This window comes from Lacihabitans sp. CCS-44, assembly GCF_024343735.1.
In the GTDB taxonomy this organism is placed as follows: domain Bacteria; phylum Bacteroidota; class Bacteroidia; order Cytophagales; family Spirosomataceae; genus Leadbetterella.
Window position 1 is genome coordinate 57,672 of the sequence record NZ_RJUE01000001.1, and the last position, 57,671, is coordinate 115,342.

The 57,671-nt window shown below is 36.4% G+C and carries 52 protein-coding genes (2 of these 52 cut by a window edge); 24 read left to right on the forward strand and 28 right to left on the reverse strand.

What is annotated here, in order from left to right; all coding sequences use genetic code 11:
- The 4 genes in view from EGI26_RS00260 to EGI26_RS00275 are tightly spaced (at most 12 nt apart) and all read right to left on the reverse strand, a layout consistent with a single transcriptional unit that may run on beyond the window.
- A protein-coding gene (locus EGI26_RS00260) for a hypothetical protein (protein WP_255075560.1) crosses the window boundary here: on the reverse strand, positions 1–1,523 show its 5' portion. Its footprint begins 13 nt before the window's first position; 1,523 of the gene's 1,536 nt are visible here — the first part of the coding sequence; it begins with the start codon at positions 1,521–1,523; the stop codon falls past the left edge of the window.
- Positions 1,520–3,037 carry a hypothetical protein gene (locus EGI26_RS00265; protein ID WP_255075561.1) on the reverse strand — a complete coding sequence of 506 codons (1,518 nt, stop codon included), beginning with the start codon at positions 3,035–3,037 and terminating at the stop codon, positions 1,520–1,522. Before EGI26_RS00265 ends, EGI26_RS00260 begins: the two co-directional genes overlap by 4 nt.
- Entirely contained in the window at positions 3,027–3,437 is a 411-nt protein-coding gene (locus tag EGI26_RS00270; RefSeq protein WP_255075563.1) for an EVE domain-containing protein, read from the reverse strand. Before EGI26_RS00270 ends, EGI26_RS00265 begins: the two co-directional genes overlap by 11 nt.
- A 12-nt stretch (positions 3,438–3,449) precedes the next feature.
- On the reverse strand, positions 3,450–3,902 hold the full coding sequence (locus EGI26_RS00275; RefSeq protein WP_255075844.1) for a DUF2452 domain-containing protein: 453 nt from the start codon (positions 3,900–3,902) through the stop codon (positions 3,450–3,452).
- A 174-nt stretch (positions 3,903–4,076) separates the two neighbouring features.
- On the opposite strand from EGI26_RS00275, the gene EGI26_RS00280 reads away from it, so the two are divergent.
- Genes EGI26_RS00280 through EGI26_RS00290 form a run of 3 tightly spaced genes read left to right on the forward strand, consistent with a single transcriptional unit; the run spans position 4,077 to position 6,282 of the window.
- Positions 4,077–4,535, forward strand: coding sequence for a ubiquinol-cytochrome c reductase iron-sulfur subunit (locus tag EGI26_RS00280; protein WP_255075566.1), 459 nt, complete (start codon positions 4,077–4,079; stop codon positions 4,533–4,535).
- A gap of 3 nt (positions 4,536–4,538) precedes the next feature.
- A complete protein-coding gene (locus tag EGI26_RS00285; protein WP_255075568.1) occupies positions 4,539–5,594 on the forward strand; it encodes an AMP-binding protein in 1,056 nt (351 codons plus the stop codon).
- Positions 5,575–6,282, forward strand: coding sequence for a hypothetical protein (locus EGI26_RS00290; protein WP_255075570.1), 708 nt, complete (start codon positions 5,575–5,577; stop codon positions 6,280–6,282). Before EGI26_RS00285 ends, EGI26_RS00290 begins: the two co-directional genes overlap by 20 nt.
- Here EGI26_RS00290 and EGI26_RS00295 read toward each other — a convergent pair.
- The 6 genes from EGI26_RS00295 to EGI26_RS00320 all read right to left on the reverse strand — a co-directional run bounded on the left by EGI26_RS00295 (position 6,260) and on the right by EGI26_RS00320 (position 14,313).
- Complete coding sequence (locus EGI26_RS00295; protein WP_255075571.1) at positions 6,260–7,129, reverse strand: helix-turn-helix domain-containing protein; 870 nt, start codon at positions 7,127–7,129, stop codon at positions 6,260–6,262. The two genes, EGI26_RS00290 and EGI26_RS00295, sit on opposite strands and share 23 nt — an antisense overlap.
- Positions 7,130–7,191: 62 nt before the next feature.
- The gene (hslV, locus tag EGI26_RS00300; protein ID WP_255075846.1) at positions 7,192–7,728 is read right to left on the reverse strand and encodes an ATP-dependent protease subunit HslV; all 537 of its coding nucleotides are present in this window, start codon (positions 7,726–7,728) and stop codon (positions 7,192–7,194) included.
- Between the two features lie 64 nt (positions 7,729–7,792).
- Positions 7,793–9,427, reverse strand: coding sequence for a 2-oxo acid dehydrogenase subunit E2 (locus EGI26_RS00305; RefSeq protein WP_255075573.1), 1,635 nt, complete (start codon positions 9,425–9,427; stop codon positions 7,793–7,795).
- Positions 9,428–9,629: 202 nt separating this feature from the next.
- The gene (gene lepA / locus EGI26_RS00310) at positions 9,630–11,417 is read right to left on the reverse strand and encodes a translation elongation factor 4 (RefSeq protein ID WP_255075575.1); all 1,788 of its coding nucleotides are present in this window, start codon (positions 11,415–11,417) and stop codon (positions 9,630–9,632) included.
- A gap of 101 nt (positions 11,418–11,518) precedes the next feature.
- Entirely contained in the window at positions 11,519–13,006 is a 1,488-nt protein-coding gene (locus EGI26_RS00315) for a capsule assembly Wzi family protein (RefSeq protein WP_255075577.1), read from the reverse strand.
- A 59-nt stretch (positions 13,007–13,065) separates the two neighbouring features.
- Entirely contained in the window at positions 13,066–14,313 is a 1,248-nt protein-coding gene (locus tag EGI26_RS00320; protein ID WP_255075580.1) for a DUF819 domain-containing protein, read from the reverse strand.
- 572 nt (positions 14,314–14,885) lie between these two features.
- Between EGI26_RS00320 and EGI26_RS00325 the strand changes: the two genes are divergently transcribed.
- Complete coding sequence (locus tag EGI26_RS00325) at positions 14,886–15,347, forward strand: Lrp/AsnC ligand binding domain-containing protein (protein WP_255075582.1); 462 nt, start codon at positions 14,886–14,888, stop codon at positions 15,345–15,347.
- A gap of 2 nt (positions 15,348–15,349) precedes the next feature.
- A complete protein-coding gene (locus EGI26_RS00330) occupies positions 15,350–16,159 on the forward strand; it encodes an N-acetylmuramoyl-L-alanine amidase-like domain-containing protein (protein ID WP_255075583.1) in 810 nt (269 codons plus the stop codon).
- On the opposite strand, the gene EGI26_RS00335 is transcribed toward EGI26_RS00330, so the two are convergent.
- Positions 16,156–17,694 carry a S8 family serine peptidase gene (locus EGI26_RS00335; protein ID WP_255075585.1) on the reverse strand — a complete coding sequence of 513 codons (1,539 nt, stop codon included), beginning with the start codon at positions 17,692–17,694 and terminating at the stop codon, positions 16,156–16,158. The genes EGI26_RS00330 and EGI26_RS00335 overlap by 4 nt on opposite strands.
- A gap of 44 nt (positions 17,695–17,738) precedes the next feature.
- Between EGI26_RS00335 and EGI26_RS00340 the strand changes: the two genes are divergently transcribed.
- Genes EGI26_RS00340 through xerD form a run of 3 tightly spaced genes read left to right on the forward strand, consistent with a single transcriptional unit; the run spans position 17,739 to position 20,377 of the window.
- Positions 17,739–19,013 carry an aminopeptidase P family protein gene (locus EGI26_RS00340; RefSeq protein ID WP_255075586.1) on the forward strand — a complete coding sequence of 425 codons (1,275 nt, stop codon included), beginning with the start codon at positions 17,739–17,741 and terminating at the stop codon, positions 19,011–19,013.
- A gap of 54 nt (positions 19,014–19,067) precedes the next feature.
- Positions 19,068–19,484, forward strand: a complete 417-nt coding sequence (locus EGI26_RS00345; protein WP_255075587.1) for an OsmC family protein — start codon at positions 19,068–19,070, stop codon at positions 19,482–19,484.
- Between the two features lie 2 nt (positions 19,485–19,486).
- Complete coding sequence (gene xerD / locus EGI26_RS00350) at positions 19,487–20,377, forward strand: site-specific tyrosine recombinase XerD (protein WP_255075588.1); 891 nt, start codon at positions 19,487–19,489, stop codon at positions 20,375–20,377.
- Positions 20,378–20,384: 7 nt separating this feature from the next.
- On the opposite strand, the gene feoB is transcribed toward xerD, so the two are convergent.
- Positions 20,385–22,487, reverse strand: a complete 2,103-nt coding sequence (gene feoB, locus EGI26_RS00355) for a ferrous iron transport protein B (RefSeq protein WP_255075590.1) — start codon at positions 22,485–22,487, stop codon at positions 20,385–20,387.
- A gap of 4 nt (positions 22,488–22,491) precedes the next feature.
- Positions 22,492–22,713: a FeoA family protein gene (locus EGI26_RS00360; RefSeq protein WP_303626702.1), complete on the reverse strand. Its 222-nt coding sequence runs from the start codon at positions 22,711–22,713 to the stop codon at positions 22,492–22,494.
- Between the two features lie 201 nt (positions 22,714–22,914).
- On the opposite strand from EGI26_RS00360, the gene EGI26_RS00365 reads away from it, so the two are divergent.
- The 6 genes from EGI26_RS00365 (at position 22,915) to EGI26_RS00390 (ending at position 28,743) form a co-directional block, all read left to right on the forward strand.
- Positions 22,915–23,706 carry a TatD family hydrolase gene (locus tag EGI26_RS00365; RefSeq protein ID WP_303626703.1) on the forward strand — a complete coding sequence of 264 codons (792 nt, stop codon included), beginning with the start codon at positions 22,915–22,917 and terminating at the stop codon, positions 23,704–23,706.
- Positions 23,703–24,575 (forward strand): DMT family transporter, encoded by an 873-nt coding sequence (locus EGI26_RS00370; protein ID WP_255075591.1) that lies wholly within the window; start codon positions 23,703–23,705, stop codon positions 24,573–24,575. Before EGI26_RS00365 ends, EGI26_RS00370 begins: the two co-directional genes overlap by 4 nt.
- A gap of 255 nt (positions 24,576–24,830) precedes the next feature.
- Positions 24,831–25,958: a Re/Si-specific NAD(P)(+) transhydrogenase subunit alpha gene (locus EGI26_RS00375; protein ID WP_255075592.1), complete on the forward strand. Its 1,128-nt coding sequence runs from the start codon at positions 24,831–24,833 to the stop codon at positions 25,956–25,958.
- Positions 25,959–25,966: 8 nt separating this feature from the next.
- Complete coding sequence (locus EGI26_RS00380) at positions 25,967–26,284, forward strand: NAD(P) transhydrogenase subunit alpha (RefSeq protein ID WP_262926204.1); 318 nt, start codon at positions 25,967–25,969, stop codon at positions 26,282–26,284.
- A gap of 20 nt (positions 26,285–26,304) precedes the next feature.
- A complete protein-coding gene (locus EGI26_RS00385) occupies positions 26,305–27,699 on the forward strand; it encodes an NAD(P)(+) transhydrogenase (Re/Si-specific) subunit beta (RefSeq protein WP_255075594.1) in 1,395 nt (464 codons plus the stop codon).
- 342 nt (positions 27,700–28,041) lie between these two features.
- Complete coding sequence (locus EGI26_RS00390) at positions 28,042–28,743, forward strand: zinc metallopeptidase (protein WP_255075595.1); 702 nt, start codon at positions 28,042–28,044, stop codon at positions 28,741–28,743.
- Between the two features lie 541 nt (positions 28,744–29,284).
- On the opposite strand, the gene EGI26_RS00395 is transcribed toward EGI26_RS00390, so the two are convergent.
- The 3 genes from EGI26_RS00395 to EGI26_RS00405 all read right to left on the reverse strand — a co-directional run bounded on the left by EGI26_RS00395 (position 29,285) and on the right by EGI26_RS00405 (position 30,692).
- On the reverse strand, positions 29,285–29,503 hold the full coding sequence (locus EGI26_RS00395; RefSeq protein WP_255075597.1) for a hypothetical protein: 219 nt from the start codon (positions 29,501–29,503) through the stop codon (positions 29,285–29,287).
- A 190-nt stretch (positions 29,504–29,693) separates the two neighbouring features.
- Positions 29,694–30,239, reverse strand: coding sequence for a CvpA family protein (locus tag EGI26_RS00400; protein WP_255075599.1), 546 nt, complete (start codon positions 30,237–30,239; stop codon positions 29,694–29,696).
- A 3-nt stretch (positions 30,240–30,242) separates the two neighbouring features.
- A complete protein-coding gene (locus tag EGI26_RS00405) occupies positions 30,243–30,692 on the reverse strand; it encodes a GatB/YqeY domain-containing protein (protein WP_255075600.1) in 450 nt (149 codons plus the stop codon).
- Between the two features lie 82 nt (positions 30,693–30,774).
- On the opposite strand from EGI26_RS00405, the gene EGI26_RS00410 reads away from it, so the two are divergent.
- Positions 30,775–31,494: a pyridoxine 5'-phosphate synthase gene (locus EGI26_RS00410; protein ID WP_255075602.1), complete on the forward strand. Its 720-nt coding sequence runs from the start codon at positions 30,775–30,777 to the stop codon at positions 31,492–31,494.
- Between the two features lie 112 nt (positions 31,495–31,606).
- Here EGI26_RS00410 and EGI26_RS00415 read toward each other — a convergent pair whose 3' ends face one another.
- Positions 31,607–33,892, reverse strand: a complete 2,286-nt coding sequence (locus tag EGI26_RS00415; protein ID WP_255075603.1) for a UvrD-helicase domain-containing protein — start codon at positions 33,890–33,892, stop codon at positions 31,607–31,609.
- A gap of 343 nt (positions 33,893–34,235) precedes the next feature.
- Here EGI26_RS00415 and EGI26_RS00420 point away from each other — a divergent pair, with 343 nt between their 5' ends.
- From EGI26_RS00420 to EGI26_RS00435, 4 genes are all read left to right on the forward strand, one after another.
- Positions 34,236–35,312: an acyl-CoA desaturase gene (locus EGI26_RS00420; protein WP_255075604.1), complete on the forward strand. Its 1,077-nt coding sequence runs from the start codon at positions 34,236–34,238 to the stop codon at positions 35,310–35,312.
- A gap of 19 nt (positions 35,313–35,331) precedes the next feature.
- Positions 35,332–35,931 carry a glutathione peroxidase gene (locus EGI26_RS00425; protein ID WP_255075607.1) on the forward strand — a complete coding sequence of 200 codons (600 nt, stop codon included), beginning with the start codon at positions 35,332–35,334 and terminating at the stop codon, positions 35,929–35,931.
- Positions 35,932–35,933: 2 nt separating this feature from the next.
- A complete protein-coding gene (menA, locus tag EGI26_RS00430) occupies positions 35,934–36,818 on the forward strand; it encodes a 1,4-dihydroxy-2-naphthoate octaprenyltransferase (RefSeq protein ID WP_255075609.1) in 885 nt (294 codons plus the stop codon).
- 86 nt (positions 36,819–36,904) lie between these two features.
- A complete protein-coding gene (locus EGI26_RS00435; protein ID WP_255075611.1) occupies positions 36,905–38,245 on the forward strand; it encodes a tetratricopeptide repeat protein in 1,341 nt (446 codons plus the stop codon).
- A gap of 50 nt (positions 38,246–38,295) precedes the next feature.
- Here the strand turns inward: EGI26_RS00435 and EGI26_RS00440 are convergent, their stop codons facing one another.
- Positions 38,296–39,072 (reverse strand): AMP nucleosidase, encoded by a 777-nt coding sequence (locus EGI26_RS00440; RefSeq protein ID WP_255075612.1) that lies wholly within the window; start codon positions 39,070–39,072, stop codon positions 38,296–38,298.
- A 68-nt stretch (positions 39,073–39,140) separates the two neighbouring features.
- Here EGI26_RS00440 and EGI26_RS00445 point away from each other — a divergent pair, with 68 nt between their 5' ends.
- Positions 39,141–39,575 carry a type I restriction enzyme HsdR N-terminal domain-containing protein gene (locus EGI26_RS00445; protein WP_255075615.1) on the forward strand — a complete coding sequence of 145 codons (435 nt, stop codon included), beginning with the start codon at positions 39,141–39,143 and terminating at the stop codon, positions 39,573–39,575.
- Between the two features lie 4 nt (positions 39,576–39,579).
- Here the strand turns inward: EGI26_RS00445 and EGI26_RS00450 are convergent, their stop codons facing one another.
- The 7 genes from EGI26_RS00450 to EGI26_RS00480 all read right to left on the reverse strand — a co-directional run bounded on the left by EGI26_RS00450 (position 39,580) and on the right by EGI26_RS00480 (position 50,499).
- The gene (locus EGI26_RS00450) at positions 39,580–40,332 is read right to left on the reverse strand and encodes a LytTR family DNA-binding domain-containing protein (protein WP_255075617.1); all 753 of its coding nucleotides are present in this window, start codon (positions 40,330–40,332) and stop codon (positions 39,580–39,582) included.
- A gap of 5 nt (positions 40,333–40,337) precedes the next feature.
- Positions 40,338–44,825 (reverse strand): PAS domain S-box protein, encoded by a 4,488-nt coding sequence (locus tag EGI26_RS00455; protein ID WP_255075619.1) that lies wholly within the window; start codon positions 44,823–44,825, stop codon positions 40,338–40,340.
- A gap of 128 nt (positions 44,826–44,953) precedes the next feature.
- Positions 44,954–46,138, reverse strand: a complete 1,185-nt coding sequence (locus EGI26_RS00460; RefSeq protein WP_255075621.1) for a sensor histidine kinase — start codon at positions 46,136–46,138, stop codon at positions 44,954–44,956.
- Positions 46,135–47,898, reverse strand: coding sequence for a phospho-sugar mutase (locus EGI26_RS00465; RefSeq protein WP_255075623.1), 1,764 nt, complete (start codon positions 47,896–47,898; stop codon positions 46,135–46,137). The genes EGI26_RS00460 and EGI26_RS00465 overlap by 4 nt, the downstream gene beginning before the upstream one ends.
- Positions 47,899–47,947: 49 nt before the next feature.
- The gene (locus tag EGI26_RS00470; RefSeq protein ID WP_255075624.1) at positions 47,948–48,802 is read right to left on the reverse strand and encodes a bestrophin family protein; all 855 of its coding nucleotides are present in this window, start codon (positions 48,800–48,802) and stop codon (positions 47,948–47,950) included.
- 5 nt (positions 48,803–48,807) lie between these two features.
- Complete coding sequence (locus EGI26_RS00475; protein WP_255075625.1) at positions 48,808–50,160, reverse strand: M20/M25/M40 family metallo-hydrolase; 1,353 nt, start codon at positions 50,158–50,160, stop codon at positions 48,808–48,810.
- Between the two features lie 168 nt (positions 50,161–50,328).
- Complete coding sequence (locus tag EGI26_RS00480; RefSeq protein WP_255075626.1) at positions 50,329–50,499, reverse strand: hypothetical protein; 171 nt, start codon at positions 50,497–50,499, stop codon at positions 50,329–50,331.
- A gap of 114 nt (positions 50,500–50,613) precedes the next feature.
- On the opposite strand from EGI26_RS00480, the gene EGI26_RS00485 reads away from it, so the two are divergent.
- The 3 genes from EGI26_RS00485 (at position 50,614) to serA (ending at position 54,009) form a co-directional block, all read left to right on the forward strand.
- Entirely contained in the window at positions 50,614–51,462 is an 849-nt protein-coding gene (locus tag EGI26_RS00485; protein ID WP_255075627.1) for a hypothetical protein, read from the forward strand.
- An 89-nt stretch (positions 51,463–51,551) separates the two neighbouring features.
- Positions 51,552–51,890 carry a DUF2853 family protein gene (locus EGI26_RS00490; RefSeq protein ID WP_255075628.1) on the forward strand — a complete coding sequence of 113 codons (339 nt, stop codon included), beginning with the start codon at positions 51,552–51,554 and terminating at the stop codon, positions 51,888–51,890.
- 214 nt (positions 51,891–52,104) lie between these two features.
- The gene (serA, locus tag EGI26_RS00495) at positions 52,105–54,009 is read left to right on the forward strand and encodes a phosphoglycerate dehydrogenase (RefSeq protein ID WP_255075850.1); all 1,905 of its coding nucleotides are present in this window, start codon (positions 52,105–52,107) and stop codon (positions 54,007–54,009) included.
- Positions 54,010–54,040: 31 nt separating this feature from the next.
- On the opposite strand, the gene EGI26_RS00500 is transcribed toward serA, so the two are convergent.
- Genes EGI26_RS00500 through EGI26_RS00510 form a run of 3 tightly spaced genes read right to left on the reverse strand, consistent with a single transcriptional unit; the run spans position 54,041 to position 56,967 of the window.
- A complete protein-coding gene (locus EGI26_RS00500) occupies positions 54,041–56,065 on the reverse strand; it encodes a metallophosphoesterase family protein (protein ID WP_255075629.1) in 2,025 nt (674 codons plus the stop codon).
- A gap of 15 nt (positions 56,066–56,080) precedes the next feature.
- Positions 56,081–56,446, reverse strand: coding sequence for a DMT family protein (locus EGI26_RS00505; RefSeq protein WP_255075630.1), 366 nt, complete (start codon positions 56,444–56,446; stop codon positions 56,081–56,083).
- Positions 56,446–56,967 (reverse strand): DinB family protein, encoded by a 522-nt coding sequence (locus EGI26_RS00510; RefSeq protein WP_255075631.1) that lies wholly within the window; start codon positions 56,965–56,967, stop codon positions 56,446–56,448. Before EGI26_RS00510 ends, EGI26_RS00505 begins: the two co-directional genes overlap by 1 nt.
- Before the next feature lie 175 nt (positions 56,968–57,142).
- Between EGI26_RS00510 and EGI26_RS00515 the strand changes: the two genes are divergently transcribed.
- A protein-coding gene (locus EGI26_RS00515) for a sigma-70 family RNA polymerase sigma factor (RefSeq protein WP_255075851.1) crosses the window boundary here: on the forward strand, positions 57,143–57,671 show its 5' portion. Its footprint extends 83 nt past the window's final position; the window shows 529 of its 612 coding nt (coding positions 1–529); its start codon is at positions 57,143–57,145; the stop codon falls past the right edge of the window.

The window sequence follows — 57,671 nt, forward strand, 5'->3', positions numbered from 1 at the left end:
ACGGAACCCGAAGCTATTTTGGTAAGATAAATGGTTTTTCTAACTTGAGTAAACGTTGCACTTTGGTTCTTTTTTCGTTTTTTACCACCACTTTCTGCTTTTGCAGCCACCTTTAAGACCTCTAACTTGTTTTTTGAACCATTTGCTATGAAATAATTATCATGCCAAAATTTAACCTCTTGAAACGCAGGTAAAAATGACTGATTGGAGGCAGTTAGCTCTTCTTCTGACAATTTATATAAAATGGGTTTTGTACCTATATTAAAATTTTTTGTTGCCAAATTCCCTCTCACACAATAAGCTACCGAACCGGCATTGTTAAAACTCAATGGCTGCCTGATTTGGGGACTCATTTGTTTGATATCTATACGATTAGAAACTACAGAACCGTCGTGGAACTGCACATTGGCGATAAAACCTATCGAATAGTTATAACCTGAAAAAACTGTTTGGCTTCTCGTATTTGACCTTCCAAAACCTGAGTTTCTATTTGACGAAAAATTATCATAAGGATTATATACTTGTTGTGAAACCGTTTTATACTCTGGCTTATAAAAAGCTCCGCCCATAGTCAAACTTTGATTGCTAAAAATAGGTTCATGCATTAGAAACGTGTATTCCTTTAGTATTTTTTGCAGTTCAACTTCAGGTATTTCGGACTGAACTTGGAGTAAATCACTAAAAGGCTTGAAGGCAATATTGGACGCATTTTTCTTGTAATCAGGCAAGTAGAACACGCCTCTTTGGCTGTCCTTGGATTGGTAAGTACCGACAATAACCCTTGAATCATCAGGCATCAGAACACTTTTGGCAGTCATCGGAAAATTTCCAAATTTCTGGGATATCTTATTGGTTTCCAAAACATTGGCTGCAGTATCAAATACAGAAACATTCAAAAAAGCATCCTTTATATATTCTCCTCTCTTCTTTTTGGCATTGGTATAGGCTATTTCCTTTACAGACCAAATACTATGAATTTTCTTTGATTTTTCATCATAATTCATCTCTTGCAAAACCACCTTGCCTTTGATATTGAGTAGAGTCATTTTACCCACTTCTGTCTCAAAGTCATATGTGTAGAAAGCCGCACTTTCTTTGGTAGCCCCTGCAAGAATGACCTTATTTTTCAAAAAAACGTAGCTTTGATCTTCAAAAAAATCTCTTAGTTCGAAACCCCTGTTTTTAAAAATGCCTGTTGCCAAATCAAAAATTAAAACCTGGTAGTACATTCCGCTGGTTTCTCTGAAAAGAAAAGTGATTTGTTCTTGGTTAAAAGTGTAGGCCGTAGGAGCTCGCTCCACATCCAAAAAAATATCTGATTCCCATTTTTTTTGCAAATCTCCATCATACATCACTGCCTTGGCTTTAGCTTGATCAGTTTTGACAAAAAGTAAAAGCCCATTTTTGCCAATTGTAATAATATTCTGCCACGAAGGCCTTCCAACTACCTCCAGTTCAACGTTTTGAATAATCTGAGCAGTTAGATTCGTTGAAAATAAAAGAAGTAGCAATACAAATCTCACTGAGCTATTTTTTGGATAAAACAAGTTTGCTTAAAATTCGAGTCATTGTTTTTGATAATTCCCCAATTGAAGAAATAGTTATCATACCAATGTTCGAAGTTTTCAAATTCTGACTTTCTACTTTTTTGAAAAATCTCCGGACTATTTTTTTCAAAAGACTCGTTTTGAAGCATTTCGCCACTATTTGTAAACTCCTTAATGTTGAGTTTTTCGGCATTTGTGTAAGATAGAAACGTATTTGTCCCTGCCTGACTTACTTTTATGTGTGGTCGGAGGTTATAATATTTAAGGTTTTTGTACTGAACAGAGTTGTCCCATTTCAGGTCTCCATTGCTGTCTATGGCTATCACCACACCTTCAATATATTTAAAACCATCAAAAATAGAAGAATTTCGGTTGCGGTATCCCCACATAGAGGGGCTGTTCATCCAATAATAATTGTTGATATATTGACGACCCCAAACAGAAGTTGGGTAAAAAAACGGGCTACTGTACAAAGGAGAGTTCAAAGAATTATTCCTGAATTCTGGCACAAAAACCTCCGAAGAAATTAACAAATCTTCACCCGATGGAATGAGTTCGTTGATGTGCAAACGGTAGTTAAAATTATACTCGGAGCCTTTGTCCTTTTTTCTTTTTACTTGTTTTTCGAGCTTCTCTTTTTGGCGTTCGTTCAGAAAACCAAAGAAGTTATTGAACTTATCGAAACTATAATATTTTATATCTTTTAATTGCTCTAAATCAGCCACATAAATACCTTGCGAACTTTGTGAACCATCGCTATTGGCTTTTCCTATTCCGTAGTTTCCGACCAATAATCTTTTGTTTTTTGAATCAAAAAATTTAGCAGAGAGAAAAGTATAAGGCTCGGCGGCCATAATCGGCGTTGATTTTTTTATTTTTCCGGAGAAAAAATATTCTCTGAAAAATATCTGAGTGCTTTTTTTCTGTTTGTTCAGGAATGCTATCATCAAACCATCGTTACTTAAATCTACAGACTGAATCAAAGTCTCACCTTTCAAATTGCTAGAATAATACTTTGGAGCATTGGTGTCGTTCTCTATAAAAATCAGAAATGGCTCATTTTTCACAGAACCGCCCAAACAAACTCCATCATCCGAAGCCACAAAGTGACTCATAGCAAAACCATTGACTGTCTTTATAGTTGACTTTTGCACCGCAGCAAAGGAAGTAGAAATTTTGAGAAGCTGATAATTCATAGCGTTTTTCTGTTCTAAAAGAAGATAGAGGAATTTGCCATCATAAAACTCGTCTAAAAAATTTACTCTATTAGATATGTCTGTTTCTACCTCCCAAGCCACATTGAGGTCTTTGTCAATTTTCTTTATTTTCAAAAGCCCAGCATTGGATTTGTCAAGTAAAATGAGACCGTTTTGTTTCAAATTTACTATCCTGACTTGGTTATTGGCTCCCTGAATGCCAATCTGAACCATATTTTGGGCACGAACTCCCAGAAAACTTAATACGAAGAATACAAAAAGTTTAAATTTCATTTGCTAGTTCAATGATTCTGTCGAATTCTTCAACCTTTACTGGCACTACAGAAAGCCTTGAGAGCTTTACCATTGCCATATTTTGAAGAATCGGGTCTGTTTTTATGGTCTTTAAAGAGACTGGTTTTGGTAGTTTTTCAACTGGTTCCAAATCTACCACCACCCACCTTGGGTCGTCGGCAGTTGGGTCAGGATAATGTTCTTTGGCAACTTTGGCTATTCCTACCACCTCCAAACCTTCGTTTGAATGATAAAAAAGTACCAAGTCGCCCTCTTTCATCGCCACAAGATTTAGCCTTGCCGCATAATTCCTGACTCCGTCCCACATATCTCCGCCTTTACTAACGAAAAAGTCCCAAGAAAATTTAAACGGCTCCGATTTTACTAACCAATAATTCATAAATACCCACTATTATAATTCTACATCAATTTCGTCTTCATTCATAAACTCTACCTTCCAGGTGTGGTCGGCCAGCAAATACACTTTGGCTAAAAACCTCGTAAAAGGAAATTTCCTACCCCACTCATTCTGCCCAACCATAGAGAGCACATCACCACCATCTGGCCGCTCATACAGATAATAGGTATGGTTAATGATGGGTTCAAAACTCATTTGGGCGTCATAAATTCGCTCAGAAATCTCAATTCTATTATTGATTTCTTGGGCTTGCTTGCCCAAAAGCTCTATTTGGCGGTAAATTTTATGCAAAGAATCTTGTGTCTGTTGACGCATTGCCATTTGGGCTTTTCCCTTAACTTTGCCCATGTCTTCTGGCCTGATAACTGCAGAACCAGCAGTATGTGCATACCCAATTAAACCAGGATTCCTCGAAACATTTTTTTTATCTAAAGCGTCGCTCACAATTATTTTTTTATTGGATAAACCGTATTGAAATAGAAATGTTTTCTCATCGTAAAAATAAGGAATCTTTGTTGAACGTTAAAACCAAAGATACCAAAAGAATATTTCAACCATAAAAGGTCGATTTACGTATCCTATATTTTATCTTTACAAAATCTAAAAATTATCAAAAAAACAATGACTAACAACTCAACTATCGACAGAAAAGACTTTCTAAAGCAAGTGGGAATGGGATTTGGTGCTATTATGCTCATGAACTGCCTCCAGAGTTGCTCAGAAACCGAAATACCTGATCCAGACCCAATTGTAAACACTGATAAACTAGATTTTTCAATTGATATTACAGCAGCTGGTAATACGGCTTTACAAACCAAGGGTGGTTTTTTAGTGGTTGGAACTAAAAAAGTAATCATTGCTAGAACCTTGTCGGATACTTGGATAGCTGTTTCATCGGCCTGTACACACGAAGGGACAACAATTAACTACAGAGCCAGCTCGAACGACTTTTTATGTCCAAACCATCTATCGACTTTTAGTGAAACGGGTGCTGTTACAAAGTCTCCAGCTACATCTGCTCTAAAAAAATACAATGCAACTTTTTCTGTCAACACCAACACCGTGCGTGTGTTTGAATAAAATATGCTATATTTTTCTAAAGAAGGCGAACTGATAAATACCGAAAGTGGCAATTTGTATTACAAAAAAGCCATGCAGATATTGGACCATTGGAATTTTGGTAAAACTGAATTTGAAATAAAAACAAGCGGTTCTACCGGAATTCCAAAAACCATACAACTAAAAAAAAAATCAATACAGGCCTCTATAGAAATGACAAAAACGGCATTCGACCTTTACGACGGTCATTTGTTTTTTTGCTGCCTAAATATTGAAAACATAGCGGGTTTAATGATGCTCCTACGTTCACAGCAACTCAAAGGAGAGTTAATGCTGGTAGAACCTAGCTCTAATCCTTTTGAAAAACTCGGAAACTTGGACTACCTATTTTCTGACAATAGAGGGCGAAATATCTTTGCATTTGTACCTTTACAACTGCAAAAACTATTAGAAAATGAAAAGTATGTACAAATTCTAAAAACCGCAAAAACGATCTTAGTGGGTGGAGCAGCTATAAATACCAAACTAAGAGCCAAGATAGCAGAACTTTACTTGCCAGTTTATGAAACCTACGGCATGACCGAAACAATTAGCCACATAGCCATTAAAAACATTCGCTTGGAAGAAGATTCCTTCAAAACCTTGGAAGGTGTAGAAATAAAGGTGAATGATGGGGGTTGTTTGATGATAAAATCGCCCACGACGGACTTTGAATGGATAACCACCAACGACATTGTAGAAATCATTGATGATAAGACATTTAAACTATTTGGCAGATTCGATAATATCATCAACAGCGGCGGTGTAAAAATTCAACTTGAAGAAATTGAAAGGAGAATCGAGGAAAATTTCAAGATAGAAAGTAGATATTTTTGTTTTGGAATACCTGACGAAAAACTGGGCCAAAAGTTGGTTTTAATTGTAGAATCCAAAGAAAAGCCAATTTCTAAAGAGCAATTGTCGACTATATTGAGTAAATTTGAGGTTCCTAAAGAAATTTATTTTGTAGAGAAATTCTCTGAAACCTCCTCTTCAAAAGTTGACAAACGCAAAACCATTGATGAAATCCTTAATTCTTAGATTCCAAACCTCGGCTCTGATTCCTGCACCTTATGCTCATGCAATAGAAGTCATTTTTTCATTTGGTCAAAATTCCTTGGACTATAAATTTGAACTCGATTATCTGGGCAGAGACCAACTGAGCGAAGAAGAAATATTAGATGAAGGATTTTCGATGGAGGACAATCTTTTGCTATCGGGCAAATTGCCTTATGTTTGGAATGAGCAATTGGAAGGTTTGGTAAATAAAACTGAAAAAACGTATCCAAAAGAGTTGGAAGATGACCAAGAATTTTGGGATATAGAAATCGGTGCAGAAAATTTTTATCCTAAAAATACCAAACACTGGAAAGAATTCATAGAAGAACTACAACAAGCTGTGGTTGAGCAAAATAAGCTAGAAAATCCGCTTCAAATCACCATAATTAGAGCCGATAATGACGCTCAAAAAGAATACAAAATCAAGGGAAATTTTGAAAATAAATCGCTTACAATAGACAGTCCTGAAAAGCAGACTCAGTTGCCTTGGACCAAACTAAAGCCTTTGCTTAAAGATTTTTATTCTGCGGATTTTGATTATGAAAAGGCCACTGAAAAACTTCCAAAAAAGACAGGTTTGTTTATAAACTTTGGAGATGAGTATTGGTTTGAATTGGGAAAATCTTACTTGACCAAACCTTCAAAAATTACTTCTTGGCTCGAAAACTAAGAATAAAATCGAGCTCAGTTTTGAGGCTATCTACTTTATCCTGAATATTTTCCAATGAAATATCTGGCAGCGGCATAGCCTTACTGATATAACTTATTGGCTTCCAAATTTCCTTTATTTCAGAAGCTTTTATTTCTTGACTTTGTGTATTGGCTTTGTCCGAACTGGTCAGTAAAATGCCTTTGATGTGAATCTGGTTGTACAATCTTCTGTATTTAAATCCACCTAATTTACTTATAATCAAATGATTTTCCCCTTCAATTATCTGATTAAAATCTGAGACTTTCTCCGCGATAAGAATACAGTTTTCTAAAGGAAAATCTGTGGGAGCATCAAAAGCTCTGAGGTTTTCTTGGGTAAAAAATGGTAAATGGATGGAAGGAAGATTTTCAGAATATTGCTCAAAACTTTCCTCACTCAGGTATTTCTCAAAAAGATTGGCGTTTATATATTTTATTTCTTTCGATTTTGAAGAAACCGAATGAGAAGGAACCGATTTAACTGGCTCAAAAAGTGAAGGTTGAACGTCTGGAATCTCTCTATTGGTATGTTGAAAAACTGTTCGTTTCTCTATCGGAAATGGCAAGTCATCTTTCAGAATGGTGTTCGAAGAACTTGTTTCAGGCCTTTTATTAAACTCTCTTTCGTAAGAATAGTTAATCAGCTGGTCGAGGGTAATTCCGAAAACCTTAGAGATTTTATTGAGATTTTCAGCAGGTGGCACTGCCCTATTTTCCTCATAAGCACCTATCAGCGAACGCTTTATACCCAAAACCTCCGCAAACTTCTCCTGAGTCATTCCCATGCGTTTGCGTAATACTTTGATATTTTCGTTAACTAAAGGCATCTGTAAAGAATAATAAAATCAAATATATTGTATAAAAAGCAAATGAAAGTATTTTCCTAAATTTATATCGTCTCTATGACCAAATTATGGTTGGTATAAATACAAATATCTGCAGCTATAGTCAGGCCTTCTTTCACCATTTCTTCGGCTGTTAAATGTGCAGCGTGTTTTTTCAATGCCAATGCTGCCGACTGTGCATACATACTTCCCGAACCAATGGCCGCCACGTTGTTGTCTGGTTCTAAAACATCGCCAGTGCCAGATATAATCAACATCTCCTCCGCATTGGCTACGATCATCATGGCTTCTAATCGTCTCAAATAACGATCTGTTCTCCAATCCTTGGCCAATTCTATGGCAGCACGCTTCATGTTGCCCCCGTAGCTATTTATTTTCTCCTCGAATTTCTCAATCAGTGTAAAAGCATCAGCAGTAGAACCAGCAAAGCCAGCCAATATTTTTCCGCCAGCAAGTCTTCTAATTTTCTTTACATTAGACTTAGCCACAGTATTACCCATGGTAGCTTGTCCATCTGCACCCAAAGCAATTTTGCCATTGTGCAGAATACCCAAGACGGTTGTCGATTTAATTTTATCCATCATTTATAAAAAAATAAATCCCTCCGAAATACATGCGAAGGGATTCAATTTATTTCGTTAAATATTAAACTAAAAGTTTGTAAGGTTGCTCCAACAACTCTTTTAGAGTTACTAAAAATGCAGCTCCTGTAGCTCCATCCACCACTCTGTGGTCACATGTCAAAGTTACTTTCATCACATTTGTAGCATAAAATTGTCCATTTTTCACCGCAACGGTTTCTTTTATACCACCAACAGAAAGAATACATGATTCATTTTTGGGATTGTTAATGATAGAGGTAAATTGTTCAATTCCAAACATACCTAAGTTACTCACTGTAAAAGTGTTACCTTCCCAATCAGCCGGCTGAAGTTTGCCTCCTTTGGCTTTTCCACCTAAATCTTTGGTAGTAGCTGCCAAAACCGACAAAGGCAAAGTATCTGCAAAACGAATCACTGGAACTATCAAACCTTCTGGAATAGCCACGGCCATACCGATATGTACATGGTTGTTTTTACGAATGCTATCCCCTCTCCAAGATGAGTTCACGTTTGGATGTTTTTTCAAGGCCACGCCACAAGCTTTCAACACCATGTCGTTGAATGAGATCTTCACCGGCGATGCCTCGTTCATGATTCCACGAGCTTCCATAGACTTGTCCATGTTGATTTCCATCGTAAGTGAAAAATCAACCGCTGTCGTTTGTGAATCCGCCAAACTTCTGGCAATGGCTTTACGCATTTGTGTAAGTCCAGTTTCTTCAAAACTTTCTACACCTGAAACAGAAGATGCTGAAGTACCAGTCGACGCAGCAACTTGAGGCTTAGCTGAAGGAACATATCCATCCACATCAGCTTTTACAATTCTACCACCTTCGCCTGAGCCTTTTACATCACCAATATTGATACCTTTTTCTTTGGCCAAACTTTTAGCCAAAGGTGAGGCAAGAATTCTTCCATCAGAATTTTGAGCCTCCACCACAGGTGCTGAAACTGGAGCAGCAACTGGTGCTGGCGTAGTGGCAACCGGAGCAGCAGCTACTTTAGGAGCTTCTGGTGCAGTTGCAGCAGCTTTTGGAGTACTTTGTGCTTTTAACAACGTTTCAAAATCAGCTCCTTCTTCGCCAATAACTGCTATGATTGAGTTCACCGGAGCTGCTTCACCTTCTTTTACACCTATAAATAATAACTTCCCATCTTCATAAGCTTCTATTTCCATGGTAGCTTTGTCCGTTTCTATCTCGGCCAACATATCGCCCGCTTTTACAGAATCTCCAACTTTTTTCAACCATTTGTGTATTACACCTTCAGTCATGGTGTCGCTCAGAAGTGGCATTTGAACTATGGCCGCTTTTATGTTTGAAGTATCGATGGCTGCAACCGCTACCGATGCTGCAACTTCGGCCACTGGAGCTGCTTCTACAACCGCTGGTGCGGTAGCTGGTGCAGGGCCTCCACTTAATAGTGCCTGATATTCTTCACCCGGAGCACCTATAACCGCAATAATAGCATCAATAGGCACCGCTTTACCTTTTTCTACACCAATATATAATATCGTACCATCATAGTAAGATTCCATATCCATAGTGGCTTTGTCGGTTTCTACTTCCGCCAAAATATCACCTGATTTTACGACATCACCCACTTTGACATTCCATGCGGCTATAACACCTTCTTCCATGGTATCACTCATTTTGGGCATTCTGATAACTTCTGCCATATCTTTTATTTTTTGCTTAGAATTAAATGTTTTAGGCTAAAATTGATTTCCGTCCCAAAGTTCCCTAAAAACTTTTTTATATTTTAATATTCTATCCTATTTTATTCTGAAATAATGCTCAAAAAACTATTCAACTAAATTTCTGAAATTTAAGAAGTACAATATTGAGGCATTTTCAAAATCAATTTAGATTGAACTACTTTTAATTAATTTTTAAAACAGCCATGAATGCTTCTTGTGGCACTTCTACATTACCAATTTGACGCATTCTTTTCTTACCTTTTTTCTGTTTTTCTAACAACTTACGCTTTCTACTAATATCACCGCCGTAACATTTTGCCGTAACATCTTTTCTCATCGCTTTCACTGTTTCTCTAGCGATAATTTTTGCTCCAATGGCCGCCTGAATGGCAATCTCGAACTGTTGACGTGGCAAAAGTTCTTTTAGTTTTTCACACAATTTTTTACCCCAATCGTAAGCTTTGTCTCTGTGAACAATGGCCGAAAGTGCATCCACAGGGTCTCCGTTTAAAAGAACATCAAGTTTTACCAAAGCTGATTCTCTGTAACCAATTAGCGAATAATCAAGAGAAGCGTATCCACGAGAAATTGTTTTCAATCTATCAAAAAAGTCAAATACAACTTCCGAAAGTGGCATGTCAAAAGTCAATTCTACCCTTGTTGAAGTAAGATAAACTTGATTTTTCACCTCACCTCTTTTGTCCATACAGAGCTTCATGATTGGCCCAACGTAATCAGAAGCCGTAATAATCTGTGCTTTGATGTATGGCTCTTCTATAGAAACCACCAAGTTAGGATCTGGCATTTCAGAAGGAGCAGAAACTTGAAGAACTTCGCCTTTTCTGGTTTTCACGGTGAATCTTACCGAGGGTACGGTAGTGATTACCGTCATGTCAAATTCTCTCTCCAAACGCTCTTGCACGATTTCCATGTGCAACATACCTAAGAAACCACATCTGAAACCAAAACCAAGTGCGGCCGAGGTCTCTGGCTCCCAAATAAGTGAGGCGTCGTTGAGCTGAAGTTTCTCCATAGACTCCCTAAGTTCCTCAAAATCAGTCGTATCTACTGGATAAATACCTGCAAATACCATTGGCTTAACCTCTTCAAAACCTTGAATTTCTTCTGTTGATGGTCTATCAACATGCGTAATGGTATCTCCTACTTTTACTTCTTTGGCAACTTTTATACCAGAAATCAGGTATCCTACATCCCCACATTCAACCACATCCTTGGGTTGTTTTTTGAGTTTTAAGCTACCAATTTCGTCAGCAATATATTCTTTCCCAGTGGCTACAAATTTCACTTTATCTCCCTTGCGAATTGTACCATTTTTTACCCTAAAAATAACCTCAATACCTCTGTATGAATTAAAAACCGAGTCGAAGATTAAGCCTTGAAGTTCGGCTTTTGGGTCGCCAACTGGTGCTGGAACTCTATCTATAATGGCTGTAAGTATATCGTCTATTCCAATACCCTCTTTGGCACTCGCCAATACGATACCGTCAGGATCAATGCCAATAAGGTCAACAATTTGATCTTTTACTTCCTCTATCATAGCTCCTGGCAAATCTATCTTATTGATTACAGGAATGATTTCCAAATTATGTTCTAATGCCAAGAAAAGATTTGAAATTGTCTGAGCTTCAATACCTTGTGCGGCATCTACTATCAAAAGGGCTCCTTCGCAAGCAGCTATAGAACGAGAAACTTCGTAGCTAAAGTCAACGTGACCTGGAGTATCTATAAGGTTAAGTATGTATTTTTCTCCCCTGAAAACATAATCCATCTGAATAGCGTGACTCTTGATGGTGATACCTCTCTCTCTCTCCAAATCCATATCGTCCAACAATTGAGCTTGCATTTCTCGGGCTGTCACTGTACCTGTAAACTCTAATAATCGGTCAGCAAGTGTGCTTTTTCCGTGATCAATATGGGCTATTATACAAAAATTACGAATATTTTTCACAAAAAATTATTTAATCCAAACAATGAAATTGAGGTGCAAAAATAGCACAAAAAAGGAGAAAATCGGTGGAAAGAATCAATATATTTTAGTTAAAATCCTAACTATTGCCAGATTTTTTTGAAGGAGACAAATGCTCCATAGTTGTCGTAGATTAGGTCGCCTTGCTCTATCCCAACTCCCACATTGACAATTCCTTTGAGTTTTGGAGCGGGAATGACAGCCTTTGTGGCAATAGAAAACTGATCTGCCTTGAGGGGATTGTTTCCGGTGCCGTAATTTCTACTAAAAGACATCCTTGACTCTAATCGAATGGTATTCAGCTTATTAGTCATTCCAAGATATCCAGCTTTAATGTTATTATTGTTTGCATAAAGTTGGATGAGCCCATTATCCTTGTTCTCATAACGAATATCAGGGTTGGGAATCAAAAATGGAGAACCAATAGTGAGGCCGTTATAAGACCAACCCTCGAAATACTGACCATGATTAAAGTAGAAGTTCTGATTTCTACCATAATGTTTACCTTGAAAACCAATTAAGCGAAGCAAACCTGACCTGTAAAGACCTTGATTGGTGGTATGAAGAAACTCGAAAACCACCTTATTAATTCTACTTTCGGAATTAAGAGAAGATACAGAAATACCATACAATCCGTCATCAATATTGGTGAGACTACTAAAAGTCTGGCCAGTTTCAAAGATTATCTGCTTGTAGAAGAGCATTCTAAGCCTCTTCAGATTGAGTTCTCCGCCCATATCTATTTGCCCCAAATGATTACCATAACGGTTTTCATAATCATAAGGACTTGTGTTGGGATTGACCAAGGAATCGTTGGAGGGATTGGAAAATGGCAACAAAATATTTCTGTACACATACCAACCAGTTGGAAATTTACCATTTACATAGCGTGTATCCCAGTCCGGAATCCCATACTTGGGCGTACCTCCCCATTGGGCGTGATGTAATATACCACCGTAAAGTTTAACTTTAGAATTTGGTCGACCTATTCTTCCATAAAGACTTTTTTGATGCAAATAATAGCCCTTCACACTGGTCTGATTGCCGAACCACGCATGAGAAAAATGACCTTTAAAACTTAAAAAAGGAAACAAAACTTTGGTATATTCGGGTACAGAAAGTTGTATTTCTGGCAGAGGAAGTGAATTCCCAGACCATGTTATGGAACCACTACTAAGGGTGGAATCTACCAAACCATGAACTTGTTTCTTTCTACCTGCGGTTAAAGCAAGTTTCTTATAATCAACCCTGTAGTATGCTTCTGGAATAACGATTTTCGCCTGAGAACCCACAAAAAGTACCATGTCAAAGCAATAGGAGGTCTTGAAATTGGCTCTACTCGTGTCTTTTCTGGATTCTAAATTTTGCCTAAACAATACCGTATTGTCAGTATTTGGAAATGCTCCGAATTGATTACTTCTCAACCAAAAAGGAATGGTATTGTTGATGGAGTAAAATCCGCCTAGCTCGACCGAATATTTGGCTTTTTTGTTTTTTTGAGCAAAAAGAGGTTCACTACACCAAACAGTGCAAAGCATTAGAAGTATGATTCTTAGCAATTTCTTATTCATTTGATACCGAAAAAACTTAATTGACGGCAACGAAAAACTGCACAAAAACCAAGCCAAATTTATGACAAAACCCAGTGCATCAACAGTGCGGTTAAATATCCACCATAAGTACCTATAGCATAGCCTAAAACTGCAAAAATCACCCCGACAGGAACCAATGAAGGATGAAAAGCACCAGCTACAACCGATGCCGATGCCGCTCCCCCGATGTTAGCCTGAGATCCAACCGCTAACATAAAGTAGGGTGCTTTGAGTAATTTACTGGCAACAACAATAAAAACCACATGGATAAAAATCCAAATAATCCCGACCAGAAAAAGCCACTTATTATCGGCAACAGCAGAAAGGTCCATTTGCATGCCTATAGAAGCCACCAAAATATACAAAAACAAAGTACCGATTTTTGAAGCACCCACATATTCCAACTCTCTCAATTCAGTTCGAGAGGCTAATATTCCGAAAATAGTAATAAAAAATACCACCCAGAAAAAGTTTGAAGTCAAACTGAATTTTTCGAAATGCGGATAGTTTTCTTTAATAAAAGGGGTAATTATATCTGCCAAAAAATATGAGATTCCAGTAAAAACAAACGCCACTGCGGTAAGTTTAAGGTAGTCGTCAAAAGTAGGAATCCGCTCCTTTTGTCCTTTTAATGCTGAAATCTTATCTCTCATTTCGTCCACAACAGCACTATCGGCTCCAAGCCATTTGTTGATTTTATTGTTATTTACCACCCCAATCAACAAAACCGCCAACCAAGTTTCGGCCACCAAAACATCCACCGCCACGCATTGAGAAAAAACATGGGCACTTGGCTGAAGAATTTCCTTCAAAGCAGTTTGGTTTGCTCCTCCCCCAATCCAACTTCCTGCAATGGTCCCCAATCCTCGCCAAACTTCATTTTCGGTACCCATATAAAAAATCTCGGGCTTGAAGCTACTCACAATTTTAACGGCCAATGGTCCGCCAATTATTACCCCCAAAGTTCCTGCTAAAAACACCAAAAGGGCTTTTAAGCCAAGCTTTTTGAGCATTTCTACATCAAGACTGAGTGTAAATAACAATAAACATGCTGGTAACAAATATTTGGAAACAAAGGGGTAAACACCTGAACTCTCTCCTGAAATTAAGCCAAAAGTATTAAGCACTCCAGGCAAAAAATAGCACAATAATATAGGAGGAAAAATTTTGAAAAAACCTTGAATGAGTTTGTTAGGCGACTTGGCCAATTGAAAAATAAGCAGCAAAAGAAAGAAAAGAATAGCCGCCACCACGGCATCGTTGGTTATAATAGCTTCAGGTTTCATTCGGTAAAATTTTGTCAAATATACACAATCTCAACCGCCCTAAAAACAAAACACACAATCTACAAAACGAGACTGTGTGTCGCAATTACACTTCATCAACAAACTAAAAACCAAATAATATTTTTGTTAAAATATTTTTCTGAAACAAATATGCAAAAAAAAGGGCATGAAAAAAATAAATCAAACATTTTTCTTTCTCACGCCCTTTGCATGGCTGTAGGAGGGGGAGTCGAACCGCCCACGATGCAGTTAGCCAAAGAGCAAAATTTGGTGGTCAACCCCAGTCGGAACTGAAAAAACCCGTTCGGCTTTACTCTTCGTTTATCCTGTAACCATCACCCCCGAGACAGGAGGGCACGGCTGCCAATTTCGTCATCCTACAGTATTATTAAGAACTCAATTGTTTTCGTCTCTCTCTGAAAACATTACAAAGGTAATACCATTTTCTGATTCGATAAAAATTATTTATCATTTTATTCAAAAAATATGATTCTGTTTATTAATTTCGATATAAAACTAAATAAAATTTAGAAAAATACCTATATCTTACATTTCTACTAAACATTTTTTAGATGATAAAAGAAAATATTGACGAAATAGACCTAAAGATTCTTAGAATATTGATAGAAGACGCCAAGGTTTCCTACGGAGATATTGGTGAAAAAGTGTTTTTGTCACCAGGAGCGGTGCATACAAGAGTAAAAAAAATGGAGTATACAGGTATCATTACGGGTAGCAGCATCAGTGTAGACACCAAAAAACTGGGCTGGGATATAGCTGCTTTTTTGGGCATTTATCTCGAAAAAAGCGAACAATATGATGATGTGGCCGCCCAACTAAAAATGATTCCAGAGATAGTGAGTATCAATTACACCACCGGAAATTATAGTATATTTGTGAAATTGATGTGCAGAGACACCGCCCATTTGAGAAGTGTATTGCACGATAAAATTCAAAAAGTACAAGGAATTCAACGAACAGAGACTTTTATTTCGTTAGAAGAAAGTCTCTCTAGAACAGCACCGATTATTTAAAAATGAAAGCTCTTTTTCTATTTCTATTTATCTGCCTATTAAGCACAAATCTGGCGGCTCAGTTTAATCAAAAACTCGTTGAGGAAAAACTAAAATTACCTCAAAAAGCGAGCGTCGATGAGACTATTCTACAGATTGGCCAGACTTTTCTAGGTTTGCCTTATGAAGGAGGAACACTCGAAGGCCCAGAAGAAAAGCTAATTTGTAAACTCGATGCTTTTGATTGCTACACATTTGTGGAGAACGTGATGGCTATAAGCTTGGCCAAACATTCAGAGCAGCCAACTTTTGAAAACTATATGAAAATTTTACAAGATTTGAGATACCGAAATAGCAAAATTGACGGCTATGGCTCGAGGATTCATTATTTCACAGATTGGGCCAAAACAGCTGAGAAGAATAATTATTTGAAAGATTTAAGTCCGATTTTAGGTGTAAAAATGGATAAGCCAATAAACTTTATGAGTCAGCACCGAAACCTCTACCCTTCATTTGCGAAAGACGATAAAGTGTTGGAGGACATTATTTTGATGGAAAAAAAATTAGCCAAAAAGGCCATTTATCATATCAAAAAAGAGGACTATTCTACTTATGAGCCAGCCATAAAAACTGGAGATATCATTGCGTTTACGAGCACGGTGGCTGGATTAGACGTAAACCACGAAGGTTTTGCAGTAAGAAAAAATGGAAAACTTTATTTGATGCATGCTTCCATCGAGAAAAAAAAGGTGATAATCTCTGAAGAAACGCTGCAACAATATCTAATGAGAATTAAAAAGCACGCTGGAGTTATGGTGTTGAGAGTGAGTTAATTCCTCCACAGAATTTCTATTATTTGGTCTTTCAAAATCACAGTTGACTGCCTTACACTTTCATTCTTTTTGATTTCAAGCCTTCCGTTTATAGGTTGAACAAACTCCTGAGAAATCACATTTCTAGCATCTCTTTTATGAAAAATCACAATTCCTTCATTCTGAGTGGTTTTAATGATGATATTTTTTTTAGCTTTTCTAGTTTCTGTTTTCTTTGAAATAACCCCCTTCCTTTCAAAATGCTCAATAATCTTTTTGCTATCTGGGAATCCATAGCCTACAAAATTATTTGGCGATGATGAAAGGCTACCAGAAAGTTTCAGAATTCCCTTGACTTCTGAAGATTTGAGATTTGGATTCTTTTCGAGCATTAACGCGACAATTCCTGTTACTATTGGAGCCGCTAAAGATGTCCCAAACTCAGAATAAACTGTCAGGTCGGGCTTTATAAAATTCACATTTTCAACACCTTTACTACTGTAGGCCATTTTCAACCCATTGTCGTCATTGGCACCAACACTTATCACTTCCTCTACATCTCCTGGAGTAGAAACTATGCCTCCCCATGCTTTATTTTCGCCTTCATTACCAGCCGAAACCACCAAAATCATTCCCTTTTCATTCACCGCCATTCTTGCTCCTTGTCCTATCAAACTCGTTTTGCCGTCCATTTGCTCGGGCTTATAACTTTCAGCAGGATTTGTAAAACCAGTAGCATAACCGAGCGAAGAATTGGCCAATCTTACACCTAAACTATCTAGCCATTCAATGGCCGCAATCCAATTATCTTCTTCGACTCTCGCTTCTTTTTGGGAAGATTCGGTTCGGGCAAAGTAAAAATTGGATTTGAGACCAAGTCCAAAAAGTTGCTTTTTAAGAGGATTAAAACCTGCAATTGCGGTGGTAACCATGGTGCCGTGAATCTCGCCTTCAGATTTTTTTTCTCCATAAAAGTCGATTTTGGGAGGACTGAAGAAATCTTTTGTTTCTTTAATTTGCTTATTTTCAAACAAGTGTTGTAGATTTTTGTCCTCATTTGCACCAAAAAAACCACCATCAATCACGCCAATGTCCACACCTTCACCCAGCCAACCTTTTTCAATAAAAGCCCCAGCATTAATTTGATGCAATGGATAGGAAAGATAAAGACCGTCTTCATTTCGAGGAATTTTATTTGAAGCCAAATTTTGATAATTATTAATCTTTCTAATTTCTTTTACGAAAGGAAAAGATTGAACTTTAATCTTCTCATTATCAGTCAAATAAACTGAAACCGCATTAAACCAGCGACTTACATTTTGAATCCTAAAACCTGCATCAGAAAGTTCTTGGACTTGCTTTTGACTTGGTCCAAAATCTGATTTCTGAAAAATTTCTAGATTAATATTTCTCCTATTTTGATAGGTTTTAAGCGAAACTGGTTGTGATTTGAAAAAATCTCTTTCCTTAAAAAACACCCAGTATTTTTCCTGTGCATGAGAAACAGAAATTGTAAAAAGCAAAAAAAACAAAATTCTACCCTTCAAACTATTCAATTGAGCCTATTTTTTATATTATTGCAAATATAATCTGAAATAAAATGAGGTACGAAAAAATCGCAAATAGCTTTTACATAGAAAACCGAAAGAAGTTTGCAGAAAAAATCTTACCCAATTCTGTAGCCATTTTTTCAACCAATGATCCGCTACCCACCAATGCCGATGGAACTTTTGGATTTGTTCAGAATAGTACTTTTTTTTATTTGACAGGCATCGACCAAGAAGATGGCTATTTAATCATCGACAAAAGAAAAACACCTCATAAAGAAACGCTTTTTGTAAGAGAAACCAACGAAAAAATAAGAGTTTGGGAAGGAGAAATGCTTTCTAAAGAAGAAGCAAGGGAGATTTCTGGAATTGAAAATGTGGAATGGAGTTCTGAATTTTGGAAAATTGCAGCAGATAATTTAAACGATTGTATAAATATTTACACACACATAGATTTGAGTCAAGGAAAAGGGACTGCTTTCAGGTCGAGAGAGAAATATCTAACCACACTTTTGAAAAGAAAATTTCAGAATAAAAACTTTTTGAATTCAGCAGAAATAACTGATGAACTGAGACTTATAAAACATCCTTTGGAAATAATTCAAATAAAAAAAGCCATAGAAATTACCAAAGCAGGGTTTGAAAGAGGAGCGAAATTTCTCAAAAATGGCATTTATGAATTTGAGTTAGAAGCAGAAGTAAGCCACGAATTTTATAAACGAAGATCCAGAAATCATGCCTTTCAACCCATTATGGCTTCAGGCAAAAATGCTTGTGTGTTGCATTATATCACCAACAATGAAATTTGTAAAAATGGAGACTTGATTTTGATGGATTTCGGAGCGGAATATGGCAATTACAAAACTGATATGACCAGAACTTTGCCCATAAATGGCAAATTTTCAGACAGACAAGTTGAAGTTTATCAATCTGTTTTGGATGTTATGCAAGCCATTAAAAAACAAATGGTAGTTGGAAACACAATAGACAATCTCAAAAAAGAAACACAAAATCTGATAGGTAAAGAATTGGTAACACTTGGAATTTGCAGTACTAATGAACTAAAAAACGACCCAAAGACGATTCTAAAATACTTTCCGCATGGCGTTTCGCATCATCTCGGTTTAGATGTGCATGATGTTGGGGATAGAAAAAGACCTTTGGAAGCTGGAATGTTATTAACTTTGGAGCCAGGAATATACATCAACGAGGAAAATCTCGGAATCAGGCTTGAAAACGACATTTTGATCACTCAAGACGGGAATGAAGATTTAATGAAAGACATTCCTCTGGAAATAATAGAAATAGAAAATTTAATGAAAAAATAAAGTTTAGCAGGGCAAAAGAATAAACTTGGCGACTTTGCGAGAAAAACAAAATATATGAAAACCTCGAAAATCACTTACAATGGTGGCTTGAACACCGAAATGACACACCTGAAATCAGGAAAAACAGTTATCACAGACGCACCAACCGACAACAACGGCAAGGGCGAAGCCTTCTCTCCTACAGATTTGGCGGCGACTTCACTGGGTGCTTGTGCGATAACTGTAATTGGCATAGCAGCCCAAAATGCAGGACATGAGTTTAAAAATTCTGAAGTACAAATTACCAAAATAATGACTTCGGAAGCTCCAAGAAAAATTGCCAAAATAATCGCTGAGTTTGACTTTACTTGTGAGCCTCCTTTATCGGATAACGATAAAAAAAGATATGAAAGAGTAGCACTTACTTGCCCGGTTTCACTGAGCTTACATCCTGATATTGAGCAAGAAATGATTTTTAATTGGCTTAATTGAGCATGACATGGCTCGACCATATCAAGAACTTCAAAAATTACCTGAAACTCGAACGAGGGCTTTCGGGTAATTCTGTCGAATCTTACGTCAGAGATGCCGAAAAACTCTTTCAGTTTTGTGGAGAAGCTAAATCGCTTGCAAAATTAAAAGACGAAGATATTCACAACTTCTTGGTCTTTTTGAATGATTTGGGACTTTCAGCCACTAGTCAAGCCAGAATTTTGAGCGGAATAAAGGCTTTTTTTGAATATTTATTTATTGAGAAAATAGTAATTTATGACCCCACCGAACTCATTTCTTCTCCAAGAATTACCAGAAAATTACCAGAAACGCTTCATTTGCACGAGATAGAGGCTATGATAGCCAACATTGACCTAAGTACTCCCGAAGGTCCTCGAAACAAAGCAATTATAGAAATAATGTACAGCTGTGGCTTACGAGTTTCAGAGCTAATCAGTCTCAAAATATCCGATTGTTTGTTTCAAGAAGGTTTTATAAGGGTAGTTGGAAAAGGCAACAAAATGCGGTTGGTACCCATTGGAAATGAAGCCATTAAGTTTTCTAAAATCTATCTTCATGGAGTACGTATTCAGCTTAACATTGAACAAGGTCAGGAAGATTTTCTTTTCTTGAATCGTCGAGGAAAAGCCCTTAGTCGGGTGATGGTTTTCATAATCATAAAAGACCTGGCCGAGAAAGCGGGAATTCATAAAAGTATCTCTCCACATACGCTGAGACACAGTTTTGCAACGCATTTGGTTGAGGGTGGAGCTGATCTTCGAGCCGTTCAGGAAATGCTTGGGCATGAATCCATTATTACTACCGAAATTTATACGCATCTCGACAGAGCCTATTTGCAACAAACTTTGAAGGAATTTCATCCGAGGGGATGAGTTGATTCTACTTCAACCACCAATAAACGGCAAACGCAGAAACATAAGCCAAGGCACTCATATAAACCAACTGGATAATTGGCCATTTCCATGACTTGGTCTCTCTATAAACTACCGCAATGGTGCTCATACACATCATGGCAAACACGTAGAATATTAGTAGAGAATATGATGTGGCAACGGAGAACACAGCCTCACCAGTTTCTGGATTTACTTCGTTTTTCAATCGAGATTTTATGGTCGAATCGTCGGCATCGTCAGCACCAATGCTATAAATAGTGGAAATAGTCCCCACAAAAACCTCTCTTGCCGCAAACGAAGTAATTAGAGCAATGCCTATTTTCCAGTCATAACCTAAGGGTTTGATAGCAGGTTCAATGAATTTACCAAACAAACCCGCATAAGAATTTTGAAGTTTTTCCGCAGCTATTTTGGGCTCTAATTCATCTGAACTTAGGCCAATATTTTGGGCTGCAACCCTTTCCTCCGCTTTTGAAAAACCCTCTCCCGGCCCATAAGAGGCCAATACCCAAAGCACAATCGAAATAGCCACGATGACTTTACCAGCCTCAAAAACAAAAGTTTTTACTTTTTCTAATATCGTAAATCCTACCTGCTTCCACCTTGGTTTTTTGTATGTCGGAAGTTCCATTACAAAGAATGTCCGCTCGTTGGTTTTAAGTATTTTTTTCAAAAACCATCCACCCACCAAAGCCGAGAAAAACCCTAAAAGATATAGTCCCATCAAGGCCAAGCCTTGGAATCCAAACAAGCCAAATAACTTATCATCAGGCACCACCAAAGCAATAAGTATGGTATAAATAGGTAAACGAGCAGAACAACTCATTAAAGGCGTGACCATGATGGTGATTAGTCTGTCTTTCCAATTCCCAATAGTTCTGGCTGACATAATAGCAGGGACCGCACAGGCCATACTCGAAATCAACGGCACCACACTTTTGCCGCTCATGCCAAATCTACGTATGAGTTTGTCCATCAAAACCACCACGCGAGCCATATAACCAGACTCTTCAAGAATAGAAATAAATGCAAATAAAAAGGCAATTTGAGGAATAAAAATAACCACTCCACCAATTCCAGCTATCAGACCATCTGTCAATAAATCAGTAATTTTGGATTCGGGAAGTATAGATTTCAAGAAATCATTCAATGAAGCTATTCCTCCATCAATCAAATCCATCGGATAGTTTGCCAGCGTAAATACGGACTGAAAAATCAAAAAAAGTATTCCAAGAAATATTACATAACCCCAAAATCTATGAATGAGTACATTATCAATTTTCTGAGTGAGAGTAAGTGAATTGTGCTTTTCAGACTCTATTTCAACAACTTGACTCAATGTTTGGCCGATATCTTTGTATCGCTCCATGACCTCTTTTGCTTGAAAAGCATCGGCGTCTAGTTGTAACTCAGAGGCAATATTCTCAAGGAACTTTTTTTCGGTCACATTCAAAAAAGCCAATTTGTCGGTCTGCAACAAATAATGTAGGGCTGCGTATTCTGATTTTAATTTAAATTTCTCCCTGACTTTAGAAACTGTTGGTTTAATTTCTTCCGAAATCACCTCGATGTTTTGATGAATTTGCTTTTTTTCTAAAGCTCTGAAGATGGTCAATTTCAAACCTTCGAGACCAATACCTTCTCTGGCATTTACTTCAACCACAGGTATTCCGAGTATTTTCTCAAGCTTTGGGGTGTTTACAGTAATTCCGATTTCGTTAGCCACGTCGAGCATATTCAATGCCAAAACCGTTGGAATTCCAAGATCATTTACCTCCTCAAAAAGCAAAAGATTCCGTTTAAGATTGGAAGAGTCTACAACTATTACCGCTAAATCAGGATAATCCGCGTGATTTTGGTTGGTAAGAACCTCAAGAACAACTTGCTCGTCGAGCGAATTGGGATATAAACTGTAGGTTCCTGGCAAATCGATAACCTGAATGTCAGAGCCGTCGCTTATTTTACAAAAACCAACTTTTTTGTCAACAGTCACACCCGGAAAATTACCGATTTTTTGTCTAAGACCCGTGAGGTGATTGAAAAGTGAAGATTTACCACAATTGGGATTTCCTATTAGTGCAACAATCATGGGCTCAGTCGATAAGAATGGTTACTGCTTCGGATTTCCTTAGAGAAAGTTGGTAGTCTTCTGAGACCGAAATACAATATGGACAGCCCAAAGGTGCTTTGTGGTCAAGCGTTACCTCTGTTCCGGGCAAACAACCCATTTCAAGCAACTTCAAGGCAAGTTTATTATCTAAAAATGCGGAAATCACTCCTTTTTCTCCCTCTTTTAAATCAGCTACGCTCTTCAATCTAATTAGACTTATTATAAATAGTAACGCAAAACTAAGATATTTTGTTCTTGAATAAATTTTATTTCAGGAAAAAAGCACAAAAGATGATAAAAATCAGAAAATATTAAGTTTATCTAATCAACAACTGAAATAACCACTCTATTGGTTATTACTTTGAAATCTTCGTAGTAATTTTAGCTTCAAGATTACCCTTAGAATATGCCCAGTATTATCGAAACTCACGCCCATATCTACGATGAGCAATTCGACCAAGACCGTGACAAAATGTTAACTAGAGCATTCGAGGCGGGTGTGGAACAAATATGGATGCCTAATTGTAACCACGAGACTATTGAAGGTATGCTATCTCTTGAAGCTCAGTATCCGGGGAAATGTTTATCGATGATGGGACTTCATCCTTGCTATGTGGGCGAAGATTTTGAAAAAGAATTAGAAATAATTGAGAAATGGCTGAGTGAAAGACCATTTTTTATGATCGGTGAAATCGGTCTAGATTTTTATTGGGATTTGACATTTGTACCTCAACAAGAAAAGGTCTTTTTGCACCAACTTTCGCTTGCGAAAAAATACAATTTACCGATTTGTATTCATTCCAGAAACTCAAAAGACAATTCGCTGAACGCCATTCAAAGGTGTTGCGACTTGATTGAAGAATTTGGTTGGAAAAAACTCCGAGGTATCTTCCATTGTTTTTCAGGAAACGAAGTAGATGCAAAAAGAGTGACCTCACTCAACTTCCTTTTGGGAATCGGCGGAGTTGTTACTTTCAAAAATGGCGGCTTGGATAAATTCTTGGCAGATATACCTCTAGAAATGATAGTTTTGGAGACGGATTCGCCATACCTAGCTCCCGTACCACATAGAGGCAAAAGAAATGAAGTCAGTTATTTGGATTTGGTCGTCACTAAAATTGGCGATATTTATGAAATTTCTGAAGATAAGGTAAAGTCACAAACTACGGAAAATGCAAAAAAACTGATTCAGAAATGAAAAAAACAAATACGGGTCTCCAATTTATTCTTTTAGGAATTGTCTTTGCCATATTTTGGTCGTCAGCATCGGTGGCGGCCAAAATAGGTGTACAAAGTATGGAGCCTTTGGTTTTGTTTCAGTTTAGGTTCTTTTTAGCGGGTATTTTACTCTTGGCCTATCACGCCATTTTCGAAAAATGGCAATGGCCTAACCGCCAAGAAGTCATCGCACTCAGCATCTTTGGTTTTCTGAACGTTACCCTGTACCTAACACTTTTCGTACTTGCAATCAACGAAGTAGCCGCCGGCATTGGCAGCTTATCGGTGTCTTTGGGACCAGTTCTCATGGCCATTATTGGCGGACTAATTCTTGGCAAAAAGATAGAAGCCAAACAAATATTTGGTCTCATCTTTGGCATCGGCGGTGTTTTTATAGCAGTTTGGCCACTTTTGCAAAATAGTTTCGCCACATTTAGAGGCCTGTTTTACTTGTTTCTTGGTATGCTCAGTTATAGTCTAGCTGCCATTTATTTTTCAGAAAAAAAGTGGACACTTAGTAGGTATGCCATCAACGGCTGGCAGGTGCTTTTCGGTGGAATATTCATGCTCCCTTTAACAATATTCTTAAAGAAAGAACCTGTCCTTTTCACGCAAGAAAACATACTCTCCATTCTTTGGCTAGCTATACCTGTTTCCTTATTGGCGGTAAATCTTTGGCTGAAACTCATTAAAATCGACGCCATCAAAGCCGCTTTTTTTCTTTTCCTATGCCCTATTTTCGGGTTTATTTTCTCTTCGTTTATTTTGGATGAGCCATTCACTTGGCATACCATGGTTGGCTTAGTTTTGGTTCTATTGGGTTTATTTCTTGGACAAGAGAAGAAATAATTATCTTTAGTTTTAAGACCAAAAATATGCCCAAAATCATTTTATTATTATTTCAAGATTTTTTTTGAAAAAAAATATATGAATTGATAGTTAGTAATTAATTTCAGAGGTAAATTAGCAAAATTTCTTTAATGTATATTTTTCCAAATATCTATTTAATTGAAGTAATTAAGTGATATGCGTACCATTCAATTTCATCATCAACAATTGAATAACAGCGAATTGGAAGACTAAAAAACCATATAAACAATAAGTATGAAAATTGGAGTTTTAAAAGAAACCAAACCCTTTGAAACTCGGGTAGCTCTGACTCCTGACTTGGTCAAACAAATCACAAAAAAAGGCTTTGAGGTAATTATTGAAAACGAAGCAGGCATTTCTTCTTCATTTTCGGATGATAATTATGTTAATGTGGGGGCCAGTATTGGCTCTCGAAAAGATGTTTGCCAAAGTGATGTTGTACTAAAAGTCAATGCCTTGACAGTAGAGGAAATCGGACTTTGCAAAGATGGAATTGTCTGTATTTCATTTCTATATGCCTACACCGTTCCGGAGGTTGTCGACGCCCTAAAGGCCAAGAAGATTTCGTCGTTTTCAATGGATGCGGTTCCCCGAATTTCTATTGCCCAAAAAATGGATGCATTGAGCTCTCAAGCCAATTTAGCTGGTTATAAAACCGTCATTTTGGGGGCAAATGCTTTAGGACGAATCTTCCCGTTACTTATGACTGCAGCAGGAACAATCACTCCTGTGAAAGTTCTTATTTTCGGAGCTGGCGTGGCTGGCCTTCAAGCTGTTGCCACAGCAAAAAGACTCGGAGCCGTAGTGGAAGTAACCGACGTAAGACCCGAAACGAAGGAACAAGTTGAGTCTCTCGGTGGTAAGTTCCTGTCCGTAGAGGGCGTGGAAGGAGTAAAAGTTGAAGGAGGATATGCCAAAGAAGTCTCGGCGGAGTTTTTGCAAAAACAAAAAGAATTAGTTGAAGCCAAAATAAAAGAGGCAGACTTGGTTATTACAACCGCCTTGGTAATTGGCAAAAAAGCCCCAGTTTTGGTTTCTGAGGAAATGGTAAAATCCATGAAAACAGGTTCGGTAATTGTAGATATGGCCGTAGAATCCGGGGGAAACTGTGCGGTTTCTGAAATAAACAAAACGGTGTTAAAACATGGTGTAACTATCATTGGTGAATCCAACCTCCCAGCCTTGTTACCTATAAATGCCAGTCAGCTGTATGCCACCAATATTACCACGCTCTTGTATCATTTGGTAGACGAAAATGGTTTTAAATGGAATATGGAGGACGAAATAACCAAAGGTTCCTTAATAACCCACGGAGGCGACTTGGTTCATGCCTTCACAAAAAGTATTCTAGAAAAAAACTAATTTGAATTATGGAAATTATAAATAGCGTAATCACTTTTTTCGGAGAAAATATCCAAATAATTTACATTCTTATCCTTTCAATTTTTGTGGGTATCGAAGTCATTTCTAAAGTACCTTCTGCATTACACACGCCTTTGATGTCTGGAGCCAATGCCATACACGGTGTCGTTGTTATCGGAGCCATTATAGTGATGGGACACGCTGAAGAGGGCAACTGGCTTGCTATTATTTTAGGTTTCCTTGCAGTAATTCTTGGTACCTTAAACGTAGTGGGAGGCTTTGTAGTTACAGACAGAATGTTAGAAATGTTCAAGAAAAAGAAGTAAGTATTTAATCGAATTTAAAAATGCAAAATCAATATTGGTTGTATCTTATATATCTATTGGCGTCGGTGTCTTTTATAGTAGGTCTAAAAATGCTTTCAGGACCGAAAACCGCCCGAAAAGGTAATTTTTTAGCTGCTGGAGGAATGGCCCTAGCCATATTGGGCACTATTTTTCTTCATCAAAACGAAGAAGGACATTTGATAGGGAACTACGGTTGGATTTTTGGTGGAATTGCCATCGGCACCGTAGTGGGCTGGCTCTCGGCCAAAAAAGTTCAAATGACAGACATGCCCCAAATGGTAAGTTTATTTAATGGAATGGGCGGAGCCTGTGCAGGTTTGATATCTATTGTAGAATACAAGCACTTGCATGATACCGCTAGCACTGGAGCCGTTATAACCATACTTTTAGGGCTCATAATTGGCTCTGTATCGTTTTCTGGAAGTATAATTGCCTACCTGAAACTGCAGGAAATTATGAAAAAAACTTTCAGATTACCTGCCCAGAATATCTTCACTATCGTTCTGTTATTGATGATTTTGGGTATGTTGGTTATGACCATCATGATGCCCGCTATGTTTCATTTGTACATTCTCCTTATTCTTTCTCTGGCTTATGGCGTATTGTTTGTTTTGCCCATCGGTGGTGCAGACATGCCCGTGGTTATCTCACTTCTAAACTCATTTACAGGCTTAGCAGCTGCATTCGGAGGGTTTTTATACGACAATCAGGTCATGCTAACCGGTGGAATTTTGGTGGGATCTGCGGGTACACTTCTGACTATTTTGATGTGTAATGCCATGAATCGTTCTTTGATGAATGTTATTTTCGGGTCATTTGGAGGTGGAAATGCAGCAGCAGTTGGAGATGATGGATTTGTCGGTACAATAAAAAGTACAACACCATCGGATGTAGCTATTTTAATGAAATACGCCCAAAACGTGGTAATAGTACCGGGGTACGGTTTGGCAGTAGCACAGGCACAACATGTTATTCATGAATTAGAAGAACTTCTCGAAAAAGAAGGCGTAAATGTACGATATGCTATACATCCCGTTGCTGGCCGTATGCCTGGACACATGAATGTGCTTTTGGCTGAGTCAAATGTCTCTTATGATAAGCTTGTAGAAATGGAGCAAATCAATGATGATTTCAGCAAGACTGATGTGGTTTTTGTGGTAGGTGCCAATGATGTGGTAAACCCAGCCGCTAGAAACAATCCTGCCAGTCCAATATATGGAATGCCCATCTTGAATGCTGATAAAGCCAAGACCGTAATCGTGAGTAAAAGAAGTATGGGTAAAGGTTATGCAGGTATTGAAAACGAACTTTTTGGATACGATAACTGTCTGATGCTTTTTGGCGATGCTAAGGCTTCTATTGGGAAATTGGTGGCGGAATTGAAGGAACTGTAGCTTCGGCTCCGCTCAGCTACCGGCTTCGGCTCCGCTTAGCTGCATGCTTTAGTTTCGCTTAGCTGGACGCTTTAGTTTGGCTCAGCTACTTTTTACCACACTACCGTTTTCAGAATCGCTAAACTACTTTTTTAGTATTTTTTAGCGGCAAATGTTTCTGAGAGTTTTTTTTGGGTTAATATATAATTTGAGGTTTTTCCTTTATGTTCAAAATAGAATAAACTCATTCAAAATCTAAAATATCCTCTTATCAATAAAAAATGAGTTAAGAGAAACCCTGTTACCTATTTCTTTGTTTTGTGTCTAAAGTTTGGTATTTCTAAAAAATTTAAATAAAAAAAGATGATAATAATAATTGGTGTTGTATTTATGCTAATAGGTATGTTTGTAAGTAACAAACTGAAAAGCAAATTTGCCGAGTATTCAAAAATAGGCTTAGCAAATGGTTTAAGCGGAGCTGAAATAGCTCAGAAGATGTTGCACGACAATAATATTTTTGACGTAAAAATAACGCAAGTAGAGGGTCAATTGACTGACCACTACAATCCTCTCGATAAAACCGTAAACCTAAGTGCTGATGTTTTCCATGGCAGAAGTGCTTCTTCAGCGGCGGTTGCAGCACACGAGTGTGGTCATGCAGTGCAGCATGCTATGGCCTATGCACCATTAAAAATGCGTTCAGCAATGGTACCGGCAGTAAATGTTGCCTCAAGAGTAATGGGTATGTTAAATATGTTTTTGATGTTTGGTGGTATCTATATGCTTTCACAAGGCAGTGCTATGGGAGATATTTTGCTTATTGTGCTTATAGTTGTTAACGGAGCAATGGCAGCCTTCGCACTGATCACTTTGCCTGTTGAATATGATGCTAGCAAAAGAGCATTAGCCTGGATGACCAGCCGAAATGTGGTGAACCAAAGCGAACACGCCATGGCCAAAGATGCATTAGACTGGGCAGCAAGAACTTATGTAGTAGGTGCTTTGGCAGCAATAGCCAACTTAATGTATTATGTAATGATGTTTCTGGGAAGAAGGGACGATTAAAGACTCGAAAGAAACAAAAAAAACCTTAACAAATTTGTTAAGGTTTTTTTTTGTTTCTAAAATTCAATAAATAGCCAGAAACATGTACGTTATTTTTTTTTATCAAAAGCCTTTAGTGAAAAAGATGCTATTGGCAATAACATCTAAAACTGATGGAACTTCAAGATAACAGGATTGCTTGAATAAAAAGAACAACGAAATTTTCAAAACCAAAATATAGTAGTAAATTTAGAAAAAAACTATCACACAGATTTTGAAAAGGCTATTTATCATATTGTTCTTTATTTTTGCTGTGACTGACATAATTGGTGAGTATTTGCGATATACCAATTTTGTTTTAGTTATGAGGGTAATGATTATGCCAATTTTATATCTTGGTTATTTAAACTTTCGAAAATATAAACAGGAGCCAATTGGAAATTTATTAGCAAGTAGTTTGATTTTTACTTGTCTTGGTTTAGTTGTAACTCACTTACTACCATACAGTGACAACTATATGCAAACAACACTAATAATATATATTTTAGAGGCCCAAATCCAACTATTTATTATTACCCGCTTCTTTTATCCAAAAAACAAATCGATGAGGGATGAGTTCACAAAACTTATTATTATCTTCTCTGCTGGAATGATTTTTATATTTTTTTTCTTTCCGATGTTCAGCTTTGCAGCTCAGACAATCGTATTTGTCAGAATCCTGCAATTTAGTTTCTTTTTTGCATACACCTATAAAAATAAACTTCTCAACAGGCAAATCCATTGGAGTGTTTGGGTGCTTCTCTTCTCAAACATCATTTCAGTATTATTCCTATACATAACCGCATCAAAGATGTTTCATACTTTGGTAATGGCTTCCTTTTTTGCTTCAAAATTTTTATTTGTAAACGGACTTATTCAATCTCTAGTAACCAAAAGGCTAAATACTTCAAAGTATAATACTCAATAGTAGTCTACATATTTGAATTTCCAATCCGAGTTTTTAGATCTCCCAAATATTCCACCCAATTACCTCCAGGTATCCAATCTGAAATTTTAGAGATAATATTAGGTGCAAAGGTTTTTGCGAAATCAAAATATTGGTTATCAACCATCCATTTCTGTGGCAAATCAATTCCTGTTTTAGAAAATAACCACAAAAACACACTAATTCCAAAAAGAGCTGTAAAACCACCTAAAAATGCCCCTAGAAAGCCATCTAATGTACCCAAAAACGTCAACCTAACCGCTTTTCTCATCAACCAGCCAGCTTTCCGAAACAGAAAAATAGTTGGTAAAAACACTACGAAAAAACTCAAATAAGGAGAGATAGAAACCAGATTTTCTTTTCCAAAAATATTTTCTAAAAAATCGGCTCCTATGCTCAAAAACTTAAAACCTATCACTATAGCTGCTACAAATGCGGCAATGCCGAAAATTTCCATCAGCAAGCCCTTTTTATAACCATTAAAAGCACCAATAAGCACTGGCACAAGCAATATTAGGTCGATTATGGCCATTTATTATTGAGCCAAAAGTGTTTTTACCATTTCAGAAATGGCTCTTCCCTCTGCTTTTCCTGCCAATTCCTTGCTAGCTACGCCCATCACTTTACCCATATCTGCTGGCGAACTCGCCCCTACTTTGGCTATGATTTCGGCTATTATACCTTTCAATTCGTCAGCTGACATGGCTGCTGGCAAGTATGTTTCTATGATGGCAATCTCTGCCAATTCTTTTTCAAGAAGTTCAGGTCTGTTTTGTGTTTTGTAAATTTCAGCGGAGTCTTTGCGTTGTTTAACAGCCTTTTGCAAAATTCTCATCTCATCCGCTTCTGTCAAGGCCAGAGCACCCGGCTTCGTTTCCTCTATTAAAATCACCTTTTTTATATCTCTCAAGGCCAACAACTTAGCTGAATCACGGGCCAACATGGCTGCTTTTATATCTGCGTCTATCTGTGTTTTTAACGACATTTGTTTTAATATTTATTGTAGTTTTTAAAATTCATTCCAAAATAAAAATCGTAATTTTGGACCCATAAATGAGAATGCAAAAATGACAAAATTATCGGTCAATATCAACAAAATAGCAACTTTAAGAAACTCAAGAGGCGGAAACATGCCTGATTTAATTAAAACAGCTATTGATTGTGAGATTTTTGGAGCTGAAGGTATCACCATTCACCCCAGACCCGACGAACGTCATATCAAATACCAAGATGTTTTTGATTTAAAGAATGTAGTAAAAACAGAATTTAATATTGAAGGCAATCCTACAGAAGGTAGATTCCAAGAAGTTGTTTTGGCAGTTAAACCTGAACAGGTTACCTTGGTACCTGATACTTTGGGGGCCATTACTTCGAATGCAGGTTGGGATACCATAACCTACAAAGCCAAACTAAAAGAAATTGTAAATATCTATAAATCAGAAGGTATCAGAGTTTCAATATTTGTCGACGCAGACAACGAAATGGTTGAGGCTGCTGCTGAAACTGGAACTGATAGAATAGAGCTTTACACTGAATCTTACGCAAAAGACTACCTCGAAAACCCAGAAAAAGCGATAGAAAACTTCATAAAAGCAGCCGAAATGGCCCAAAAAGTGGGTTTAGGTATAAATGCAGGTCATGACTTAAGTCTTGAAAACTTGGCCTATTTTTATAAAAACATTCCGGGTCTGTTGGAGGTTTCGATCGGCCATGCTTTAATCAGCGATGCTCTCTATTATGGCTTGGAGAATACTATTCAGTTGTATTTGAGGCAGTTGGAGGGTTGATTTTCAAATACATAGAAAACTAAACAACATAATTGTAAAGGCGAAATTATGCTGATGTTTTTTCACAAACCTTCATTGATTTTGATTGAGCGACTATTCAATTATTCCAAGCTCACTCCACAATCCTCAACTTAGCAAAACTAAGGAGTAGTGTCTTTTCTCCTTCAGAATCAAAATGGATGACAGCTTTAGCTGTTGGGCCTAAATTATCAATTTTTTTAACTTCCCCAAAACCGAACTTTTGGTGTTCCACTTTGTCGCCAGACTTTAGATTTTTAGTATCAGATGGTACAAAATCAACCGTTGGAATATGGGCTGGAGCTGGTTTGGCCTGCGAAACTGGCTTTAGATTTGCAATAGTCTGTGATCGAGTTGGAGGAGCAGTCACAACAGGTCTTTCTTTTCTACCAAAAGATTCAAAATCGAAACCTTTGGGCGTATAACTTGATCCTCGATCATCAAATTTGAGATATGCAGGATCTATTTCGTCTATAAATCTACTTTTCTCACAAAAATTGAGCTTGCCCCAATTGTACCTTTGCTCAGCATAACTTAATGTAAGTTTTTTCTCAGCCCGCGTAATGGCCACATAAAAAAGTCTTCGTTCTTCTTCCAAGTCTTCACGGCTCCGTAGCATCATTTGCGACGGAAAAAGGTTTTCTTCCAATCCTACCACAAAAACATGTTTAAACTCTAGGCCTTTAGCACCATGGATGGTCATCATGGTTACTTTATCCGGATCACCATCCTCTTCTTGGTCGGCATTTGTAAGTAAAGAAACTGTCTGCAGGAACGAACCGAGCGTTTTATCTTCGTTTTCAGGATTATCAACAAACTGTTTGATAGAATTGAGCAATTCCTGTACGTTTTCGTGTCTGGCCACGCCCTCTACCGTTTTATCGATGTACAAATCATGCAAAATACCAGTAGTTTTAGCAATATTCATCGCAATAGTATGAGCATCTTTGCCTTCCTCTTCCATAATGATGTAACTCTTTATGAGATTAGTAAAGGTCTCAATAGAGTTCATCGCTCTCCCTTCGAGATAAGTTTTTATATTGCAAATTACCTCCCAAACAGACATCTGATTTTCTGAGGCTGTCACTACAATTTTAGCCACAGTAGAGTCACCAATTCCTCTTTTTGGTAAGTTAATTATACGCTTAAATGCTTCCTCATCTTGCTGGTTTACGGTGTATCTCAAATACCCCAAAAGGTCCTTGATTTCTTTTCGTTGATAGAACGAAAGACCACCAATAATACGGTATTTAATATTCAACTTTCGCAAGGCTTCTTCAAAGGCTCTTGATTGGGCGTTGGTTCGATACAATATTGCAAAGTCCTGATTACGAAGACCTTGATGTTTTGACTCAAATATAGTATTAGCTATAATTTTACCCTCTTCGTTGTCAGAGTGAGCTTTAATAACCTCTATCCTATCTCCCTCTTCGTTGTCTGAAAACGTTTTTTTCTCAAGCTGGGCTTTATTTTTGGCTATTAACGAATTCGCAGCATTGACAATATTCTTTGTAGAACGATAATTCTGTTCCAACTTAACTACCTTCAAATCAGGATAATCCTTCTTAAAATTTAAAATATTCTGAATATTGGCACCTCGAAAGGCATAAATACTTTGGGCATCGTCACCGACAACACAAATATTCTGATGAACCGCGGACAGCTTGCGTGTAATCAAGTATTGACTGATGTTGGTATCCTGAAACTCATCTACCATCACGTGCTTAAACTTGTGTTGGTATTTATTCAGAACATCCAGATGGTCTCTAAACAGCACATTTGTATTGAATAACAAATCGTCAAAATCCATAGCATTTGCCGAAAAACACCTCTGAGCGTAAGTTTTATAGATACGTCCAATTTCGGGCATTTGAGCTGAAATGTCCTCCGCCTGAAAAACAGGATTCTCATTGTACATCTGCCATGAAATAAGGTTGTTTTTAGCTCCCGAAATTCTGTTTAGAATAAAATTAGGCTTATAGGTTTTATCGTCGAGATGAAACTCTTTTACGATAGTCTTTAGCAAAGATTTACTATCGTCGGTATCGTATATAGTAAAGTTAGATGTATAGCCCAACCTAAAACCTTCAAAACGCAGAATTTTAGCAAAAACAGAGTGAAAAGTACCCATCCAAAGGTTTTTTGCCTCAGATCCAATAATTTTCTCAATCCTGTGACGCATTTCTTCAGCGGCCTTATTGGTAAACGTCAAAGACAAAATATTGAAAGCATCAACCCCACTACCCATCAAATGAGCAATACGATAAGTTAAAACTCGTGTTTTTCCAGAGCCAGCACCCGCAATAATCATTAATGGGCCGTTTTCGTGTGTGACAGCCTGATGCTGCGGTTCGTTAAGTTCTGCTAAAAAATCTATCACCTAATTCATGTTGTTTGCACAAAGATAATCAAGGATAAGTAAGGGAGGAATTTTTTAAACATATGAAAAGGTAAGAATTTGTGAGAAATAGATTTTGTACTTTGAATTAAAATAATTGAGGAGCGGGTGTAAAATCCGTAAAAAACTAAAAGATATTTTAACTATAAAGTTCAACAGCTTAATCTGTAAAGTATATTGACCAAAACTATCAAAGAATTTAAAGAACATAGTGGCTAATCTTTCGTTATCCTTTAAACAAAAGGTTTCTAAAAAAAGTACAATTTGCAATCTTCAGGATTATTAGCGAAATTTGTAACAAGGAATACCTTAAAAACCTATTTTAATGCAAAAGATTAAGTTTGTCAACAAAACCCAAGCCACCTTTTTTACTTCTTTGAGAACTAGGGTGGATGAATATTTTCAAGAAAATAACCTTCAGAAATCTGGTGGAAATGATTTAATTCTAAAAGCAGCCATCATGCTTTCTTTGTATTTTATCCCTTATTTCATGGTGCTTTTTGGAGGATTCACTACAGCTATAAATATTCTGCTGTTGATTTTGATGGGAATCGGAATTGCAGGCACTGGAATGAGTGTGATGCATGACGCCATACACGGCACTTTTTCTGACAAAAAATGGGTAAATAAACTTTTTGGAGCGAGTATATATTTCTTAGGAGGCAATGCCTACAACTGGGAAATGCAACACAACACACTTCATCATACCTATACCAATATACTGGACATGGATGAAGATATCACTGGTAAATTTATGTTAAGGTTAAACATTGCAGCCAAGAAAAAATTCTTTCACCGTTTTCAACATATTTATGCATTCTTCCTTTACAGCCTTATGACGGTTTCATTCTTGTGGAAAGACTTCAAGGAAATTGGTCTTTTCAACGAACTTTCTAAAACTGGCGTAATGAAACCATTTTCAAGAAAAGAATTAGCTATACTTCTGACTACCAAGACTTTATATATTGTTTTTATTTTAGTAATTCCTATGTTACTCATGGACTTAAGCTTTGGACAATGGATTGTTGGATTTCTTATTATGCATAGCGTTTCTGGATTGATATTGAGTACCATTTTTCAGTTAGCTCACGTGGTGGAGGGTGCTATACAGCCAATTCCCGACGAAAATGGTTGTGTAGAAAATGCCTGGGCTGTACACCAACTAAAAACAACCTCAAACTTTTTTGGTCGTAATAAGTTGTTTTCATGGTATATCGGTGGTCTTGATTTTCAAATTGAGCATCATTTGTTTCCGAAAATCTCCCATGTCTATTACAGAGATCTTTCCAAAATAGTGGCAGATACTGCCAAGGAATTTGGACTTTATTATAACTCAAAAGGAGGATTTTTTCAAGCTTTAGGTTCTCATATAAACATGTTGAAGCAATTGGGTGTTTCATGAATATAAAACTTACAAATAAATGAAATTCTTAACAGTAGGAATCTTAACAGTAGCAATAGTGGCTTTTTTTAGTAGAAATCTAATCAAAAATATTTTTAGCAAAAAACAAACAATCTTGTCATCTAACAATGTAAACAATTACATGGGATCTTTTTATGATTTCACGGTAAATGACTTAAGCGGCAAACCCGTAAGTCTCAAAGAATATCAAGGAAAAGCAGTTGTATTGATAAATGTGGCTTCTAAATGTGGTTTTACTCCGCAATATGCCGACTGGCAAAAATTTCATGAGAAATATGGTGACAAAGTTGCAGTTCTTGGTTTTCCAGCAAACGATTTTATGTCGCAAGAGCCTGGCTCTAGTGAAGAGATAGCTGAATTCTGTCAAAAGAATTATGGAGTAAGTTTCAGAATGTTTGAAAAAATACAAGTTGCAGGAACAAGCAAAGCTCCTCTTTATAACTGGCTAAGTAACAAGGAACTTAACGGTTGGAATAGCCAAGAGCCAACCTGGAATTTCTGCAAGTATTTGATAAATAAAGAAGGTAAATTAACTCATTTCTTTGAGTCAAAAATCACACCTGAAAATCCAGAATTTCTTAAAGCTGTTGGTATATAAAAATGAGTATTGCCGCAAGAGACTGGCTTTCAGCCGCTAGACTAAGAACACTCCCTTTAGCTCTGTCGAGTATTATTATGGGTGGTTTTTTGGCAGAAAAGTTCGGGAAATTTAGCCCAACGATTTTCGGTTTTGCATGTTTGACCACTATTCTGCTTCAGGTACTTTCAAATTTTGCAAATGACTACGGCGATACCCAAAACGGAGCTGACTTGGTAGATAGAGTTGGCCCCACCAGAGCTGTGCAATCAGGCAAAATAAGCCCAAAGCAGATGTTGGGAGGAATAGTTTTCATTGGAGTTTGTTCATTACTATCTGGCATTTTGCTGATCTACATATCGTTTGGCGGTTTTACGCAATTATTTTGGACATTTTTGGCAATTGGCTTACTCTGCATTTTAGCAGCCTACACCTACACGGCAGGAAAAAAACCATACGGATACATGGGGCTTGGTGATATTTCGGTATTCATATTTTTCGGGATAGTCGGAGTTGTTTGCAGTTATTTTCTTTACTCACAAACTTTCAACTCACAAACTATTTGGCCTGCTATCAGTTGTGGAGCCTTAGCAACTGGAGTTCTCAACATCAACAATCTAAGAGACATTGATTCAGATAGAACCGCCGGTAAAATCACAATACCGGTTAGAATAGGTAGAAGAAATACTATTATTTATCATTGGGCATTGCTTTTGGTGTCGATTGGAAGTACCCTTTTTTTTATAAATAATATAGGAAATGTAAAACCATACTATTTTGTTTCCTTTCCGTTAATAATTCTTAATGGTGTACAAATCTCCAAATCTTCAAATCCAGACCCTTACTTGAAAACATTGGCCATTACTTCTTTGGCTCATGTTTCACTACTTGGTTTTAGTATAATTTAAAGAACGTCAACTTTCTATAAAATAGAAAATCCGTATCCATTAAAATCTTTTTGATTATATTTGACTTATTTTTTTAAAAATACCTCATGAGAAAACATTTACTTTCCTTCGTGTTTATTTTATCCTTTTGCATAGCTTCTTATGCTCAACAAACAGCCTCTGAATATTTTGAAGCGGGAGTAAACAAAAGCAAAGCTGGAGATTATATAGGTGCATTGGCCTCGTTTAGTACAGCCATAGCAATGAACCCCGACAATCACCAGAGCTACTTTAACCGAGGACTTGCCAAACAAGCCTTAAAAGACAACAGAGGGGCCATTTTAGACTTTGACAAAGCTATCGATCTAAGCCCACGAGATGCAATGTCCTATCTCTACAGAGGTCTTAGCAAAAGCTACCAAGACGATAACCGTGCGGCTTTACAGGATTTCAATAGAGCCATAGAAATAGCTCCAGATGATGCATACTCTTATCTTCAAAGAGGTACAATAAGGGCTAAATTAAACGAACTCACAAGAGCGATTCAGGATTTTACTAAAGTGATTGAATTGAACCCAAGCGACAAAGAAAAATATCAAGCATACTATTCGCGAGGTTTGTGTAAATCTAAATTGGACGATTTTAACGGTAGTATTGCCGATTACACAAAATCGATAGATATAAACCCAAAGAGAGCTCAGACTTTTGTGGAAAGAGGCAAAAACAGAATAAAAGTGAATGCGTTTTCAGATGCCATAACTGATTTTGATGAAGCCCTAAAGCTAGACATTCAAGATGCTCAGTCATTTTTTTTTAGAGGTTTTTCAAAAGGAAAACTTGAAGATTACAACGGTGCCAAGCTCGATTTCGACAAATGTTTACAACTTGACCCTAATCATCAGCCGGCGTATTACGGCAGAGGTTTTGCCTACTCAAAGCTGAATAACCAAAAAGCCGCATTGTCTGATTATAATAAAGCACTGTTCGAAAAGTCTGACTCAAAAGGAAGTAAAGATGCCTACAACGGAACACTAACAAAATCTACCCTTGACAACTTGAGAGGGGCAGTGGATGAGAAAATAAAAATAGTGGACTTTACCGAAGAAAAATCTGAAGTATTCTATGCGAAAGGCTTGTCGAACTACAAAGCCTCAAATCTCAAAGATGCTCTACTTGATCTGAATAAATCCATAGAATTAAATCCGACATATGCCGAGGCTCATTTTGCAAGAGGTCTTGTGAGATCAACCATGGGGACTCAATCTGAGGCAATGATAGACTGTGGAAATGCCATAAAAATAAACCCCAAATATGCAGAAGCTTATTATGTAAGAGGATTGATAAAAAATGCACTTGGAGACAACAACGGCGGATGCTTTGACCTCAGCAAATCTGGCGAGCTGGGCTACGCCGCAGCCTATAACGTAATCAAAGACTACTGTAATTGATTACATTATTATAAGCCCTTAAAAAAAGTGGTGTTCACCACTTTTTTTTCTTAGTTCTCAAACCTCATGTGTTTTACAGACTCCCCAGAATTGGCTAGTTCATCTAGTGATTCTATACCTATCTGTAAATGTTTTTCTACAAAGTTTGAAGTAACTTTCTTATCACTTTCTTCGGTTTTAACGCCATCCGGCTCCATGGGGTTGTCTGACACCAACAACAAAGCTCCATGTGGAATAGAATTCACGAAACCCACAATAAAAATAGTGGCGGTTTCCATATCTATGCCCAAAGCCCTTATTTCTTTCAAATAATCCTTAAATTTTTCATCATGCTCCCAAACTCTTCTGTTGGTAGTGTACACTGTACCCGTCCAATAATCCATCTCATGCTTTATAATCATCTCAGAAACAGCCCTTTGAAGCCTAAAAGACGGCAAGGCTGGAATCTCTGGCCTGGCATAGTCGTCACTCGTACCTTCTCCCCTAATAGCGGCTATAGGCAGAATAAAGTCCCCCAAAGCACTAATTTTTTTTAACCCACCACACTTTCCAAGAAACAACACCGCTTTGGGATTAATGGCCGTAAGCAGATCCATTACTGTAGCTGCCATGGCACTACCCATTCCAAAGTTAATTATCGTAATATTTCCTGCTGAGGCCGTTTGCATGGCATTGTTTGTTCCTAGTATTTCCACACCATATTTTTCGGCAAACATTTTAACGTAATTCGAAAAATTTGTAAGCAAAATATATGGTTTAAAATCCTCCAGTGGAGTTCCGGTATATCGTGGCAGCCAATTCTTAACTATTTCTTCTTTAGTTTGCATATATCATTAGTTTGTTTAAAATTTGAAGTAGAAAACCGATTTTGTTTGAAAATGATTCCCTGTGCAATATGATTATTAAAAATGAAAAACGCAAAATAAAAGAGATTGACGGGAGAGCTTACATTTTTGACATTATTCGAAAAAAATATATCCTTTTAACACCTGAGGAGATTGTCAGGCAAAATTTTTTGGACTATCTGATTCTAGAGAAAACTTACTCTAAAAACCTAATCAAGTTGGAGTCTGCCCTGAAGTACAATTCCTTAAATAAAAGATCAGATATTCTTGTTTATGATAAGCTCGGAAAGCCTTTTTTGCTTGTTGAATGTAAAGCGGAAAGTGTAGCAATCTCTCAAAGTACTATAGAGCAAGCGAGCAGATATAACTTCCAAATAAAAGCTCCATTTGTATGTATCACCAATGGATTAAAAACGTATTGTTTCAAAATTGATTTTAATGATAATTCAATTATACAATTGAACACTATTCCTGAAATAATTTAAAACTTTAAATTTCATTTAGCCACTGTAAAAACTCTACTTTCCTACGTCTTGAAACTGGAATTTCAACATCCAACTCGGTCATTACAGTCCCCCCTTCTCCCTTGGTGTATTTTTTAATGTAGGTTTTGTTGACTAAAAACGAATGATGAATCCTAAAAAAACCATAGGAAGTAAGGTGCTCTTCAAAGTCTTTGATACTTTTCGTTACAACTTTCTTTGAGCCATCTTTTAAAAACACATGAGTATAGTCTTCATCTGCCTCACAATATACTATTTGATCAATTTGTACAAGTTCCAGTCCGTTTAAGACTGGCAATGGTATCTTGTTTGAGGTATTTTTGGGCATTTTAAGACTTTCCAAAAGTATCTTAAAATTATTTGTAATGTCATTGGATGCTATATTTTTGATAGCCTTCTCAACCGCATCTTTTACTTCCTGAATATTTATTGGTTTCAGTAAATAATCCAATGCACTAAACTTTATAGCTGTTATGGCGTATTGGTCAAACCCGGTGGTAAAAATTACTTGAAAATTAATTGAATCAAATCTTTCAAGTAAGTCAAACCCAGAACCAAAAGGCATTTCAATATCTAAGAAAACTATGTCAGGTTTTTTGCTTAAAATCAAAGGGTATGCTTCTTCAATGTTGTTGGCTATTCCTAAAATCTCAAGTTGGTTTTCACAGTATGTAAGGATGATTTTTGAAAGTGTTTCTATACTTCTATTTTCATCATCAACAATCAAACAGCTATGCATTCTTTTTATAATTTAGGGAAATAAATTTCTACTAATGTACCTATATTTTCAGAATTTTCTAACAAATCAGAAATTTTATATTCAATATTTTCCAAATTCAACTTGTTATAATTCGCTATTCTATCTGTTGTAATTTTGAGTCCTTGAGACTTATAACCTTGGCTTGAAAGCAATTTGATCTTTTCTGCTGCTTTTCTACCAACGCCGTTGTCTTCTATTCTAACCAAGATATTTTTATCGTTATCTAAGAAAGAGACTCTCAATAGTCCTTTTGAACTTTTGTATCGAAGTCCATGATTTATAGCATTTTCAATAAACGGCTGTAGTAGCATGGTCGGAATTTCGTTATATTTATTCACTTTCGGATCAAATTCAAAAACATAATCAAATTTATTCTCAAACCTCAGTTTCTCCAGCTCAACATATAGTTTAAGATTAGCGATTTCCTCATCCAAAGAAATATATTTACTTCTTGAAGAATCAAGAAACTGCCTGATAAGAGCAGCAAACTTGGTCAAATACACATTAGCCATTTGCTCTTCTTTATTTATAATATAGCTTTGAATCGAGTTTAAAGCATTGAATATGAAATGAGGATTCATTTGCATCTGAAGAGCCCTGAGTTCAAGCTCTGAATAGGCGTTTTGAGCAATTTCTGTTTCATGCTTTGCTATCTGAGTTTCGTTTTCAGCATCTTTTATCTTGGTCACATCCTTCAAAATACCTATTACCATCGTATTGCCGAAATTTCCTTCAGAAACTATCTTGGAAGAAGTGAAAATCCATTTCAACTGTCCGCTTCTATCTTTGATTCTGAACGTGCCGTTTGAATAACTATTTTCATGTAAACCGCTCATTAAATCTTGAACAATTTCTTGATCGTCTTGCAATGCAAAATCATTCAATTGAAATACACCCTTTTTCCATTCGTTACTCGATATACCGTAGATATTTTTAATAGATTCGCTGACGAAAAGCGGCTTCAAAGAAGGATATTCTCTAGCCCACACCACTTCATCTAATGAGTTCAATATAATGTTCAACATTTGCTTGTTGTCTTTCAGTGCAAGCTCCATGTTTTTACGTGCATCTATATTTCTAATAACCACCACCGATGAAATTGGATTATTATCATCTCCCATTACAACATTTACAACAACTTCTATCCAGAAATATCTGCCATTCTTATGCCTAGCTCTTAATTCAAAAAACACATCTTTACCCAGAAGGTTTGGAATATCTATCACAACATTATTTAAAACTTCGATGTCTTCTTTATGGATAAAATCAAAAATTTCTGAAATACTTAATAACTCAACCTCCGGCCAAGTGTAACCAAATAATTTTTCACACTGAGATGAATAATAAACAATCTCATTGTCTCTAAATATCATAAAACCATCAGAGGTATTGTCTGTGATAAACCTCAATCGGCTCTCATTGTCTCTCAATGCTATTTCATTGCGTTTTCTTTCAGTTATATCAGTAATTATTTCTACAATCTGATTGACATTTCCCGAAGAATCATATAAAATTGTAGAGGTCATTTCTACCCAAATCCAACTTCCTTTGAAGGTCTGTACTTTAAATTCTATTGGTAAGTTCTTGGAATTTAAATTGGAATTTTCTAGGATAAAATCTAAGGAGTCGGTGTTAAACAATTCAGAAGGTCTGTTTCCTAAAAGGTCACCTAATTCAATCTGAAACAATCTAAGATATGCATTATTTGCCCATATAGCTTTAGAGTCAACGTCTGAAATCAAAACTCCATTGTTGATTTTTTGAGCAACTATTGAAAGACGCCTTATTTCGTTATCTATCGATACTTTTATGGTAACGTCTCTTGCTATTCCGCTAATTTTAACCAGTTCCCCGTTTTTATCAAATATCGGTGATATTTTTTCATTGATAACTTTAATATCTCCCGCAGGAGTTTTAATTCTGTAGTTTATTTCATTGTAGATACCATTCGTTATTCCATTTTTTCGTTCATCAATTGTGGAAAAATCTTCTTCTAAAATAAGTTTCTCTATAAACTGATAATCATCATATCCTTCTTTCTCAGATACTCCAAAAATATCAAAACATGCTTTACTGATCAATAAGAATTTAGAATTCACTATATCAAACAACCAAAAAACCTCTTCAAGTGTGTCGCTAACTTGTTTAAAATTCTCCTGACTTTCTTCCTTAAGTTTTTCGTTTTCAAGCTTTTCAATTGCAGAACCTATACTTGCTCCAATAGATAACAGCAAATTAATATAATTATCACTCCAGTTTTTTTCCTCTTTACAATCATCGAAGCCTATGTAACCCAACAGCTCCCTTCTAGAAACAACAGGTATGACTAATTGGCTTTTGATGTCTTGTAAAAATAGTCTTTGATAATGTTCGGGGTCTTTTATATCAGAAATCACAAGTTGAAATGGCCTCCCTTCTACTAATTCTTGATAATATTTGCCAATTTTGGAATATTCCAATGACTGTAGGGCTGGATTGTCCATCTCAGACTTCACACCTTCACCAACCCATTCTTCCATTTGTTTAAAATATCCTTTTTCTATTACATTGGTGAAGTAGTATACCCGACTTGATTTGGAAGCTCCACCGATTTTCTGAAGAATTAAGCCAAGTGAACTTTCAAGGTTATTGGTTTTCTGAAGAATCTGACTGACCTCGGCAGTAACTCTTAATATTTCACTCCTTTCAAGCAATTTTCTTTCTGCATCTTTTCTAAGTTCTTGCTCCCAAAGTGCAAGTTTTATATTTCCTATATGTCTTATAAATGCTAATTCGTCAGAGCTCCATTCTCTTATTGAAGTATGTTCACAGCAAATTACTCCTTTAAATTGCTCTCCTAATCTTAAAGGAATATCTACAGATGACTTGATATTATTTTTCAAATAATATCCATTCATAATCTCACTTTCATTCCTCAACGGCCCTTCTGATACATCTGAAAGCACTAATTCTAGGTTATTTTTCAGTATATCTAGGTAAGATTGCCATAGTTTTTTAGATAAAGGACTTTCACTTTTATGTTCTTTGGCGGAGTTCGAATAACTATCAAGACATATAATTTGATTATCTCTCACCTCCCAAATACTAGAAAACTCAATATTTAATCCCTTTGCCAAAGCCTCAGTTAGGATCTTACACTTTTCTAAAAAGCTTTTTTCAAACGAAATTGCATTATTAGAAAGGTCATACAAAATTTGATTACGCAAAGCCAGAGCATTTTTTCGTTCTGTTTCAAGATTTTCTAGCCTAACTCTTTCAGTGATATCTATAGAAAATAGAAGAACACATTTTTTCTTTTGCCCAGGAATATCTATTGGAATCTTTATTGTCTGAAAATACCCAAATCCTCCGCCTATGCGTACTCCTGCCTCTTTTGGTATTACTAATGATTTTTCACTTTCAATAACTTTTCTGTCATCTTCTAAATATTTCTGGATTAGATTCGGATCAGAATTATAACTATCATCCTTTCGGCCGAGAACGTCTCCAGGATTTATTCCAAAAATTGTTGCAGAATTCTTATTTGCAAAAATAAACTCACCTTCGTAGTTTTTGACTGCTATAAGCCCTGGAAAATTTTCAACTAATCCCATACTTAGTATAGCTTCAAAATTTATACTCTGTTTTGCTTTCTTAAGATCAGTTACATCTTTGGCTACAATTAACGTCCTTTGAAGTCCTCCTTTTTCATCATAAAAATTATATAAAATATCTTCACGATATTTCGTGGTACCATTATTTATTAACAGTCTAAACTTCAACCTAAATTTTGTAAGTCTCTTTAATGAAGCTCTTTCTAACTTGTATTTTACATTTGCAATATCATCGGGATGAATAAACGCAAATAAATCTTCTACAGAAACATTTCTATTCTCGAAAAAACCAATTTCGAAATCGTTCTTTAGTTTTTCACTCAAATAGGTTAAGACACCTTGTTCAAATATGTAGATACCATCTGATGTATTTTCGGCTAATAAATAAAACTGCTTTTGAAAGTAATCATCTGGAGGCCTCTGGTCTATCTCTTGAATATTCCCTATAATTACAGGCTGGTTGCTATAATGATTTGCTCGAACCATTTTGACATTAAGAAAGAGCTCAGATCCATCAGGTCTTCTTATTCTTATTATATTTGAGTGGACAGTTTTGGTCAAGAGTGTGTTCTGAAAAGTAGCAACCAACCCTTGAACATCAAAAGTTCCTACCATCAATTTTATTAGACTCTCTAGATTGACTGTTTCTGTTGACTGAAATCCGAATAGAGATGCTGCGGTATTATTTATTTTTAATAACCCTGTATTGATTTGATATTGCCAAATACCAAAATTTGATAATTCTAAAAAGCGGTTGAAATGCGTAGGATTTAATAATAACTCTTCTTCAATATGTCCTACATTCCTATCTAAACTAAGTTTTCTTAAGTCAACTGATGACTTTGAGGATATTTTGAGCTTTATATAAAGCAAAACCATCTTGGAATATTTCCCTAATACAAAGGAAACAATTGAACAGATAACTAATAATACCGAAACTATGTTCATATTGCCCATATCAAATCCTTAAGAAATTAGAGAATGCTGGGTTTTACCTGAAAAATATATCAATTTAGTGGAAATCTTACTTCCACTACCGTACCTGTATCTTCTTCACTCTCACTTACGTTGGTGTATAAATCATTTATGGAGAATCCAATATTGGATTCATTTATCTTATTGTAAGTCACTAATCTTTCAGCCGTAATTTTCAGACCTTGAGATTTATAACCTTTGCGTGTTTTTGATTGTATTTCTTTTGCCACTTTTCTACCCACTCCGTTATCTTCCATTCTACAAATCAAATATTCGTTTGAATAATAAAAGAATATTTTCAAAAGCCCTTTAACCCTTTTATATCTAAGACCATGATTGATAGCATTTTCTACGAATGGTTGCAAAATCATAGTGGGTATCTCTATGTATTTGTTGACTTCGGGGTCTACATGAAATACATAATCAAACTTATCTTCAAAACGTAAACTTTCCATCTCTATATAGAGATTCAGCATCTTTATTTCTTCCTGCAATGATATGTATTTACTTCTTGAGGAATCCAAAAACATCCGAATCAAGTTAGCAAACTTTGATAAATAACTGTTCGCAGTTATGGCATCATGAGTCATTACATAAGACTGAATAGAATTCAGAGCATTAAAAATAAAATGAGGATTCATCTGCAACTGCAAAGTTCGCAACTCCAGCTCTACGATTTTTTTTGTGTGTCTTTGTTCCTCATCAGCCCAAAACTTTAAAAACCTCTCTCTTCCATAAAATAACCCAAACAAAGAAATAAAACTGGCTCCCCAAAACCACCAAGTCCTCCACCATGGTCTCTCTACTTTCAAATGAAAAAAAACTTCAGGCGAACTTTGACCGCTTTGGGTTTTGTATTTTATAAAAACATTGTATTCTCCAGATGTAAGATTTGAAACTTTAAAGCTATTCCCCTTAAAATTCACCCAGCTCACAGTAGAATCATGAAAAAGATTCTTTTTCTCAATTTTGTATAGAAATGTACTGATATCCTGACTATTTTGAGGACTTTTGAGATGAACTTCTATGATGTTCTCATAATAATTCATCAAATATTTTGGCTTAAAAACGTTATCTTTTCCAGCAATTTCTACATTCTTAATCCTAACCTTTGGCAAAGCCGAAGCGAACACTCCTAGAGACAGGAGTGTAAAAAACACCTGAAAGAAAAGAAATAAAGACAGTTTTAAATGAACCGATTGTTTGTTCGTTTTCAATTTAAGTTTAGTTCATGGCCAATTTTGGAGACTTTGAGTTTTAGTTTTTCTAAGGTAGCCTCGAAGTCACCTTTATTTTTAAGTTTATCTTTTACGCCTATGTAAAACTTTATTTTAGGTTCAGTTCCCGAAGGTCTACAAGTAAACTTCGTGCCGTCTTCTGTAAAAAACTGTAATACATTAGATGACTCCATACCCATTTTACCCGATTCTATTTCACTAACCTCTCCAGTTTTAATATTAACACGCTTCAATGCCCCTAAATCATCCATTCTGATTACTTTAGAGCCCGCCAATGTTTTGGGCGGGTTGTTTCTAAAATCAGTCATCATTTGTTGAATTTCTTCTGCTCCTGTTTTTCCTTTTTTTGTCACAGAAATAAGGCCTTCATAATAAAACCCAAAAGTCTTATACATGTCAGCCAGAAAATCAAACAAGCTAATTCCTTTGTGCTTTGCATAGGCTGTTAATTCTGCAATCATCGCACAGCTGGCAATAGCATCTTTGTCACGGACTTTATCTCCAATCAAATAACCATAGCTCTCCTCACCTCCGCCTATAAAAGTTTGTTTGCCTTCTAATTCTCTAATAACCTGTGCAATATACTTAAATCCTGTCAAGGTATTGTAACATTTCACACCTGCTTTATCTGCCATGGCATCTATTAAGTCTGTCGTCACAATTGTTTTACAAACAAACTCATTGCCTGTAAGTCTTCCTGCTGATTTCCAAGCTTTCAAAAGATAAAAAATAATCAAACTGGCAGCCTGATTACCATTCAATAGCTGCCATTCACCTTCTGGATTTTTCACTCCCATACCTACTCTGTCAGCATCAGGATCTGTTGCTATTACCAAATCAGCATCTATTTCCTGAGCCTTTTTTAGAGCTAGGCTCATGGCCTCTTTCTCTTCAGGGTTAGGATATACTACTGTTGGAAAATTACCGTCTGGTGTAGCTTGCTCTTGAACAATAGTTACATTTTCAAAGCCCAATTGAGCCAAAGCTGGTGGCACCATGGTTATTCCAGTACCATGAATAGAGCTAAAAACTATCTTAAGGTCTTTTTGTTTTTTGATAATTCTAGGAGATACAGCAATACTTTTTACTGCTTTGAGGTATTTTTTATCCAATACCTCACCAATCATTTTTATTCTCTTTTTTACTCCTTTAAACTTTATATCCTTAACATTGGTTATGGCATTTACTTCAGCCACAATATTTTTGTCGTGAGGAGCTACAACTTGAGAGCCATCTACCCAATAAACCTTGTATCCATTGTATTCTCTTGGATTGTGAGAGGCTGTAATAACAATACCCGACTGGCAGCCGAGCTCTCTCACAGTAAATGACAACTGGGGTGTAGGTCTTAATGCTTTATAAAGATAAACCGTTATTCCGTTAGCAGATAAAATATCAGCAGCAATTTGTCCAAACTCAGGCGAAAAATTTCTACTATCATATGCGATTGCAACTTTGATCTCTTCTCCAGAAAAACATTTATTTAGATAATTAGCTAAACCTTGAGTGGCTGCACCTACAGTATATTTGTTCATTCTGTTAGAGCCAACACCTAGCTCTCCCCTCATTCCTCCTGTTCCAAACTCCAAATTTTTATAAAATGAGTCTGTCAGTTGAGTGGTATTCCCTTCATCAATTAATTGCTGTATTTCGTCTTTTATCGTTTTATCATAGCGTCCTTTCAACCAGGTTTTAATATTTTTTTCAGCAGTAGGGTCCAGTTTCAGTTTATTCAACATATTAAATTATTTTAAGGAATAGACAAATAAATAAATATTAGGAAACTTATCAAAATATTTGAGATAAATTCTGTTTTATTGTTTTGAAAATATTATCGGTCGGTAAATCATTTGCGTCTGTACCGAAAGGATCCTCTATTTCTTCGGCTAAAAGTTCAATACCAGCAAAAACATAAAAAATCAATGCTACTATGGGGCTAGCCCAATATCCAAACTCCCTTACAAAGCCAATGGGCATAGTGAAAATATATACAAATATCACTTTCTTCAAAAACAGACTGTATGAAAAAGGAATAGGTGTTTTCTTTATTCGCTCACACCCCCCAAGAATATCCATGAACGATTTTAGGTCTTCGTTTAAATACACCATTTTCATACTCATATCGCTTTGACCATTAAGCAAAAGAGAAATTTTTTTATGCACAAGACCCATGATAGCTAACGGAATATTATCAGCATTATCAGTAATCGCATACCTTGAGTGTTCACTCAGATCTTTCAGCTTTACCCCATGCCTAAGGTGTTCTTTTGTAGCCCAAACAAAGTCAATCATCAAGTATTTTATTTCATCCTTAATATTGGCTTCACCTTCTAAATTGTAAATTTTCAACATCAAGCTTCGAGAATTATTCACCATCGCTCCCCAAAGTTTTCTACCTTCCCACCATCTATCATAAGCGGAGTTTGTCCTAAAAACCAATAACATCGAAAGCACAAAACCAACTAAAGAATGTATAACTGTAGTGTTTTTGAAAGTAGCATGAAAATAATCGTTTTCTAGAAATGCTATTACAGCAGTAAATACTGCTACTCCTAAAATACCTGGCAACAACTGCCTAAAAGTATCGCTTTTATGAAAAGCAAATATTAATTTCCACCAATCTTTGGGATTGTAAGTAACCATAAAAACTAATTAAGATTATCAAGTAAATATACCAAAGATGCCATTGAACCTGCCCCCAAATCTAGCTCCCGCTTGTTTACCGACTCAAACGTATCATTACTAGCATGATGATAATCAAAGTATCGCTGAGAATCTGGCTTGAAACCTATAATAACAGTTCCCGTTTTAGCTAATGGGCCAATATCAGCACCTCCGCTTCCTTTTCCTATTTCATGAAGCCCATAAGGCGAAAGAAGATTCCTAAAACTCGTCAATTGGTTTATTTGTTCCTCATTGCCTACAATTCCAAATCCCCGAGGTGTAAATCCACCAGAATCTGACTCAATGGCATAGACATGCTTTTCATTCTTTTTTACCGCCTCGTCGGCATATGCGGTTCCTCCTTTAAGGCCATTCTCTTCATTCATAAACATCACCACCCTGATTGTTCTTTTAGGTTTGTAACCTAGGGCCTTCAATATTCTTAATGCCTCTATGGATTGCATACATCCTGTACCATCGTCGTGGGCACCCTCAGCTAAATCCCAAGAATCCAAGTGTCCCCCGACACCAATTATTTCATCCGGTTTTTCAGACCCTAAAATTTCTCCAATAACATTGTGAGAGGGGGCATCTGCTAGGGTTTCGCAATTTTGTTTGAAGAAGAATTTCAGCTTTGGATTATTCTTCAAAGATGCACTTAGTCGATTTGCTGATTTTGTGGAGATTGCGGCTCCTGGAATCATACCTCCTCCTGAATATCTCATTGATCCAGTATGCGGAAAATCATCTTCTCTAAGATTCATTGATCTTACTATTACACCAATAGCTCCAAACTGGGCAGCTTGTGAAGCCCCACCCCCCCTCTGGTCTACAGCTCCGCCGTAAGCCTCAAAAGTATTGATCTTAGTTGGGTCCATTGGTCTATTATAAAACACCACTTTGCCCTTTATTTCATTTACTCCTAATTCCTTTAACTCTTTGAAATTTCTCACTTCAATTATCTCTGCCAGTAGACCGTTTTTAGGCGTGGCTACAGAGCCCCCAAGAGCTGCAATAGCCACTTTATTCTTTTTCCCATTATCTACAAAATAGGCTTCTTCTTTAGCTCCTCTCACCCAATTCGGAACCATAACTTCCTGCAAAAAGACCTTATCGAAGCCATAAGACTCCATAAGTTTTTTAGTGTAATCAACAGCTTTTTGAGCTCCAAAAGAGCCACTTAAACGAGGCCCAATGTTTTTACAAAGAAACCTGAGATTTTCATATGACTGCCCGTTTACGAGTGTTTCATTATATATATTTTTTATAAAAATAGAATCTAAGTTTTGACCAAGTGCTGAAACCGAAAACAACAAAAAGAGAAGTAGTTTTTTCATGAGTAAATGACAGTAAAAATCAAACAATTGGCCTTGTATTATCAAAGACACAATATTAACAAATAAAACCTCTAAAGCATCTGTGTTTCAAAAGTTAATTTTTGAGAAAAAAAAATGCCTGCGTTTTAAAAACGCAGGCATAGATATATACTAAACACCAATTTTATATCAATGATCGTGCAAATTATCTCTGTCATATCCTCCAGCAAATATCAGTGTCATTATACCTGTTCCAACTAAAAAAGTAAATAGATCGGTACAAAGACCCAAAACTGCCAAAATCAAAACATAAACTGTAATCATTAACCATGTAGGTATTTTACTAATTGCTTGAGCCATAATGTATTCTTTTTTTATGCAAAAATAATACTTAATTCTATTTGACCAAAATAAAAAAAAAGGTAATTTTAAGCTGTATTAAAAAGCAATTTGAGCCGCAAAAAATCAAGAAATGTGACGTATCTCAAGAAAAGACTCATCTGTATAGCACTATTATTGCTAACTATTGTTTTCAGTTTTGCTCAAGAAACCCCGTACTATCAACTTCCTAAAAACCGCAAACAAAACCACGAACTGATTTCAATGCCCAATCTAAATGCATTTACGGTCACATACTTTTTGTCAGCAAGTGGCGGAATTCGAAAACCATTCCAATACCAAAACTCAAGTTCGCCTACAGGAACTACATCTGATTCACAAGGTGCAGGACTTTGGGAAATAGCACTAGGTCAAAACCGCAACGACAACTGGATATACGAATTTGGAGTCACAAACTTTAATAATCGCCTCAGCACAAGCTTTTTGGAACTTAGTAGAGTACCGCTGGTATTCACCAACGAAATAAAACAGTATTATGCTCCACTTAGAATTAAGAAAAAAATATTGACTTTGGATAGAGTGAGTAGAAATGGATTCTTGAACATTGGAGTTGGAGTTTTATATTTGATAAACAAGAAAGTGGATAATATTGAGGAAGGGAGAATCACTTTTGGACAAAGGCCCATTCCTGAACCTAAAGACTACACCTCTCTAGACTTCAAAATAACCTCCTCCAATCAGCCGATTGCGGTTGAATTAATGACTGAAATAAGAGCCAAAATATCAGAGAGAATAGAGATATCAGTATTTGGCAAGGCCGTTTTTAGAAATAATAAATACCTAAACAATCAATTTACATTTAGATATGTTGATGGTAGCTTGAAAGAATTTGGAGTGTATGAGAAACCCGTTTCAATCCTGTTTGGACTGCAGGCAAAATTCAATTCTCCGAAATACTACAAATACAAAAGCAATGTTGAATAAACTTTAAAAGTTTATAAAAAAAACTCTTTGAGTATAAATAAAAAAAACTTAATTTTAAATCGAATTATAACCCCCTTAATTTTTAAACAATGAGTAAATTTAACGAATGTGTTGAGCTATATAAAAACCAAAGCCAAGAGCTAGGTTTAGGGCTCGATGAAGCACTACTAACAGGTGTTGCCAAAGCATTAGGGCCATCTATTTACAATGCTGATTCTTCAAAAGTATCTGGTTCAGACAGTAAGGAGATTGAAACAGTGAAAAACAATTTCCTGATTAAAAAACTTGGCTTAGACGACAGCCCAGCTTTAGATTCTGCCATCTCTGAAGTTTTGGAACAATTGGGATCAAGTAATAAAAACAAGCAAAGGGCAGTTGTTTATGCTTTACTTGCCAAAAAATTCGGGAAAGAAAGTATGTTTCTTTGATTAACTTTTTTTCAGATAAAAACTTTAAAGGAGTTTGAAGGTGTCTTCAAGCTTCTTTTGTGTTTAAGGCCACTTCCAACAAAATTGTTTGTAATTCAAGTATAAAACAAAATTTTATTGCACTATTTACATAAAAAGAAATACTTTTCTCATAAAACGAAATAAAACCAAAAGTCAAATTGTTAAATTTGCAGATACAATAAAATAACAAAAAATTGTGACTGCAATTAAAGAAAAGAAAATCTTCATAATAGATTTTGATAGCACGATTACTAAAGTCGAAGGTCTGGATCAGCTGGCAGCCATTGCTTTAGCCCAAAGCCATGATGGTGATAAAATAGTACAACAAATAAAAGAATTGACAGATGCAGGAATGAACGGAGAACTCTCTCTTTCAGAATCTCTATCAAAACGTATGTCACTTCTCAATGCCAACAAAAAACATGTTGACATTTTAATCAATTTTCTTCTAAAAAATATTTCCGATTCGTTCGAAAGAAACAAAAAATTCTTAACTGAATATGCCGACCAGATTTTGGTGGTTTCTAGCGGTTTTAAGGACTTTATAATTCCTGTCATAGAGCATTTAGGTTTAAAAGCAAAAAACGTTTATGCCAACACTTTCATATACAATGAAAATGGTGATATCATAGGAGTGGACAATGCCAATGTACTGTCGCAAACTGGCGGTAAAATAAACCTAGTAAAATCTTTAAATCTCGATGCCCATGTATCAGTAATCGGAGACGGATTTACTGACTTCGAAATAAAACAAAATGGGTTGGCTGACCGATTCTATGCGTTTGTAGAAAACGTTGAGAGACAAAAAGTAGTTGAAGTAGCAGATTTTACTATAAAAACCTTAGATGAGTTTTTGTTTTACAATCAGCTTCCCAGAGGCCAATCATATCCTAAAAGCCTCATAAAAGTCCTTTTATTGGAAAATGTGCACCCAGCTGCTGTTGAAGCTTTTGAAAGTCAAGGATTCGATGTAGAATTTCATAAAGGAGCAATGGATGAAGACGAACTCATTGAAAAAATAAAAGACGTTTCTATTATCGGCATACGATCCAAAACAACAATTACCAAAAAAGTCATTGAAAATGCTGACAAACTGTTAGCTATTGGAGCTTTTTGTATAGGAACCAACCAAATTGATATCAAAACAGCTAGCGATAGAGGTATTGCTGTTTTTAATGCCCCATATAGCAACACTCGCTCAGTGGTGGAATTAGTTATCGGCGAAATGATTATGTTAATTCGTAAGGTTTTTCCTAAAAGCTCAGGAATGCACAAAGGTATTTGGGACAAATCCGCCAATCATAGCTTTGAAGTTAGAGGAAAGAAATTAGGAATGATTGGATATGGGCATATAGGCACCCAACTTTCTGTAATTGGTGAAGCCTTGGGAATGGAGATCTATTTCTATGATATAGTAGATAAAATGCCAATCGGCAACGCAAAAAAGTGCCGATCAATGGAAGAAGTGTTTAAAGTTGCAGATGTAGTGAGTATGCACATAGACGGCCGAAGAGAAAACACCAATCTTATAGGCGAAAAAGAGTTTGCACAGATGAAAGACGGTGTAATATTCATGAACCTTGCCAGAGGTTCGGTTGTAGAAATCCCAGCTTTGGTAAGTGCAATTAAAAGTGGCAAAATTCATGGAGCTGGCGTAGATGTTTTTCCAGAGGAACCTAAGACCAACAGCGATCCTTTTGTGTCTGAGTTAATGGGATTTGACAATGTAATTCTTACGCCGCACATCGGAGGAAGTACTGAAGAAGCTCAGCAAGGAATTGGCACTTATGTTCCTGAAAGATTGCTTGAATACATCAACAATGGTAGCACTACTGGTAGTGTAAATTTCCCAGAGTTGACACTTCCGCTATTGCAAAACTCTCATAGGCTGTTGCATGTTCATAAAAATGTCCCTGGCATTTTGGCTAAGCTAAACAATATATTTGCCAAGCATAATATCAATATTACAGGTCAATATCTCAAAACTGATGAAACTCTAGGCTATGTAATTGTAGATATAGAAAAATCTTATTCAAGAGAATTTGTTCAAGATATTAAAGGAATAGATGAGACAATAAAATTTAGAATGTTATTCTAAAAAAGAAAAAATAGCCTTGAGAATTTCAAGGCTATTTTTTTATGATCTTAGTAGACAAAATCTTTTCACTACTTTTTAAAACAAAAAAATAAACGCCACTTTCTTCAAAACTTAAATCAACCAAAAAATGCTTTATGCCTGGTTCTAATTTTTCCACCGCATATTCTTTCACAACAACCCCAGCTGAGTTTATCAATATTGGAATATAACTATTCTCCTTATCAATATTAACCTTTATCTCAACCAAAGTTTCACTTGGGTTTGGAAAAACCACAATAGATTCAGCATTGAGCTCCTCAGAACTTAATATCTTCAATATCTCCACTTGAACACTATCTAAAGATGTACAATTTTTATAGTTCGCTATAAGAAAATATCTTCCAGCATTATTTAGTTTTACATTGGCAATACTTTCTCTATCACCTTTTCCCACAAAATCATTTGGCCCTTTCCAGGTGAGTGACCCAGCCCCATCAAACTTACCCTCTAACTGAAGCGTACTTGTTTCTAATACCGGAGAATTTGAACTCGCTTTTGGTGTTTTAAAAGGCTTTACCGTGACTTGAATTGTATCCCTCAAGCAGTTTTTCTTATCAGAAATTGTAAATTGGACGCTCTTGTTTAAACTATCGATTTTCAATAAACCATTTTCTACTTTTCCAAGGGCACTTTGTATTTCTCCTTTCCAAGAACTTCCAAAGGTTACAATTTCACCGCATTCAATGGTTTTTTGATGTTTTTTATTAACATCTTTAAATATTGTAAATTGGTCAAAGATTGACCCGTTGGCTGTTAAATACTTAGCTACAAATTTATTATCATTTACCTCTAGAACCATAGCTCCCGTTGTTTCAGAATTTGAAGTTACCATCGCATTATGAGGATAGCCCGGTTTAGTTCCCCCTACCCAACCGGATGCACCAGCAACTACATAAACTGTTCCAGAACCCGATTTTATGTATGGACAAGAACTTGGAGATCCGTCATATTTACCAGTCGAGTTACTAGTAGCATGCGTGTTTACATTAAAACTGGTTTCATTTGCGTAATACTTATTCAACATAAAAGACCGCTCATAATTGTGACTATGTCCATTTAAAACCACGTCAACTTTATAATAGTCTAATACTTTTACCAAATTCTCACGAATCGCAACTAAATCTAACTCTGTATCGGAATCATGTGAACCTTTTGTGTATGGAGGATGATGAAAATACACAACTGTCCAGGGAAGTTTATTGGCAGCCAAATCTTTTTTAAGCCATTGTACTTGTCTGCTTAAAGTATCTGCCATCTTTCTTGAATCCTCTGTACCGTAAGAGTCTAAAGAAACAAAATGTACATTTGCGTAGTCGTAAGAATAATACGCTGCATTTCCTGATGCAAGGCCTCCGCATTCTCCTTTGGTGGGCAAACTAAAAATTTTATAATAATCCGGCCTAATTCCCAAATCGTTTGGCCAGGTACGATCAGAATAATCATGATTTCCAGGACTTGGCCACAACACCGTATTTTTTAAGAAAAAGCTCTGATATACGTTAAAGAAATTTGACTGATACTCTCGGTCAAATCCATAGTTATATGCGTTGTCTCCCAGTAAGAGCCAGCCATCAATTGGCTTTCCTCCAAAATACTCCGAGACACGTTTTGCTACTTCAACCTGAGCCGGCTGTAAAGTTCCACAATCCCCAAAAGCCACCATTCTTACTGTTTCTGATGATATACCAGGTAAAGGAGAAGTATAGAAATAATTTGAAGTGTCTCCCTGAAGCAAAATTTCGTTTTGATAAATACTGTAAAAATATTTAGTTTTGGGCTTTAAGTTCATCACTCGTATCTCGTGAGTGAGTGTTTCAGATGGCCCAGATACCGACTTGCTTTTGTCTGAAAACGACTCTCCAAACTTAACTTTACCTATACCAACATCAGCAGTATTCCATCTGATTGTCATGGCATCATGATACCCCATTTGTAAAAATGGCCCTCGGGTAAGTGTTTGCGTAAAACAAATAAATCCAGAAAACACAAGGAACAAAAAAATTAGAAACTTTTTCAAAATAAAAATTTTAATCTAAATAAACACCAGATATACAGCAGCAATTAATAATAGAAATGCCAAATAATGATTCCATTGCAAAGACTCATTTTTAAAGAAAAGCATAGAAAAAATAATAAAAACTAAAAGTGTAATTACTTCTTGAATCACTTTTAATTGAATCAAACTAAAGTTGCCTCCATTGTTTTTATAACCATATTTGTTAGCGGGCACTTGGAGAATGTATTCAAACAAGGCTAGACCCCAACTGATAAGTACCACACCGACAAGGCCGAGTTTATTAAACCACTTCCACTCTGCAAATTTCAAATGACCATACCAAGCTAAAGTCATAAACGTATTGGACGCTATCAATAATACAATTACCCAAAAACTCCTCATTAGGCTAACGAATAATACCTTTCTCTAATTATACTTTCGTGATGTTTAGCATGCCCAACAATAACAAAGCCCAATGATAGAGGTGAAATACGTGTCATATTGGCGGTTCCCTTTCTGAGCAACATTGTCTTGTCCATATACGTAAACAACATAATCGTAGATTTCCTCAAAATAGAGAATTCTTCAATCAAACTCTCAACTGATCTATTTTCCAAGTTGGTATTTTTCGCATACAATCCTTCTTCGAACCCCGGCAAAGTATTATCATCATTTCTGGCGAAACACAAAGCTCGATAAGACATAATTCTTTCTGTATCGATACAATGCTGCAAAATGTCTTTTATAGACCATTTGTTGGGGGCATATAATTTATCGCCAATTGCTCTATACTTTTCTAAATCACCAAAAAGTTTTTCTGGAGAAGAACTCTCAAGACCTTCTATTAGGTCTTGGCTTTCTGAGGATAGTAGAATATATCTATCAAAAAAATTGGGCAAGTCACCGATTTGAATTCTTGTCATTTGGCGGGTAATAATTAGTTACAAAAGTAGTTAAAAAATAAATTCAACCTCCGAAATCAACCAATCTTTATGAATTTAGTCCATTAATCACTAATTTTAAATTTTTGTAGCAATAGGCATTAACTTGTACGAAAATTAAAAAAATAAGGTAATTTTGCAGAAACGCAATCAAGGCATGGAGTTCGAAGAAGAAGAAGAATTTATAGAAAGTAAACCCAGATATTCTGAAACCGAAAAGTATCGAATATTTGACAAGGAGTTTATGCCACACATAGACTCCATGTATAACTTTGCCTTTCGACTGACCAACGACGAGGACGATGCAAATGATTTAGTACAAGACACCTACATGAAAGCGTTTAGGTTTATTAACTCGTTTCAAGAAGGAACAAACGCCAAAGCTTGGTTGTTTCGAATTCTTAAAAACAGTTTCATAAACGACTACCGCAAAAAAAGCAAAGAACCTTCTAAAGTTGACTACCAAGAGGTTGAAACTGTATACAATTCTACCGAGGATGCTGAGTTTGAGAGCACTTCAGACCTAAGAATTGAAGCAGTCCAGGACATGATTGGCGACGAAGTTGCTATGGCTCTTAATGGCCTACCAGTAGATTTCAGGACTGTGATTATACTTTGTGATATTGAGGGCTTTACCTATGAGGAAATGGCTAAGATATTAGACATACCGATCGGTACAGTAAGGT

What these genes read in the sequence shown, in the direction of transcription:
- EGI26_RS00265 (WP_255075561.1), bottom strand. Translation starts at nt 3,037, where the DNA reads ATGAAATTTAAACTTTTTGTATTCTTCGTATTAAGTTTTCTGGGAGTT.
- EGI26_RS00270 (WP_255075563.1), bottom strand. Translation starts at nt 3,437, where the DNA reads ATGAATTATTGGTTAGTAAAATCGGAGCCGTTTAAATTTTCTTGGGAC.
- EGI26_RS00280 (WP_255075566.1), top strand. Translation starts at nt 4,077, where the DNA reads ATGACTAACAACTCAACTATCGACAGAAAAGACTTTCTAAAGCAAGTG.
- EGI26_RS00285 (WP_255075568.1), top strand. Translation starts at nt 4,539, where the DNA reads ATGCTATATTTTTCTAAAGAAGGCGAACTGATAAATACCGAAAGTGGC.
- EGI26_RS00290 (WP_255075570.1), top strand. Translation starts at nt 5,575, where the DNA reads ATGAAATCCTTAATTCTTAGATTCCAAACCTCGGCTCTGATTCCTGCA.
- EGI26_RS00295 (WP_255075571.1), bottom strand. Translation starts at nt 7,129, where the DNA reads ATGCCTTTAGTTAACGAAAATATCAAAGTATTACGCAAACGCATGGGA.
- hslV (WP_255075846.1), bottom strand. Translation starts at nt 7,728, where the DNA reads ATGGATAAAATTAAATCGACAACCGTCTTGGGTATTCTGCACAATGGC.
- EGI26_RS00305 (WP_255075573.1), bottom strand. Translation starts at nt 9,427, where the DNA reads ATGGCAGAAGTTATCAGAATGCCCAAAATGAGTGATACCATGGAAGAA.
- EGI26_RS00315 (WP_255075577.1), bottom strand. Translation starts at nt 13,006, where the DNA reads ATGAATAAGAAATTGCTAAGAATCATACTTCTAATGCTTTGCACTGTT.
- EGI26_RS00320 (WP_255075580.1), bottom strand. Translation starts at nt 14,313, where the DNA reads ATGAAACCTGAAGCTATTATAACCAACGATGCCGTGGTGGCGGCTATT.
- EGI26_RS00325 (WP_255075582.1), top strand. Translation starts at nt 14,886, where the DNA reads ATGATAAAAGAAAATATTGACGAAATAGACCTAAAGATTCTTAGAATA.
- EGI26_RS00330 (WP_255075583.1), top strand. Translation starts at nt 15,350, where the DNA reads ATGAAAGCTCTTTTTCTATTTCTATTTATCTGCCTATTAAGCACAAAT.
- EGI26_RS00340 (WP_255075586.1), top strand. Translation starts at nt 17,739, where the DNA reads ATGAGGTACGAAAAAATCGCAAATAGCTTTTACATAGAAAACCGAAAG.
- EGI26_RS00345 (WP_255075587.1), top strand. Translation starts at nt 19,068, where the DNA reads ATGAAAACCTCGAAAATCACTTACAATGGTGGCTTGAACACCGAAATG.
- xerD (WP_255075588.1), top strand. Translation starts at nt 19,487, where the DNA reads ATGACATGGCTCGACCATATCAAGAACTTCAAAAATTACCTGAAACTC.
- feoB (WP_255075590.1), bottom strand. Translation starts at nt 22,487, where the DNA reads ATGATTGTTGCACTAATAGGAAATCCCAATTGTGGTAAATCTTCACTT.
- EGI26_RS00365 (WP_303626703.1), top strand. Translation starts at nt 22,915, where the DNA reads ATGCCCAGTATTATCGAAACTCACGCCCATATCTACGATGAGCAATTC.
- EGI26_RS00370 (WP_255075591.1), top strand. Translation starts at nt 23,703, where the DNA reads ATGAAAAAAACAAATACGGGTCTCCAATTTATTCTTTTAGGAATTGTC.
- EGI26_RS00375 (WP_255075592.1), top strand. Translation starts at nt 24,831, where the DNA reads ATGAAAATTGGAGTTTTAAAAGAAACCAAACCCTTTGAAACTCGGGTA.
- EGI26_RS00380 (WP_262926204.1), top strand. Translation starts at nt 25,967, where the DNA reads ATGGAAATTATAAATAGCGTAATCACTTTTTTCGGAGAAAATATCCAA.
- EGI26_RS00385 (WP_255075594.1), top strand. Translation starts at nt 26,305, where the DNA reads ATGCAAAATCAATATTGGTTGTATCTTATATATCTATTGGCGTCGGTG.
- EGI26_RS00390 (WP_255075595.1), top strand. Translation starts at nt 28,042, where the DNA reads ATGATAATAATAATTGGTGTTGTATTTATGCTAATAGGTATGTTTGTA.
- EGI26_RS00395 (WP_255075597.1), bottom strand. Translation starts at nt 29,503, where the DNA reads ATGGATTTGCCTGTTGAGAAGTTTATTTTTATAGGTGTATGCAAAAAA.
- EGI26_RS00400 (WP_255075599.1), bottom strand. Translation starts at nt 30,239, where the DNA reads ATGGCCATAATCGACCTAATATTGCTTGTGCCAGTGCTTATTGGTGCT.
- EGI26_RS00405 (WP_255075600.1), bottom strand. Translation starts at nt 30,692, where the DNA reads ATGTCGTTAAAAACACAGATAGACGCAGATATAAAAGCAGCCATGTTG.
- EGI26_RS00410 (WP_255075602.1), top strand. Translation starts at nt 30,775, where the DNA reads ATGACAAAATTATCGGTCAATATCAACAAAATAGCAACTTTAAGAAAC.
- EGI26_RS00420 (WP_255075604.1), top strand. Translation starts at nt 34,236, where the DNA reads ATGCAAAAGATTAAGTTTGTCAACAAAACCCAAGCCACCTTTTTTACT.
- EGI26_RS00425 (WP_255075607.1), top strand. Translation starts at nt 35,332, where the DNA reads ATGAAATTCTTAACAGTAGGAATCTTAACAGTAGCAATAGTGGCTTTT.
- menA (WP_255075609.1), top strand. Translation starts at nt 35,934, where the DNA reads ATGAGTATTGCCGCAAGAGACTGGCTTTCAGCCGCTAGACTAAGAACA.
- EGI26_RS00435 (WP_255075611.1), top strand. Translation starts at nt 36,905, where the DNA reads ATGAGAAAACATTTACTTTCCTTCGTGTTTATTTTATCCTTTTGCATA.
- EGI26_RS00440 (WP_255075612.1), bottom strand. Translation starts at nt 39,072, where the DNA reads ATGCAAACTAAAGAAGAAATAGTTAAGAATTGGCTGCCACGATATACC.
- EGI26_RS00445 (WP_255075615.1), top strand. Translation starts at nt 39,141, where the DNA reads ATGATTATTAAAAATGAAAAACGCAAAATAAAAGAGATTGACGGGAGA.
- EGI26_RS00450 (WP_255075617.1), bottom strand. Translation starts at nt 40,332, where the DNA reads ATGCATAGCTGTTTGATTGTTGATGATGAAAATAGAAGTATAGAAACA.
- EGI26_RS00455 (WP_255075619.1), bottom strand. Translation starts at nt 44,825, where the DNA reads ATGGTTTTGCTTTATATAAAGCTCAAAATATCCTCAAAGTCATCAGTT.
- EGI26_RS00465 (WP_255075623.1), bottom strand. Translation starts at nt 47,898, where the DNA reads ATGTTGAATAAACTGAAACTGGACCCTACTGCTGAAAAAAATATTAAA.
- EGI26_RS00470 (WP_255075624.1), bottom strand. Translation starts at nt 48,802, where the DNA reads ATGGTTACTTACAATCCCAAAGATTGGTGGAAATTAATATTTGCTTTT.
- EGI26_RS00475 (WP_255075625.1), bottom strand. Translation starts at nt 50,160, where the DNA reads ATGAAAAAACTACTTCTCTTTTTGTTGTTTTCGGTTTCAGCACTTGGT.
- EGI26_RS00480 (WP_255075626.1), bottom strand. Translation starts at nt 50,499, where the DNA reads ATGGCTCAAGCAATTAGTAAAATACCTACATGGTTAATGATTACAGTT.
- EGI26_RS00490 (WP_255075628.1), top strand. Translation starts at nt 51,552, where the DNA reads ATGAGTAAATTTAACGAATGTGTTGAGCTATATAAAAACCAAAGCCAA.
- EGI26_RS00505 (WP_255075630.1), bottom strand. Translation starts at nt 56,446, where the DNA reads ATGAGGAGTTTTTGGGTAATTGTATTATTGATAGCGTCCAATACGTTT.
- EGI26_RS00510 (WP_255075631.1), bottom strand. Translation starts at nt 56,967, where the DNA reads ATGACAAGAATTCAAATCGGTGACTTGCCCAATTTTTTTGATAGATAT.